Source organism: Streptomyces sp. NPDC056222 (assembly GCF_042264065.1).
GTDB lineage: Bacteria > Actinomycetota > Actinomycetes > Streptomycetales > Streptomycetaceae > Streptomyces.
In genome coordinates this window covers 27,999-72,059 of record NZ_JBHJTL010000037.1, presented here as the reverse complement: position 1 = coordinate 72,059, position 44,061 = coordinate 27,999, and the positions used below count along the sequence as shown (strand labels likewise).

Annotated in this window: 42 protein-coding genes and 5 pseudogenes; 25 read left to right on the top strand and 22 right to left on the bottom strand. The window is 69.7% G+C overall.

Annotated features, from left to right (window positions below):
• Positions 1 to 18 precede the first annotated feature (18 nt).
• A complete protein-coding gene (locus ACFC0D_RS19385; protein WP_376437132.1) occupies positions 19 to 207 on the bottom strand; it encodes a hypothetical protein in 189 nt (62 codons plus the stop codon).
• A gap of 210 nt (positions 208 to 417) precedes the next feature.
• Here ACFC0D_RS19385 and ACFC0D_RS19380 point away from each other — a divergent pair, with 210 nt between their 5' ends.
• Both ACFC0D_RS19380 and ACFC0D_RS19375 read left to right on the top strand, forming a co-directional pair.
• Positions 418 to 1,158 (top strand): hypothetical protein, encoded by a 741-nt coding sequence (locus ACFC0D_RS19380; protein WP_376437129.1) that lies wholly within the window; start codon positions 418 to 420, stop codon positions 1,156 to 1,158.
• A 123-nt stretch (positions 1,159 to 1,281) separates the two neighbouring features.
• The gene (locus tag ACFC0D_RS19375; RefSeq protein ID WP_376437126.1) at positions 1,282 to 1,890 is read left to right on the top strand and encodes a class I SAM-dependent methyltransferase; all 609 of its coding nucleotides are present in this window, start codon (positions 1,282 to 1,284) and stop codon (positions 1,888 to 1,890) included.
• Between the two features lie 72 nt (positions 1,891 to 1,962).
• On the opposite strand, the gene ACFC0D_RS19370 is transcribed toward ACFC0D_RS19375, so the two are convergent.
• A complete protein-coding gene (locus tag ACFC0D_RS19370) occupies positions 1,963 to 3,231 on the bottom strand; it encodes a glycosyltransferase (protein ID WP_376437123.1) in 1,269 nt (422 codons plus the stop codon).
• A gap of 15 nt (positions 3,232 to 3,246) precedes the next feature.
• Positions 3,247 to 4,968 (bottom strand): hypothetical protein, encoded by a 1,722-nt coding sequence (locus ACFC0D_RS19365; protein WP_376437120.1) that lies wholly within the window; start codon positions 4,966 to 4,968, stop codon positions 3,247 to 3,249.
• 204 nt (positions 4,969 to 5,172) lie between these two features.
• Between ACFC0D_RS19365 and ACFC0D_RS19360 the strand changes: the two genes are divergently transcribed.
• The 3 genes from ACFC0D_RS19360 to ACFC0D_RS19350 all read left to right on the top strand — a co-directional run bounded on the left by ACFC0D_RS19360 (position 5,173) and on the right by ACFC0D_RS19350 (position 7,346).
• The gene (locus ACFC0D_RS19360; RefSeq protein ID WP_376437118.1) at positions 5,173 to 6,120 is read left to right on the top strand and encodes a diacylglycerol/lipid kinase family protein; all 948 of its coding nucleotides are present in this window, start codon (positions 5,173 to 5,175) and stop codon (positions 6,118 to 6,120) included.
• Positions 6,117 to 6,716: a lysophospholipid acyltransferase family protein gene (locus ACFC0D_RS19355; RefSeq protein ID WP_376437115.1), complete on the top strand. Its 600-nt coding sequence runs from the start codon at positions 6,117 to 6,119 to the stop codon at positions 6,714 to 6,716. The genes ACFC0D_RS19360 and ACFC0D_RS19355 overlap by 4 nt, the downstream gene beginning before the upstream one ends.
• Positions 6,717 to 6,902: 186 nt before the next feature.
• On the top strand, positions 6,903 to 7,346 hold the full coding sequence (locus ACFC0D_RS19350; protein ID WP_376437113.1) for a hypothetical protein: 444 nt from the start codon (positions 6,903 to 6,905) through the stop codon (positions 7,344 to 7,346).
• Positions 7,347 to 7,822: 476 nt separating this feature from the next.
• Here ACFC0D_RS19350 and ACFC0D_RS19345 read toward each other — a convergent pair whose 3' ends face one another.
• Entirely contained in the window at positions 7,823 to 9,646 is a 1,824-nt protein-coding gene (locus ACFC0D_RS19345; RefSeq protein ID WP_376437110.1) for a C40 family peptidase, read from the bottom strand.
• A 298-nt stretch (positions 9,647 to 9,944) separates the two neighbouring features.
• Here ACFC0D_RS19345 and ACFC0D_RS19340 point away from each other — a divergent pair, with 298 nt between their 5' ends.
• Both ACFC0D_RS19340 and ACFC0D_RS19335 read left to right on the top strand, forming a co-directional pair.
• Positions 9,945 to 10,595: a dihydrofolate reductase family protein gene (locus tag ACFC0D_RS19340; RefSeq protein ID WP_376437107.1), complete on the top strand. Its 651-nt coding sequence runs from the start codon at positions 9,945 to 9,947 to the stop codon at positions 10,593 to 10,595.
• Positions 10,596 to 10,918: 323 nt separating this feature from the next.
• Positions 10,919 to 11,080 carry a hypothetical protein gene (locus ACFC0D_RS19335; RefSeq protein WP_376437105.1) on the top strand — a complete coding sequence of 54 codons (162 nt, stop codon included), beginning with the start codon at positions 10,919 to 10,921 and terminating at the stop codon, positions 11,078 to 11,080.
• A gap of 484 nt (positions 11,081 to 11,564) precedes the next feature.
• Here ACFC0D_RS19335 and ACFC0D_RS19330 read toward each other — a convergent pair whose 3' ends face one another.
• From ACFC0D_RS19330 to ACFC0D_RS19320, 3 genes are all read right to left on the bottom strand, one after another.
• Positions 11,565 to 12,170, bottom strand: coding sequence for a hypothetical protein (locus ACFC0D_RS19330; RefSeq protein ID WP_376437102.1), 606 nt, complete (start codon positions 12,168 to 12,170; stop codon positions 11,565 to 11,567).
• A gap of 753 nt (positions 12,171 to 12,923) precedes the next feature.
• Positions 12,924 to 13,127, bottom strand: coding sequence for a hypothetical protein (locus tag ACFC0D_RS19325; RefSeq protein ID WP_376437099.1), 204 nt, complete (start codon positions 13,125 to 13,127; stop codon positions 12,924 to 12,926).
• A gap of 627 nt (positions 13,128 to 13,754) precedes the next feature.
• A complete protein-coding gene (locus tag ACFC0D_RS19320) occupies positions 13,755 to 14,282 on the bottom strand; it encodes a hypothetical protein (RefSeq protein WP_376437096.1) in 528 nt (175 codons plus the stop codon).
• 437 nt (positions 14,283 to 14,719) lie between these two features.
• Between ACFC0D_RS19320 and ACFC0D_RS19315 the strand changes: the two genes are divergently transcribed.
• Positions 14,720 to 15,061 carry a hypothetical protein gene (locus ACFC0D_RS19315; RefSeq protein WP_376437093.1) on the top strand — a complete coding sequence of 114 codons (342 nt, stop codon included), beginning with the start codon at positions 14,720 to 14,722 and terminating at the stop codon, positions 15,059 to 15,061.
• 775 nt (positions 15,062 to 15,836) lie between these two features.
• Positions 15,837 to 16,283 carry a hypothetical protein gene (locus ACFC0D_RS19310; RefSeq protein ID WP_376437091.1) on the top strand — a complete coding sequence of 149 codons (447 nt, stop codon included), beginning with the start codon at positions 15,837 to 15,839 and terminating at the stop codon, positions 16,281 to 16,283.
• A 244-nt stretch (positions 16,284 to 16,527) separates the two neighbouring features.
• Here ACFC0D_RS19310 and ACFC0D_RS19305 read toward each other — a convergent pair whose 3' ends face one another.
• Entirely contained in the window at positions 16,528 to 17,613 is a 1,086-nt protein-coding gene (locus ACFC0D_RS19305) for a hypothetical protein (protein ID WP_376437088.1), read from the bottom strand.
• A gap of 462 nt (positions 17,614 to 18,075) precedes the next feature.
• Here ACFC0D_RS19305 and ACFC0D_RS19300 point away from each other — a divergent pair, with 462 nt between their 5' ends.
• From ACFC0D_RS19300 to ACFC0D_RS19280, 5 genes and pseudogenes are all read left to right on the top strand, one after another.
• On the top strand, positions 18,076 to 18,570 hold the full coding sequence (locus ACFC0D_RS19300) for an MFS transporter (protein WP_376437086.1): 495 nt from the start codon (positions 18,076 to 18,078) through the stop codon (positions 18,568 to 18,570).
• Positions 18,567 to 18,791 carry a hypothetical protein gene (locus tag ACFC0D_RS19295; protein ID WP_376437083.1) on the top strand — a complete coding sequence of 75 codons (225 nt, stop codon included), beginning with the start codon at positions 18,567 to 18,569 and terminating at the stop codon, positions 18,789 to 18,791. Before ACFC0D_RS19300 ends, ACFC0D_RS19295 begins: the two co-directional genes overlap by 4 nt.
• Positions 18,751 to 19,299, top strand: coding sequence for a hypothetical protein (locus ACFC0D_RS19290; RefSeq protein ID WP_376437080.1), 549 nt, complete (start codon positions 18,751 to 18,753; stop codon positions 19,297 to 19,299). Before ACFC0D_RS19295 ends, ACFC0D_RS19290 begins: the two co-directional genes overlap by 41 nt.
• A gap of 446 nt (positions 19,300 to 19,745) precedes the next feature.
• A complete protein-coding gene (locus ACFC0D_RS19285) occupies positions 19,746 to 20,105 on the top strand; it encodes a peptidoglycan-binding protein (protein ID WP_376437078.1) in 360 nt (119 codons plus the stop codon).
• A 74-nt stretch (positions 20,106 to 20,179) separates the two neighbouring features.
• Positions 20,180 to 20,272 (top strand): annotated as a pseudogene (locus tag ACFC0D_RS19280) (IS5/IS1182 family transposase); the annotation flags it as partial.
• Positions 20,273 to 20,406: 134 nt separating this feature from the next.
• Here ACFC0D_RS19280 and ACFC0D_RS19275 read toward each other — a convergent pair.
• The 3 genes from ACFC0D_RS19275 to ACFC0D_RS19265 form a co-directional block, all read right to left on the bottom strand.
• Positions 20,407 to 21,189, bottom strand: a complete 783-nt coding sequence (locus ACFC0D_RS19275) for a class I SAM-dependent methyltransferase (RefSeq protein ID WP_376437075.1) — start codon at positions 21,187 to 21,189, stop codon at positions 20,407 to 20,409.
• A 563-nt stretch (positions 21,190 to 21,752) separates the two neighbouring features.
• Entirely contained in the window at positions 21,753 to 21,929 is a 177-nt protein-coding gene (locus tag ACFC0D_RS19270; protein ID WP_376437072.1) for a hypothetical protein, read from the bottom strand.
• Positions 21,930 to 22,185: 256 nt separating this feature from the next.
• On the bottom strand, positions 22,186 to 23,775 hold the full coding sequence (locus ACFC0D_RS19265; protein WP_376437069.1) for a hypothetical protein: 1,590 nt from the start codon (positions 23,773 to 23,775) through the stop codon (positions 22,186 to 22,188).
• 245 nt (positions 23,776 to 24,020) lie between these two features.
• On the opposite strand from ACFC0D_RS19265, the gene ACFC0D_RS19260 reads away from it, so the two are divergent.
• The gene (locus ACFC0D_RS19260; protein ID WP_376437066.1) at positions 24,021 to 24,272 is read left to right on the top strand and encodes a hypothetical protein; all 252 of its coding nucleotides are present in this window, start codon (positions 24,021 to 24,023) and stop codon (positions 24,270 to 24,272) included.
• Positions 24,273 to 24,648: 376 nt separating this feature from the next.
• Positions 24,649 to 25,467, top strand: a complete 819-nt coding sequence (locus tag ACFC0D_RS19255) for a DUF427 domain-containing protein (RefSeq protein ID WP_376437063.1) — start codon at positions 24,649 to 24,651, stop codon at positions 25,465 to 25,467.
• 259 nt (positions 25,468 to 25,726) lie between these two features.
• On the opposite strand, the gene ACFC0D_RS19250 is transcribed toward ACFC0D_RS19255, so the two are convergent.
• Both ACFC0D_RS19250 and ACFC0D_RS19245 read right to left on the bottom strand, forming a co-directional pair.
• Positions 25,727 to 26,668 carry a hypothetical protein gene (locus ACFC0D_RS19250; RefSeq protein ID WP_376437060.1) on the bottom strand — a complete coding sequence of 314 codons (942 nt, stop codon included), beginning with the start codon at positions 26,666 to 26,668 and terminating at the stop codon, positions 25,727 to 25,729.
• Entirely contained in the window at positions 26,665 to 27,255 is a 591-nt protein-coding gene (locus tag ACFC0D_RS19245) for a TetR family transcriptional regulator (RefSeq protein ID WP_376437058.1), read from the bottom strand. Before ACFC0D_RS19245 ends, ACFC0D_RS19250 begins: the two co-directional genes overlap by 4 nt.
• Before the next feature lie 64 nt (positions 27,256 to 27,319).
• Here ACFC0D_RS19245 and ACFC0D_RS19240 point away from each other — a divergent pair, with 64 nt between their 5' ends.
• The gene (locus tag ACFC0D_RS19240) at positions 27,320 to 27,799 is read left to right on the top strand and encodes an SRPBCC family protein (RefSeq protein WP_376437056.1); all 480 of its coding nucleotides are present in this window, start codon (positions 27,320 to 27,322) and stop codon (positions 27,797 to 27,799) included.
• Positions 27,800 to 27,967: 168 nt separating this feature from the next.
• On the opposite strand, the gene ACFC0D_RS19235 is transcribed toward ACFC0D_RS19240, so the two are convergent.
• The gene (locus ACFC0D_RS19235; RefSeq protein ID WP_376437054.1) at positions 27,968 to 28,771 is read right to left on the bottom strand and encodes a hypothetical protein; all 804 of its coding nucleotides are present in this window, start codon (positions 28,769 to 28,771) and stop codon (positions 27,968 to 27,970) included.
• Between the two features lie 444 nt (positions 28,772 to 29,215).
• Here ACFC0D_RS19235 and ACFC0D_RS19230 point away from each other — a divergent pair, with 444 nt between their 5' ends.
• Complete coding sequence (locus tag ACFC0D_RS19230; protein WP_376437051.1) at positions 29,216 to 29,602, top strand: hypothetical protein; 387 nt, start codon at positions 29,216 to 29,218, stop codon at positions 29,600 to 29,602.
• A 467-nt stretch (positions 29,603 to 30,069) separates the two neighbouring features.
• On the opposite strand, the gene ACFC0D_RS19225 is transcribed toward ACFC0D_RS19230, so the two are convergent.
• The 3 genes from ACFC0D_RS19225 to ACFC0D_RS19215 form a co-directional block, all read right to left on the bottom strand.
• Positions 30,070 to 30,819 (bottom strand): sterol desaturase family protein, encoded by a 750-nt coding sequence (locus tag ACFC0D_RS19225; protein WP_376437048.1) that lies wholly within the window; start codon positions 30,817 to 30,819, stop codon positions 30,070 to 30,072.
• Entirely contained in the window at positions 30,806 to 31,537 is a 732-nt protein-coding gene (locus ACFC0D_RS19220) for a FadR/GntR family transcriptional regulator (RefSeq protein ID WP_376437045.1), read from the bottom strand. Before ACFC0D_RS19220 ends, ACFC0D_RS19225 begins: the two co-directional genes overlap by 14 nt.
• A 277-nt stretch (positions 31,538 to 31,814) precedes the next feature.
• The gene (locus ACFC0D_RS19215; RefSeq protein WP_376437042.1) at positions 31,815 to 31,988 is read right to left on the bottom strand and encodes a hypothetical protein; all 174 of its coding nucleotides are present in this window, start codon (positions 31,986 to 31,988) and stop codon (positions 31,815 to 31,817) included.
• Between the two features lie 195 nt (positions 31,989 to 32,183).
• Between ACFC0D_RS19215 and ACFC0D_RS19210 the strand changes: the two genes are divergently transcribed.
• Positions 32,184 to 32,531, top strand: coding sequence for a hypothetical protein (locus tag ACFC0D_RS19210; RefSeq protein WP_376437137.1), 348 nt, complete (start codon positions 32,184 to 32,186; stop codon positions 32,529 to 32,531).
• Positions 32,532 to 32,883: 352 nt separating this feature from the next.
• Here ACFC0D_RS19210 and ACFC0D_RS19205 read toward each other — a convergent pair whose 3' ends face one another.
• From ACFC0D_RS19205 to ACFC0D_RS19195, 3 genes are all read right to left on the bottom strand, one after another.
• Positions 32,884 to 35,289, bottom strand: a complete 2,406-nt coding sequence (locus ACFC0D_RS19205; RefSeq protein ID WP_376437039.1) for a bifunctional serine/threonine-protein kinase/ABC transporter substrate-binding protein — start codon at positions 35,287 to 35,289, stop codon at positions 32,884 to 32,886.
• Positions 35,290 to 35,590: 301 nt separating this feature from the next.
• Positions 35,591 to 37,462: a CAP domain-containing protein gene (locus tag ACFC0D_RS19200; protein WP_376437037.1), complete on the bottom strand. Its 1,872-nt coding sequence runs from the start codon at positions 37,460 to 37,462 to the stop codon at positions 35,591 to 35,593.
• A 295-nt stretch (positions 37,463 to 37,757) separates the two neighbouring features.
• Positions 37,758 to 38,078, bottom strand: a complete 321-nt coding sequence (locus ACFC0D_RS19195) for a hypothetical protein (protein ID WP_376437034.1) — start codon at positions 38,076 to 38,078, stop codon at positions 37,758 to 37,760.
• Between the two features lie 237 nt (positions 38,079 to 38,315).
• Between ACFC0D_RS19195 and ACFC0D_RS19190 the strand changes: the two genes are divergently transcribed.
• Positions 38,316 to 38,939, top strand: a complete 624-nt coding sequence (locus tag ACFC0D_RS19190; RefSeq protein ID WP_376437031.1) for a hypothetical protein — start codon at positions 38,316 to 38,318, stop codon at positions 38,937 to 38,939.
• A gap of 590 nt (positions 38,940 to 39,529) precedes the next feature.
• Here the strand turns inward: ACFC0D_RS19190 and ACFC0D_RS19185 are convergent.
• Together ACFC0D_RS19185 and ACFC0D_RS19180 are read right to left on the bottom strand one after the other, a co-directional pair.
• A pseudogene (locus tag ACFC0D_RS19185) lies at positions 39,530 to 39,684 on the bottom strand (transposase); the annotation flags it as partial.
• Between the two features lie 45 nt (positions 39,685 to 39,729).
• Positions 39,730 to 40,671, bottom strand: coding sequence for a LysR family transcriptional regulator (locus ACFC0D_RS19180; RefSeq protein WP_376437028.1), 942 nt, complete (start codon positions 40,669 to 40,671; stop codon positions 39,730 to 39,732).
• Between the two features lie 71 nt (positions 40,672 to 40,742).
• On the opposite strand from ACFC0D_RS19180, the gene ACFC0D_RS19175 reads away from it, so the two are divergent.
• From ACFC0D_RS19175 to ACFC0D_RS19155, 5 genes and pseudogenes are all read left to right on the top strand, one after another.
• Complete coding sequence (locus tag ACFC0D_RS19175) at positions 40,743 to 41,669, top strand: dihydrodipicolinate synthase family protein (protein WP_376437025.1); 927 nt, start codon at positions 40,743 to 40,745, stop codon at positions 41,667 to 41,669.
• 180 nt (positions 41,670 to 41,849) lie between these two features.
• Complete coding sequence (locus ACFC0D_RS19170; protein WP_376437022.1) at positions 41,850 to 42,491, top strand: maleylpyruvate isomerase N-terminal domain-containing protein; 642 nt, start codon at positions 41,850 to 41,852, stop codon at positions 42,489 to 42,491.
• Positions 42,492 to 42,494: 3 nt separating this feature from the next.
• A pseudogene (locus ACFC0D_RS19165) lies at positions 42,495 to 42,581 on the top strand (IS5/IS1182 family transposase); the annotation flags it as partial.
• 194 nt (positions 42,582 to 42,775) lie between these two features.
• Positions 42,776 to 43,214 (top strand): annotated as a pseudogene (locus ACFC0D_RS19160) (site-specific integrase); the annotation flags it as partial.
• Positions 43,215 to 43,268: 54 nt separating this feature from the next.
• Positions 43,269 to 43,880, top strand: a pseudogene (locus ACFC0D_RS19155) (TerD family protein); the annotation flags it as partial.
• Positions 43,881 to 44,061 lie beyond the last annotated feature (181 nt).

Here is a 44,061-nt window from a genome sequence, read left to right as displayed (position 1 = left end):
CCGTGGAGCGGGTCTGCCTTACTCGATGATCGTGCTGAACAGGGCCAGCGCGCCTCCCGCAGCGACGCCCGCGGCGATGAGGGCGTCGGGAACGCGGTGCGTGCTCAGGTAGGTCAGACCTCCGGCCACCGCGGCAACCAACAGGCTGAGCACGAAGATCAGAGCGGCGCGGAGCGAGAGCAGGGCTTGATTGCGCGGGCCGGTCATGGTGGTGGGTCCCTTCAGTTCGGCCGGAGCGGGCAGATCCGGCGGAGCACGGTGCTTCGCTCGCCCGTGATCGGAACGGCGCGCGATGCGGTCTGGAGCCAGACTGGACTTGGGCGTTCGCAAAACAGAGGGGTGGTTTTTGCGACCGGTGACTGTCCGGTTCTCACGCGCCGGGCTCCGACCGTCGGGTCGGCCGCTACAGTGCGGGACATGGGGGTGGTACGCGTGCGGGTCGCCGTGGTGGACGAGCGCGAGGACGTCCTGGACGGCCGTGTCGGCTGGCTCCGCACTGCCGGACACACCGCTGTGGGCTACAGCTTCGAGGCCGCATTCGAGGAGACGGACTGGCACCGGTTCGACACTGTCGTACTGGACGGCCGGGACGACCGGGAGTACCCGGTGCTGATGGGCCATGGTGAACTGCCCGATCGCTTCCTCGGACCCAGGGTCGCACAGCGCATCCGTGAACTGGCGGGCAGGGAGCGGCCCGTGATCATCCTGGTGAGCTCGTACGCGCGCACGCATCCCGAACTCTCCTTGCGGTGCCAGGAGGCTGGTGTCGACTACGCCTTCGACTACCTCGACGTGCCGTCCTCGGCGCACTTCGTTCGCGCGGTGGAGTCGCCACTGGACATGGGCCCCCGTAAGCCGGTCGACTGGCGTGTCGTCGGATTCGTCGCGCCACCGCGGATCGGGGACGCGCTCGCCGCCGCGGAGGACAGCAGGGCCACTCCTCCTCTGGTGTCGGACGGGGCCTCGGCCGTGGGCGTGTCGCCCTACGAACGCCGGCGCCTGCGCGAGACGCTGGGCGGCCTCCTGCCAGTCCTGGTGTTCCGTACGGGCGAGCGGCGGCGGCTCGCGCACGGGAAGGAATTGCGGCCCCTTCTGCGGCGCTTGCTCGGACTCAGAGTGACGGACGATCCTCACGGCGCCGCTGACAACGGCCAGTGAGCGGCATGTGCGAACTCGCGAACGGAGGTCGGAGCCTCATCCGGGGCAGCGGCGATCGATGGTCGCGTTCGGTCTGCCGAAATGGCATGCCGTCGCCGAGTCAGCCACGTCATAGTGGCCCTCATGGGTGTTCTCGGCTGGGTGGGACGTGCCTTCTCCCGGGTCTACTGGCGGGAGGAGCCCCTTGTCGACCGGATCCGGCCGCATCTGCCGGTGGGGGGCAGCGTCATCGACGTCGGGGCAGGAGGATGTCGCATCGCGGAGCTCCTGGGGGCCGACGGACGGTTCTCGGTGACAGCGGTCGACGTCGTCGACCACAACGTCACCGAGGTGCCGATGCAGCTGTACGACGGGGAAAGACTGCCGTTCCCCGACAAGTCGTTCGACGCGGCGCTGCTCGTGTTCGTGCTGCACCACGCCGAGCACCCCGAGGCTCTCGTGCGCGAGGTCCTACGGGTGACCAGGTCGACGGTTGTCGTCATCGAGGACGCACCCGAAACACGTGCGGAACGATGGTGCTGGCGGGCTTGGGACTACGTGCTGAACCACGCCGCGCACGACGACATCGGGGTCGCGCATCACGCGCGGAATGTCGGACAGTGGGTCGTGTTCCTCCAGTCCTGCGGAGCCGCTCCCTCATCGGCCCGTCGTTTCCGGGCCCTTTACCCGGTCCTGCGCTCCTATCCGCACGTCGTGCTGCCCGTGTCCATCGACGCCACGACGAGCGGATGAGGTGAACGGCGGGCCGCGACACTCGCTCCGCCGATTGCCGGCGGGCCCCCGCTCCGGCCTCCCCGCTCGAGTTCAGATCAGCCGGGCGGTTCTCAGCACACGCATCGCCTCCTCGGTGCCCCGCTCCCTCGCGGCTTCCACAGAGGTCCGAATCGCCCGCTGCCGATACTCCGCCGCCTCGGGCGCGCGGGTCATCGCCATCATCATCCGCGCGAGCCCGGCGCTGTCCAGCTTCCGTCGAGGCACGGCGGTGGGTCCGACGCCGAGCAAGGCGAGCCGACGGGCGTAGTAGTGCTGGTCGAACTGGTGCGGGACGGCGGTGGAGGGGACGCCCGAGCGCAGCGCGGTCGTCGTGGTGCCGGCCCCGCCGTGGTGAACGACTCCAGCGGTACGGGGCAGCAGCCACGCGTGCGGTGCTTCGTCCACTACGTAGGCCGTCGCGCCGACACGGCCCGGCGCCATGTCGGAGCCACGCGGCACGGTGGTGACCAGGCGGACCCCCGCAGCTGCGGCGGCTTCGACGAACAGCGGGATGTCGGAGACCAGTCCGACGCTGCCGAAGCTCGCGAAGACGGGGGCGGGACCCTCGTCGAGGAACCTCGTAAGGCCGTCGGGCATGTCCTGGTCGTCGGGTGCGGGCGGGTGCCATGGTCCGGTCAACCGCACCCTGGGACCCCAGTCCGTGGCCGCGGGGACGAGGAGGGGGCTCGCGGCGAGCAGGATGGGAACGTCGGGGGGAACGAGGAAGGAGCGTTCGGTGCGCCGCCCGGCCAGGCCCAGTTCACGCCGCGCGGCGGCGCCGCCCGATCGGGACCACCAGACGCCTGCCGCCCACGCCAGGGTGCCTCCTGCCCGGTTGAGGACACTGGTGTGCGCGGGCCTGAGCGGTTCGATGAGGCTGGGCCCCTCACGCGTGGGCAGGCACGGGGCGAACAGCGCCACGGCGATGCGGCATCCGAGTGCAGCGCGGAGCGCCAGCGCCGTGTCGAGGGTCAGGATTCCACTGATGACCGTGTCGGTGGGGCGGACCCGGTGCGTCACTGATCGCGCGATGTCAGTCGCGACACCCCGTAACCACAGGCCCACGCCTGCCACGGCCACGAACGGATGGCGGTGCGCGTGTCGCATCGCCCAGTCCACTTGCCGGGACCCCCGCCCCATGCGGGGGAGGCTCGCCCGCATGGACGCGAAGTCGATGCCCGCGCGGCCGACGAGGTCCCGGAAGTCGTCCAGCGCGTGGATGGTCACGTCGTAGCCGTCCTGACGCAGCGCCCTGGCAAGTGCGATGCACGGCTCGACATCCCCTCGGGATCCGAGGGCGAGAATCACCACGCGGCCCATGAGTGAACTCCTAACCTAGGCGGCATGCACCACGCTCTGATGGCACAGGGCTTCGAGGGAGGACCGTGCCTCCGCGAGCAGTTGGGTGGGAACCGCCACGTCGTGCTCGTCTTCCGCACGGCCCACCATGACTGCCGCATCGGCGATCTGACGCTGTAACAGGTCGATCTCCTCCTTGAAGCAACGGGCCTTGATGTCCTCGGCGGTGGCCTGGAGCTGTCCCACCCACCGGTCGTGGAGACGCAGGCCCAGGTCCCTGTTCCTGTTGTCGAAGGCTAGGACCGCCATGACCACGCTGGCGGGAATGATCAGGGTGCCGATGACCGACCGGAGGGGTGGAGCGCCGTACGGATTCATCTGGACGGCGACGAACGTCCAGGCCAGACAGAACGCGATGGTCCACCGGCGCAGGCGGGGCGGCAGCTCGGGCCAGATGATGCCGACCATGTAGAGCGTGCCCGTTAGCCCGATGATCGCGGGAACGATGATCCGGCCGTCCGCGAGCCTCCAGTGGACGGGCAGCACGGCCGTCATTCCCAGGACGAGGAGGGCGGGAAGCAGTGTGGTGATCCAGAGCGCGCGCATCCCCGCCCCAAGGCCCTTCTCCCGTCTGCGTCTTCTCCGTCGCTCGGCCGCGAGGCCCAGCGCAGCGGTGGTCGCCATGGTGAGAAGGACAGGAGCCAGGGGCAGATCCGCGTAGATTGGGTTGACGAGGGCAAGCAGGGAACCGGAGCCGAAGATCACGGCCGCAGGCACGAGCGCCAGCTTGCGTCCTTTTGCCGGAGGGACATGCAGCGTCCGGCCGCCCACGGAGAGCCGGGCCTCGCCGGTGACGGGGTCGCTGAAGAGAACCTCCGCCCGATGCTGCCCCGTCAGGTCCAGGGCGGTGAGCTGGGCCGTCAACGCCTCGGCCTGGGCGGGGGTCAGTACTTGGAGGCGTTGCTCCCTGTCCATCGTGAAGTGCAGATGCTCCGCAACGGCGGGTCGTCCGCGGCGTTGCGCCGCCGCCGTCTCCAGGAGGATGTCCGCCAGGTACCTGGCCTGTTCCCGGGTTCTGTCGGAGAGGTACTGCTGTTCGCAGCGGAACTCGTGGTGGGCTCGACGCGCCGTGTCCCCCACCATCACCTCAAGCTGGAACCAGGTCCGGTTGAGCGACTCCACCACAGCTCCGCCACGGCCGAGGAGCAGTTCGTTGCGCGTCTGCAGGGCGACCATGTTTCGGAACGCCTCACGCTCCGCCAGGAATCGTCTCTGGTGCTGCCGTCCGGCGAGTTCGGTCACTGCGAACGCGGCGGCCCCGATGACCAGCATCCACACGCCGTAGAAGACAAGTTCGAACACGTACGGGTCGGCGCCGGCCGCGACACGGGTGAGATACATGACGCCGTCCACCGTGCCGACGTACAGCGCACCGAGCGGCAGTCCCCGTACGGCGATGAGCTCGATGGCGGTCGGGACCAGGAAGATGAGCACCCCGGAGTACGGCCACGTCGGAGGCACGGCGAGCGCTCCCAGGCACGCGTAGAGCAGGTCGAGCGGAACACGCGCCTTCATGAGGTCACGCCCAGAACGGTGCAGTCGCCAGGCGACTCCCGCGTCGACCGCTGCGGCAAGAAGGGTGATCGCGAGGATGAGTGGGCGGTCCTTGACCCAGCCCTCCGCGGAGACGATGTTGAAGACGTAGAGAGGTGCCCGCAGACTCACGAAGAGAGCGGCCCTCGCGCTGGAGAACGTCATGCGCCCCAGATGATCCCTCGCCAGCTCCGCCATCGCCGCCCACCGAGCACGCGCGGACGGGGCTCCGTTGCACCGCCGCATGGAGCGAACCATCATGTCCCACGGAGAACACCCAAGGACAGTGGTATACGGATTAGGGGTCTCCTTCACAGGATTGTTGGCTTTCACCCCACAAAGCGCCTCGGATCGCCATAGTCTGCCTCGATGCCAGCACTGGTTGTAGTGAACCCCCACGCGACGGGCGTCGACCGCGCCCGGCGCGACTGTCTCCTCGGCACATTGCGCGGAGTCACGCGTACCGAGACTGCGGAGACCACCGGCCGTGGCCATGCCGTCGCACTCGCCAGGGACGCGATGCGCGGGCGGGAGGTGGACGTTGTGGTCGCGCTGGGCGGCGACGGCACAGTGAACGAGGTCGCGAACGGCCTTCTCGCCGACGGGGTCCACGGTCGCATCCCGGCCCTGGGCGTCGTACCGGGCGGTGCGACGAACGTCTTCGCCCGCTGCCTAGGTCTTCCGCGAGACTTCCGGGCCGCGACCGACGTCCTGCGGTGCCATCTGCACACCGCGCGGTACCGCACGATCGGGGTCGGCAGTGTCGACGAGCGGTACTTCCTCTTCGCCGCGGGAGTGGGCCCGGATGCCGCGATCGTCACGGACGTGGAGGAACAACGTGCACGGGGGCGCCGGTCGAGCCTCTCGCGCACCGCGGGCACGGCGGCACGCCGTCTCCTCGCGCCCTCATCACCCCGCCTGCAGCTGCATCGGCCGGGCTTCCCGCCGTACGACGGCCTACGGTGGCTGATCGTCTCGAACAACGATCCCTGGACCTATGTGGGCCACCGGCCGCTGCGTGCCACGCCTCACGCGTCCTTCGACACACGGCTCGACCTCTGCGCTCGCCGGACGACGAACCCACTCGCCTTGATCCGCTCGGTCGCCCGAATGGCCGGCCGGACACCGCACAAGCCCTGCCCCGGTGAGCTCCTCGCTCATGACATCGACCGGTTCACCGTCCAGTCCGACCGGCCCGTGCCCGTACACGTCGACGGGGATCCGCTGGGATACCACGTCCGCCTGCGGTTCACGTCTGTGTCTGGCGCGCTGCGCGTCCTGGCTCCCTCACCTCTCGCCCAGGAGGAACCCACGTGACGTTCTCGTACCGTCTCGCTCTGACCGCGGCCCGAGTCGTGGTGGAAGGGCGCGGACCAGTGAGTGTCGACGGGGCGGACCACATCCCGCGCTCCGGACCCACCATGATCATCGCCAATCATGACACGCCCCTCGACGCCCTCGTGGTCGGCGTCGCGGCACGCCGGCGCCGGCAGGTCCGGTTCCTCGCCAAGCGGTCCCTGTGGGAACGGCCGCCTCTCGGCGCCGTGCTCGACCGTCTCCAGCAGATCCCCATCGAACGCGGACGGGAGAGCGGTGGCCTGGACGCAGCGGTGGAGGCGCTCCGGGTCGGCCACTGCGTCTGCGTGTTTCCCGAGGGGACTCTTTCCCGGGGGAGGACATTACGCGTGCGCAGTGGCGCCGCCCGCCTGCTCACAGCGGTGCCCGAGACCCAGCTCATCGGGTGCGCTGTCACTGGTGCCGGGGCCCTCATGTCGCTTCGGCACCGACCACGAGTGCGGGTCGTCTTCCTCCCTCACTCGCGCGAACCCTTGCCGGTCAGCTACGAGGTCAGCGTCGAGTCGGTCGAGAGCTCGATGCGCGCCATTCGCGCGATCGCGCCGCCCTCGCCATGAGCCGCGCCATGGCGGCACGCACCTCATAGGTGGATGTACAGATCTCCGCCTGCACCACGTCTGGAGCCGAGCCCCGGTCCAGGAGCTTCTGTCAGCGCCGACGTACGCGCCGGCGAAGGGTTGGACTACGCCCACGACGTGCAGGAAGCCGCTCTGCTCGGCCGAGCGGGCGCCTAGGTAGTCCGCATGGAAGGACACCGCTTCCGACCGCAGGTCCGACACTCCGAGCCCATCGAGCACGACCCCGAGGCGCCGCCCCACCCCAGGGCGTCTCGGGCACCGTCCACCCCAACGTCCAGCGAGAGCGAGGCTCACGACACCTACCGTCCCGGCGACTCCTCCGCCGGCGACCCCGCCACCCACGCTGCCGACCTGAAGGCCGGTGACCAGATCCCCGTCCTCGGCGGCGCCGCCGTCCGCACCGTGCTGGACGCCGTCCACGACACCGCCTCAGGCTCCATCCTCCTGCACCTGGTCTTGGCGAGCGGACCGGACACGGTCCAACTCCCCTCGGCCACCGGGGTCGACGCCAGCCGGCCGCAGCCCGAGGCGGAACAGGACGTCGACGAGGGAAAGGACGTCACGGACGGTCGCGCTAACGGTCACCGAGGAGGTCACTTACGAATGTGAGGCCGAGCTGGAGCTGCTCGCTCGCCCTTACGAATGTGAGGCCGAGCTGGAGCCGCCCGCTCGCGTCGTCGCCGACTCCGAGAGGCTGCGCGACCATCTCGCCGAGAACGAAGAAGTCTGGCTCGACCACCTCAACCCCTGGCCCTCTGCATCAGCGTCGACGAGCGCAGCCTGGACAACTCGCGTCAGCTGGGAAGTCGACCTGGACGCGGCTGACCCGGTCGACGCTGCTCGCAAGGCACTCGCCATCCAGCGCAACGCTGCATCCTGGGCTACGGTCTTCACCGTCCACTGCGACACCTCGACGGCCACGGTTGACTTGGACCCCGACGATCCCGACCCGTCCGGCGATGAGGTCTCCCGCCTCGTTGGCGCCGCCTGACAGTCCTCTCCACGCCCCGGCACGGAGGGTGCGCACGAGCGCGGTGGGCCCAGCCGGGTGAAGGTTTCCCCGGCCGGGCGTGAACCCGCGGCCGTCAGAACCGGCGGATCACCCGCAGCGAGGCGGTGTACAGATCACCCTTGACGCCTTCGGCGGGAACCGACTGCTTGCCGTTGAGGATCGACTTCGCTCCGAGATCCGCCAGGGTCGGCCCGTTCGGCGTCCTGCGACTGGAGACGAAGCGCAGACCGCCGTGCTGGTCCTGCCCGACGTAGATGCCGGTGTGATCGATTACCCCGTCGGTGGTCTCGGGGTCGTCGGGCTCGGCGTCGGTGGCGTCGAAGAAGACCACGTCACCGATCCGCAGCGGGGCGAGCGACGGTGCCGCGCCGGTGGCCTGCGACACCACCACGCCGGGGCCGGAGGCGGACTGGTTCTTCGAGGTGCGGGGCAGGTTGCGACCGTCGAAGTTCTTGGAGCCGACCATCGGGATGCCCAGGTGGTGGCCGTAGACCATCCGAACGAAGCCCGAGCAGTCGAGGTGTCCCTTGAACTGCGTCTCCGCGACCACGCTCTCGCCGCTCGCGGGGAAGGTCCAGTCGAGCCCCATGTACTCGTGGAAGTCGGCGCCGACGTAGCGCAGCCCGGCGGCGTCCGGCTCGCTGTACCCGGATGTGCCTAGCACGTTGGCGCCCTGGAGCGCGGGGTCGGTCACGGCGGGGGCGAAGGGCCGGAACATCGAGGCGTACGCGAGGGCGTCGGGGGAGGTGTCGCCCGCCCAGGCGCGGATCTGCTGCTCCAGGGCGGGGGTCCAGCTGCCGTCGAAGGGCGCGGGCAGCACCCGTACCCAGGTGTCGTGGCTGATCACCGGCGGGTCGGTCCACTCGGCCGAGACCACGTCGAAGTCGTAGACGCGGGCCTCCAGGGGCACCGTGGCGCCGGAGGAGGCCAGCGCCCGGACCCCGACGGTGCCGGAGCCGAAGACCTTGGCCGGGTCCTTCTCCGGGTCGCGCAGGCTGTGGTGCCAGGTTGTCGGCTCCGCCGCGCTGTGCGACCAGGCGCGGGCGCGCAGCACGTCACCGGTCTTCTCCACCCGGACCCACCAGTGGTCGAAGGCCGCGAAGCCGGTGCCGACCGTGACGGCCGAACTCAACGTGCTGGTGGCATTGGCCAGTTCCTTCTCCATCAGGAGCTGGACCTCGCCGGCGGGGGTGATGTTCAGCCGGGCCCGGTAGTGGTTGTTGACGTCCGTGGCCGCGAAGGTGAGGGCGAGCGAGACGGGTGCGCCGGTGGGCACCTTGTCGAAGGAGAAACGGGCGCGTGCGTCGACGTCCCCCACGGCCTTGTCGGGGAGCAGGGCGTGGCGGCTGGAGTTGGCGGCGGTGAGCCGGATGGCGGCCCGGCCGCCTTCCAGGAAGTAGTCCGCGTCGGCGCCGTTGTGGGTGGACCACTTACCGCCGCCGGGGGAGGAGCCCCAGCCGGTCTGGCCGGCGGGCAGGGTCCGGGAGAAGGCGTCGGAGAATGGTTTCTTCTGCTCGGTGAACCAGCGCTTCGGTCCGCGGAGGGTGACCGTCCTTGCGCCGGTGGTGAGGGTGGCGAGCACCCCCCGGTCGTCGGACACCTCCAGGAGCACGGAGGTGCCGGTGAGCGTACGGGTGGTCAGCGCCCCGGCCGGGTGGGCGCCGAAGTGCCACGGGTCGCTCGGGTCGAGCACCATCGGGAGCCGCCCGCCCGGCACCGTCGGCACGGCGGCCGTCGTGGCCGTCGTGGCGGCTGTGGTCGTCGTGGTCGTCGTGGTCGTCGTGGCCGGCGTGGCCGCGCCGGCGGACGAGGCGAGCGGCAACGAGCTGCCCGCCGCCACCCCCACCAGGGCGGCGAGAGCCGATCTGCGGCTCGGCGTGGACATGGATGCGGACATGCGGGTGCCCCCTGTGGCAGGACAGATGATCAGACGAGGGGACCCTACCGGCGTCTTCCGCTCAGCCGTCGACTCGGCCCGCGCAGACGCTCCACCGCCACCTCCAGGACCGCGGTCCGCTTGCAGAGGGCGGCCCACACGGCCGCTTGGCCCCGCCGATTCGGCTGTCGCGCCGGCTGCGACCTGCCACGGAAGCGGATGTGAGGGCAGGCCGGCCGGGTTCCGGCGCGGCAACGAGTCTGCGAGCAGCCGCAGGTCTATCTCTTGACGGAGACAACCGACTCATCGGGAGTGAGCCATGGGCCTCATCCAAATCGAGCTGTTCGCGACCCTCGACCTCGTCGGGCAGGCGCCCGGCGGCCCCGACGAGGACCCGGTGGGGTTCCCGTTCGGCGGATGGCAGGCACCCCTGCTGGACGAGGTCGCCCTGGCGCAGGTCGGTGCCGCGTACGAGGGCACGGACGCCCTCCTGCTCGGCAGGCGGACGTACGACATCTTCGCCGCCTACTGGCCTCACCAGCAGGGCGGCGAGGACAACGAGATCGCCACGCTCTTCAACAGCGTCCCCAAGTACGTGGCCTCTCGCGGCAGGCCCGACCTCTCATGGGCCGGGTCCACGCACCTCGGTCCGGACCTGCACGAAGCAGTGCGCGAGATCCGTGACCGCCACGAGCACGTGAAGGTCGTCGGGAGCCTGAATCTCGTACAGAGCCTCCTGCGCGAGAAGCTCTTCGACCGTCTCGATCTCTGGCTGCACCCGATCGTGCTCGGCGTCGGGAAGAAGGTGTTCGAGGGCGGTGCTGTGCCCACCAACCTCACGCTCCTCGAACCCCCGGCGGCCGGCCCGAAGGGCGCGGTGTACCTGCGCTACGGGCTCGCCGGCGGCACGCCCGCCACGGGAGACATGAGCGCACCCGATCGCGGTGCCGGCAGCGAGAAGCGACCGTAGCGAGGACCGAACCCACCCTGTGCCTTCGGGTCCGGGCGGGGATCAGGCCGGGCGCGGAAGGTACGCGAGGCCGTGCGCGCCGGGTTCGCCGACCTTGGCGATGTCCAGCCGGGGCCAGGCGCTCCAGCGTCGCCAGGTCGACGATGTCGACGGTGGACGAGGCGACGCAGGACACATACGCGAGCCGGCCGTCGGGGGACGAGGTGATGGTCAGGGGGAAGAGGCCGACCTCGAGGTCACCCAGCTGCTTGCGGGTGTCGGCACAGAACACGGCGAGGCGGCCCGGTGCGTGGCGTCCGAGTCGGGAGACTGGGTCGGGCGCCATGCGCACTTCGCCCGCGAGCAGCCTGCCCGCCGAGGTCAAGTGGACCGGCAGGACGATGTCCTCTGTGGGCAGGGTGTCGACGACGGCCGCTGCCAAGGTGTCGATGACCCGGATTCCGGTGGGCGGCCGCGCATCGGCGGTGCCGGAGAAGTTGCCGTAGGGCGCGGCGACGAAGGCGTGCGTGCCGTCGGCGGAGACGGCGAGGCCCTCACTGCCCGGTACCTGGACCTTCGCGGTGAGCCTGCCCCGTTCGAGGTCGACGACCGAGACGAATGGCGCTTCCTTGTTGGTGGCGTAGCCCGTCCGCCCCGCCGGATCGATGGCGAACCAGTGCGGGCCGGGCGCGTCCGAGTTGATCCTGCGCAGAGGCCGGCGGGTCTCCGTGTCGATCACCACGACACAGCCGGGCCGGTCGTCCGTACTCTCCACACTGATGTAGAGGCGACCGCGCACCGGGTCCAGCGCCAGTCCGTGCTGGCAGGTGATCTTTGATGCCCGGATCGTCGGAGATGCCGCACCAGAGCGTATGACCTGGCGCATTGGCCGGTCCGAGTGCTCGGCTTTGACCGCGTTGCGCACTCCCTGGTCGGCGCTGAGCTCAGTTCGGGCGGGGCTGGCTCGGGTGGTCGGCGAGAAGCCGCCTGTCAGGGCCGCAAGCCGGCCCGCCTGAGTGCGATCTCGCAGAGGTCGGTGATGACGTCCCGGTCCCCCTGGCGCCACGCGTCGGCGAAGCCACCCGGAGGGGCCGGGAGCGCGGCGACGTCGCCCGGCGGTCCGGTGAGAGCACGCAGTGCGAGCAGATCAGCGCCTCCGGGGGCATCGAGAAGGCGTCGAATGGTTGCGCTGCGCCGGATCCAGAGCAGACGTGGCGGGAGCCACACCAGCAGTACGAAGGCCACGGGAATGACGATCAGAGCCGTGGCGGTGAAGGTGGCCACGCGGCTGACCGTTTCCTGGAGCGATTCTCCGGCTTCGGCAAACCCGGTGCTGGCGTCGGCCGCGGACTGGAGCGGTTTCCGCAAGAGGCCGCCGACAAATGGCACGTTTGACGCCGCATCACTGGCGTTGCCGAGTTCAGTGGCCAGGCTGTCGCCCGAGCTTTCGACTTTCCGCCCCGGCTCGGCCAGAAGCATGATCGTTTCGCGGACGGTGAGAGCGCCCCATACAGCAGCGGCGATCAGAAGTACGGCGATCAGGTCTGCGAGCACCTGAAGGTTCCGGCGTGCTGGTGTCTGAGCGTAGAGGCGCATCGGCGGGGCTCCCGTTCGGGCCATGGTGGCGAGGAGGATCGACCAGCGCTGGGCGCGGATCGGCCGGCCGACCGTACGTCGGTCTCGACTCTTGCACCTCTCTCCACAAGAAACCGGCCGTGACACGGCGCCTGGCCAGCCCTCGGTGAATGAGGCTCAGAGGACCGTCCGTGGTCAGCACGAGCATGATGGAGCCCCACCCGTTCGCCCGAGCGTTCGAGGCGGTCGCACTCTCGCCGCCTACGCCGGAGCGGGTGCAGGACCTGATTTCCCGCGCCCGTTGGAGACAGTCCAAGGAGAACGGCTTGCCGCTGGATCAGCAGGACTCGTCCAGCTTGGCCGAGTGACCGCGACGCGGAGAGTGTCCGTGGTACCGGGCTCCGGGTCCTGGCGGAGGCCCGCCCTCCCGACCGCCCTGCGAAGCCTTCTTGAGGGTCACTCACTTCCGCTGCGCACATGCACGGCTGGCGATGTGGTGGCTTTAGTGCTTGATGGAGAACCTCGGAATCGCAGGCCAGAGGGCATCTGGGATGGGCTGGGCATGCGTTACCCGTTCCCTGAGCGCGTCGCCGTGGCGGCGACGTCCTGCCAGAACGTCCGTGCCTGTTGCTTGTCGGTCCGCAGCGCGCTCGCGGCGATCGACTCCAGGGTGCGGACCCTCTTCGCCCTCCTGGAGGCGGCGGGCGCGGTCCGGGCCTTCCCGGCTGGCCGTCGCGATCACCGGGATGCCGTCCGACCGCTCGTCGTCCAGCCTCATCCGCACGGCTGCGTGATGTTGAACAGCCGCGGGTCCGACTTGTCGGCAGCGAGCAGACGTATCGCCTCGGCGGGAAGCACGTAGGTGTCCTCGCCATAGGTCTGGATCTCAACGCCGCCGCTCGCGCCCTCGGGACGCTGCACGGTCACGATGTCGTTCTTGCCGGGCAGACCGGTGTAGTGGATCGCCTGCAGCATCATCTGCTTGAGACGAATTCGAACCTCGTTCTGAAACGATCAGTAAGTGGTCTACACGGAATCCGCCATTCCATACAGCGCTCGTGTGGGGCGGGTAATCGCCATGACATCAACCGCCAGGACCGGCAGGTATGTCGACCCGGGGCGGGCCAGGCGGATCGGCGCGCTCGGCGCACGCAGGACGCCACGACGGCGAGCCGGCTTCGTGCGGACTTCGGCGCCCCTTCGTGGCTGACGTCTTCGCCTTCAGCTGCCTTGCCCTCGGCCTGCTCGTCACCAGCGTCCAGGCGGTCTTCCCACAGGACTCCGAGCACCGACTGGCCTGGTGGAGGCGCCCGCTGGAACCACCAGAAGCCTGAAGTTCCCCAGGACTGCTCACGTTCCCCACTTGGTTGCGAGTTGAACGGAGGGGTCAGGTTCGTCCGCCAGCTGAGGGTTTGGGCGGCTTCTCCTCATCAAGGGAGCCTGCGGTGTCATGCCTCTGAGCGGCATTGCCTCTCTACCGCTCGGCGGTGCCGTCCTCACTGTCAATCCCGTAGATCCGCTCTTGAAGGCGTTCACCAGCCCACTCCAGCCCGACGCCCAGGTCGAACCAGTGCCGATCCTTCCGCGCTGCGGGCCCCGAGAGGTTCACCGCCGCCCAGGAGAACCCCCCAGGAGGACGGAGCGCCCGTGCTGCGTTGTCCGCACGGACAACGCAAACGGTACGGCGAGTGCCGCGCGGGTCACCTGGATGACCTGTTCGTCCTCAGAACGTGGACGGCCGCCCGTGAGGAACCGGGGCGTTTCAAGGACCTTCACCCACTCGACCACCGCGTCTGCCACCTGGGCGCGCAGGGACTCCTCGATGCCTTCCCGGACGGCCCTCGCGGGATCATCTCCGAGCCAGCCAAGCCAGTGATCAGGGTCAGTGAGCTTGCTGAAGTCGTCCTGTGGCACCCCGTGACGGGGATTCTGCTGGTACTCACCTGTCAGTTTCCCGCTGCCGTCCACCACCCACGCACCGCGGATGGCCTCGGGAGGTACGTAGCCGTTCGGGTCGTCGATATACGTCGGGTCGATCTCGGCGACGCTGCCACCGGGGTTCTCAGCAGCCGCAGCCAGCAGCCCCGGCTCGTTCGGTATGCCCTTACGTCGGCTTCGACCCAAAAGTCCCACGTCCCACCCCCACTGTTGCCTGCCTCGTTGACTCCGATTGTGCCGCAGCGGTCAGGACCGCATGAGGGGGTGTGTGGCGGCGACGGGCGGGTGGGGAAATTCAACGAGCTTCATCACATGTCCGCTTTGCCAAGACCAGCCGCGTCCTCGCGGACCTCCGGCGGCCACACGGACCGCACCAGGGCAGGTCCCTGATCATCACCAGCAACCGGGTGCCCAGCGACTGGTATCCCCTCTTCCCCAACCCCGTCGTCGCCGAGTCGCTCCTGGACCGGCTGATCAACACGAGCCACCAGGCCATCATGAACGGCGCTACCGCCCGAACAAGCGCCCCATGAACCTGACCGCCAAGCCTGCCAAGCCCACGATCACCTAGTACCGCGTCCCGGAGGGCCAGGCCGGCGGGAATGCCGGTCCGGGATGAGAACGTTTCCCGCATGGCTGACATAGACGAAGCACAAGCCGACGCCGAGCATGCCGTCATCGCTCACTATCGACTGGCCGATGACGGCCTCGGCGAGTCAAGCCAACGGGAGATCGTCCGCCATGCCCAGTCCCTACTGGCTGAGGCGATCGAGAAAGCCGACGTCGGCGAGTTCGACGGAAACGAGTACGGAGGGGGCGAGGTGGTCCTCTACGCCTACGGACCGGACGCCGATGCACTCTTCGCTGTCATGGCACCCATCCTGAACGACTTGCCGTTCCGGCCGGCGCACGTCGTCTTGCGCTACGGCTCCGTCGATGACCCATCGGCTGCCGAGCATCGCGTCGACCTCTGACGAGACGAGTCAGCAGCCCCCAGCCGGACGGGCACCTGGGGAATTACGTGAACTTACCCCTGGGGAATTACGCGAACGTCCGCATTGGGCCGTGTCCGGCTCTTCAGCTCGATCGCGCGGACCCCGTCCAGCCCCAGTGGCACGACGGTCCGTAGGGTGAGCACGCTTCAGGGGCCGCCGAACGTCAGGCCGGCCGCCCTGGGTATCGGTGACGACGATCAGGGGGTGTCCTCTGGATCGCGCCAGGTCCGGCGTGGCGGCAGTTGGATTCGGTTGTAGCCGGGCTGATGGGCTCGGTGAGGATACGTTCATGGATGGTGCAGCAGACGATGTGAATCAGGCGATAGTGGGTGAGTTGCAGCTCATGGATCCGGCTGTCCGGGCCTCGCGGGAACGTGCTGGGCAGCTCCTCGACCCGGAGTTCGTGGAGGTCGGCGGGTCTCGGCGGCGGTGGACGTATGAGGCGATGCTCGCCGAACTGGCCGATCGTCCGGGCAGTTCGGCGGACGCTCCCCGCTTCGAGCCCTCATACATGTCGGGTGTGCTGCTCGGGCCCGGGTCTGGTGCATCTGACGTTCGCGACCATGCTCGGTGAGCGTGGGAGCAGACACTCGTGGGTGCGACGCACTGGGTGTGCCGACGCCGCACGTCCAGGACTTCCTCTACAACAAGACGCCTGATGGCCGTAAGTTCCCCTACCAAGTGAAGCACGCACGGCCGACGGGGCCGGACGACATGCCGCAGACGAATTTCTGCTGAGAGGTGGGTTGATGTCGTGGATCTGAATCCCAGAGGGCTTCCGCAGCTCTTGGAGTGGGTCGTCGAGTCCGACGAGGAATTCCATCTTCAAGGGTTCACGTCCTCCACGGTCTCGGTCGCGGAGGCCATCGCTCTGGCGGCCCTCTACCGGCCCGAATTCGTGGAGTACGAAGGATGCGTATTCCTCGGTTTCAAGTTCGACCGGGGAGGTGTGGACGAGTGGCTCGAGAACCAGTCGGGTGACCGGCGGGCGGTCGAGTCGGTCGTGAACCACGTCCACCTGTGGGACTACTTCCCGCTCACGTCGGACGCGGAGTACGCCGCGCTCGCGTCGTTGGCGGAGGAGATCGCCGCCATGTGGCGGAACGCGGTCCGGGATGCCTTCCCGGGGCGGAAGTTCGAAATCGCGGTGTCGGACGGAACGGGCGACTACGGTCCGACACTGAGGCTCGTCACCCGATGAGTCACCGTTCGACTGGCCCGCAATAGGCGAAGTCCCCTCGGAGGCCACTCCGGGGACTTCGTTCTTCTCCGGCGGGGCGCCTACGACTGCTCGCGCTTCCGATGCCGGAAGCGTCAGCCCGTCTCGACGCAGAACGGGGAAGCCGTGCACGCCATCCCGCCTGGGTCTAGGAATGGTCCTGGGGCCAAGAAGTCGATGGCACCCCTGGAAGGCGTCTCGTGGCTTCGCCGCCCGCGCCCGCGGCTCAGCGCAGGGCGTCCTCGATCCGGCTCCGCACCTCGAGCTGCAGCGAGGCGTCCGCGGCGAGGCGGGTCAGCGCCTCACGGCTGTACGACACGTCGTTCATGAAGATCAGCATCGTCACTGCGTCCTCCGCGGCGGCGTCCCGCTCCACGTATCGCTGCGCCAGGTCCATCGCCCACGGGACGACCTTGGGCCCGTCGAAGCAGCGCCCGACTCGGTCGAGGGCCGCGCCGGCGAGCCACGCGCGGATCCGCGTGACCCACCGCTCGGTGAACCCCTCGGCGGCGACGTCGAGTCCGAGCAGCTCACACTCGCGCCGCAGCTCGGCCATCCGCTCCCGGGTGACCAGGCTCGGGTGCGGCATCACGGATCGCCGCACGAGGTCGACGTCGCACCACTCCGGTCGCTCGGAGTAGTCCACCTCCTCGCCCTCGTCGTCGCGATGCCAGTCGGCCGGCGGTTCCGGCCGGGCCAGCCGTTCGGCGGGCAGCAGCACCTCGAGGACCCGCCGAACGCGGTCTGCGTCCTCGGGCCACTCGACGCCGCCGCCGTGCGGGGAGACGGGCAGTTCCCGCACTGCCTCCGGCAGCAGCGGTTCCTCGCCCTCAAGGGACTCACGGGCGCGCGCTTCGTAGTCCGGTCGGCGCATCCGGATCAGCCACTCGCGTGCCCAGGCCCGGTCGTACTCGTCCACCGACGGGTCCCGCACCAGCCGGAGCAGGACCTCCTCGCCGACCGGACGGCCGAGCGCGTGCAAGAGACTCACCGCGTCCTGCGCCACGAACCGTGCCCGTACGCAACGCTCCGCCAGCTCCGCGGCCTCGGCTCGAATGGCGGCGGCCCCCAGCGCGGCGCCCTCGACCCGTTTCATCAGGGACCACAGCGCTTCGTGCGCGGCGGAGGACAGACGCTCGCGTTTTCGCTGCTGTTCGAACCTCTGCCGGTGTTCCGGCGGAAGCGCTGGCTCCGGCTCGCGCCGAAAACGGTCGTACAGGTCGTACAGCTCGTCCGTCCAGCCATGCTGGGGCGGTGGCAAGACGGCAAGCGCCTCCGCCACCACGTCCAGGTCCGCACGCCCACTCGACACTTGGCTCCCAGCTATTCCATGGCCGTCGCCGGATCTTTCATCCTGCCGGTCATACGGGCCTCGTACTTCTCGACTCGGTCTCGGCGTTCCGCTCGGCGTTCATCTGCTCGCCCAGCATGAAGAAGCCTGGGTCGAGAACTGGGACCCCGCCGACGCCGACGCCGACGCCGACGCCGCCGAGCACGGCGCCTGCCCCTGACCATGGCTGAGGTCGGGCTCCGCGACCCGAACACTGATCCCGACCGTATCCCGCCGACGCCCAGGAGCCGTACACCTTCGGCACCTACACGCTCGGCAAGGGCAAGACCGTCACCGTCCACACCGGCAGGGCACAAACACCTCCGCCCACCGCTACCGGGGCCGTGGCGACCGCAACTGATCCATCGTCATCCGGCAACAGCGGGCTGGTACCCAATCTCTGGTCAGCTCTGGTCAGCTCTGGTCGCACCCGTCTTCGGCTTGATGATCGTCGGCCTGGACGCAACGATCCTGACTGTCGCCCTGCCGACACTGGCCACCGAACTCAAGGCGACCACCACCGAGTTGCAGTGGTTCACCGACGGCTACACCCTCCCCTTCGCCGGTCCCCTGCTGCCGCTCGGCGTACTCGGCGTACTCGGCGACCGCATCGGCCGCCGCCTGGTCCTGATCGGCGGGCTGTTGCTGTTCGGTGTCGGCTCCCTGATGGTCCTGGGAGTCGACAGCCCTGACGGCCTGATCGTCGCCTGCATCGTCATGGGCGCCGGCCCTGCCGCGATCACCCCGCTCGCGCTGTCGATCGTGCCGTTGATGTTCCCGAAGGAGGAGCGCTCCAAGGCCATGGCGATCGCCACCGCGGACTGGTGCTGCTGGGACTGCTGCTCGTGTGGCTGCGCAAGGCTTCCAGCCCGCTGGTGGACCTTGGGTTCTTCTGCAACGCCCGCTACACCCGGCCGAGCGTCGCGATTTCCGCGGTGATGTTCATCCTGTTCGGTGTGCTCTTCGTGGTGCCGCAGTTCCTGCAGCAGGTCCAGGGCAAGGACGCCATGGACACCGGCCTTCATCTGCTGCCGATGACCGGCGCGCTGATCATCGCCGCGGGCATCGGCGGCCGGCTGGTCGGCAATCGGCACCAAGGTCATCGTCGCCACCGGCACGGTGCTCTGGGTCGCCGGTCTCGGCCTGCTGGCCACGGTTGACCCCGACACCGACTTCACCGTCACCGGCACCGCGCCGGCCATCATGGGCCTCGCGCTCGGATTCACCATGCCCACGACGTTGGACGCCCTCCTCAGCTCCCTGCCCGCCGACCAGGTCGGCGGCGGATCCGCGCTGAACAGCATGCGCCAGATCGGTGTCTCGGTCGGCGTTGCCGTCCTCGGCAGTTCGCTGAACTCGGCCCACCGCAACAACGTCGACGACGACATCCCCGGCGCCCTGCCGGAACAGGCCCAAAAGGCGATCCGCGACACCGTGGCAGGCGCCCTGCAGGTCGCGGAGAAACTCCCTGCCGCCCAGGCGGGCGGCATCGCCGACTCCGCACGCGATGCGTTCGTGGCCGGTATGTCGACGGTGTCGCTGATCTGCGCCGGCCTGGCCGCGGTCACCGCGGTGGTGGTGGTCGCGCCGCTGCCCGCCTGCGACAAGATCCCGCTGCGGACTGAACCGCCCGCGTCGAAGGCCAGGGCCGAGAGCGCGACACCGTAAAAGCCCCTGGCCGCCCGGCCCGTGCACGGCGGCTGGCCGGGCACGGTGCGGTAAGCCACGTCCCACTCCGAGACTGCTCTCCCGGATCAAGCTGTATGGGGAAGATCTTCACAGTTCACGCTGATCGCCGTGGCTGCGGTCGGCATCCGAAGCCGTCGGGCGGCGGTTGCTGCACCGTCCCCGGCACTCTCCGGAACCGTGCCGGCACCTCCAGAGCTCTCTGGTGGCTGCTGACGGTCCTGAGCCGCACTGCAGCTCTGCGCTCGCCGTTCTGCTGACGCGCAGAGCCCGACGTAGTGTTGATCGCGGCGCTCGCATCGAGTTCGGTTCCATGGCCGAAGACCGGCCCTGCGCTCTCGACAGGGAGACGTTCCGTTTCTTCGCGTCACGTCACGGCCCGTCGCCCAGAGTGACATCAGTCCGAGTGGGTCACCGAGGGGATCACCATGAAACATCGGATCGCTTCCGTTCTGAGCGCTGCCGCGCTCGCACTCGGAGTGCTGGGTGTCAGCGCACCGTCGGCGAATGCCGCGCCTGGCGACTGCTCGTCCACCTCGTCGGCCTACCGGCCGACCTTGCAGCACGGCAGCACGGGGGCGGCCGTGAAGCAGGCACAGTGCCTGTCGAACGTCTGGGGTGGTGTGCCCAAGCTGACTGTCGACGGTGTCTTCGGCAGCCAGACGCTCACCAAGATCAAGTGGATTCAGGGATGCCACGGCCTCGCCAGGGACGGGGTCATCGACCCCAAGACCTGGAGCGTCCTCTACAACCCTGCCCCTGACTGCTACGACCCCTACCCGGGATGAGGGTCACCCACGGTCCTGCGCGTTTTTGCGTACAGGGCTCAGGGGCCTGCTCCGGACTTCGGGGCGGCGGCGTCGACCTCGCCGACACGATCATCACCGTCCGTAGCCTGATCCGCAGAGCCTGGACCACCCACCGCTGGGACACACGCCCCCGACGCCCACCATGAGCAGCCCCCTGTCCGAGTGGCTGCATAATGGCCAATCAGCCAGTCGGGGGCAAACCGTTTCTTGACGAGACCTCCCGCGTGGGTACGGCGACCAGCGCAGCCGCGGACCGCGAGCAACAGGTCCAACGCTCTCGCTACCTCCGCCGGTGCGCCTCGATAAGGAAGCGCTGCGAGTGAGCCACGAACGGACCATGGTGCTCGATGAAGGAGTGGAGTTCCGCCAGGCGGTCACGGTGGGCGTCCACCGTGAAGCCGGGGACGATCCAGATCACCTTGCGCAGGAAGTGAACCACCGCCGCGATGTCATGGAACTCCATCCGGAGGGCTTCCTGGCGCACGTCGACGACGTCCAGACCCACCGCTTCCGCGGCGGCCACCGCCGCGATCGGGCTCGTACCGGCATAGGTGGTCGTCACAGGCATCGGCCGTGACGTCAGCGGCTGAGGCCCCATCATGAACTCGGTCAATTCCCGCACCGAGCCGGAGCCGACGTGTTGGGCCAGGTACACGCCGTCCGGACGCAGCACCCGTCGTACCTCGTCCCAGCGGGTCACCACGGGGTGCCGACCGACCACCAGGTCGAACGACTCCTCTGCGAACGGCAGGTCGGCCGCGTCCTCGGTCTCGACGACGGCCGCGTCGAACTTCGCCAGGGTGCGGCGGGCGATCGCGATGTTCGGGGGCCAGGACTCCGTCGCCGCCAGCACCGGCGGGGCGACGGGAATCGACGCCAGCACCTCGCCGCCGCCCGTCTGGATGTCGAGTCCGGCTGCGGCCTTCGCCATCCGCTCGGCGAGGAGCCTCGAGTACCCCCACGACGGCCGCTGCTCGCTGGCGCGACCGGCGAACCAGGAGAAGTCCCACCCCGCAGTGGGGACGGCCTCGCCTTCCTCCACGAGCTCTTCGAACACACGCATGGCCCCGAGGATGGCAGGCGAGAGGTGGCGCCCGCATCCGAGTTTCGACGTGAGTCACAGAGCGTCACGACTGCATGATCACGGAGCCTATGACTGCCCTGTCTGCCGGTCGACCTGCCTGCCTGCCGCCTGTCCGCGCGACCTCTTAGTCCGCTGATCCGAGGTCGACCGCGCGTTCTCGGGTTCAGGCTGCCGCCGACGAAGCGCGGGTCGGGCTGCGGGATGGTGTCCCACCTGCCTGGCGCCTTCGTGCCGTCAGGACGGACGGCGTGCCGCTGACGTGGACGTTGGTTCATCCCGGCGCCTGCGGCGTCTTGGGCCGCGATAGCACGCGCCGCGGCCAGGGCGTGGCTGACGAGCGCCGAATGCGTGATCTCCGACCTTGAGAACGGGCGGACGTCCGAACTCCGGCGCCACGAAGAAGTGCTGGGAGCCGAGCTCAAGAGCTCACCACAGCCCTGTAGATGCTTGCCGCGGCGGCCGCGAGCGCTGTCCCGGCGGGCGGCCCGGCAACCGGGTCACCCGGGCCTGTTCGTCCCCGCTCGGTTGCGGTCTGTGTCCCTTCAGTACAGGGTGCGCAGCGACGACACCGGCCGGATGATGGCGGTGTTCTCCTGACGGCGACTGGTCGCGAGCCCGAACCTCAGGAAACCGGCGAGCGCGTTGGCCCGCGCCGCCCAGGGCCAGGTCGGCACCTCGTGGTGCCGGCCCTCGGTGCGTTCCGGTGCGTTCCGGCGCATGCGGGTGGGTGGGCTCCGTGGGTCCCGGCCGGGTCTCGGTGACACCGAGCACCGTCCGGTCGACGTCCCGGGCGGGATGACCCCGCGCGAGGCGTGGGTGGCGGATCCGATACCGCTCGGGGACGTGCCTGAGGAGCAGTTGGCGTGCTTTGCGATGGAGGACGACGGCTGTTCGCTCAGATCAGCCGCGCCCGGGCTTTGGACCTGGCAGCCCGCGCGGGGGCCGGTGCGGTGGGTGGCTGCGGTCCTGGCCCGGTCACCCCGGGACTGTGCAGTCCAGGATCCTCCCGTCCACCGTCCCCACGACCAGTCGCCGTTGGTCCGCCCGGAACGCGACGGACATCGGCGTGACCGGGTGGCCGTGCGCGAGCAGGGTGTGCCGGTCCCGCACCTCGCCCGTCGCCGTGTCGAGCGTCTCTACCTCGCCGGTGAGGTAGACGACGTACACCCCCCGCTCGTCGCCGTCGAGACCGGCGAGCGGCTGGTCGCTCTCGTACACCCAGCGCACCGCTCCGTCCGGAAGCCGACGGTTCACGACGTACGTGCCCTGGCGGGCTTCTGCGTAGGTGGGGCCCCGCTCGTACGACCGGCCTGCTTGGACGAGGGTGTCTCCCAGCTCGACTGCGGGGCCACACCAGGGCTGGAGTGCGGACGCCGGGTCCCAGCGCACGGGGAAGAGGGCGCGCACGGTGGCGGGACCGTGGGCGCCTGGCGGCTCGATCGCGTGGATCCACGGCGCGTCGCCGTCCTGGCCGGGACCGTCCACGTACAGCAGACGGCTGCTGTGTCTGACGCGCAGCGCCGGGGAGTTGGAGCGACGGGGCGCAAGCCCGACTCGTGCCGCCTCCTGGTGCGCGGGGTCGAGCAGCAGCGCGGCCTCTGCGTCGCGCCCCAGCGGGCGCAGGGCCAGCCAGCCCTCGCCCGTGGCGCTCAACGCGGGGGCCGACGGCATGTCCACACGGTCCACCACACCGCCGTCCGCCGTCGATATCCGCCGAACCGTGGTCGCCCGGTCGACCAGCCGCCCCGTCCCGGCGTCGCGACGGAAGCCCCGGTACGTCACCCACGCCGACTCGTCGTCAGGGGCCGCCTCGACCTGGACGCTTCCCTCCCCGCCGGCTGGTAGAGCCCAGCTCAGCGCGCCGGACGGATCCCAGCATTCGAGGTCCGTGTGCCGGCCGGTAGCCAGCACCCTGCCGTCGGCCAGCACCGTGAGGTCCCGTACTTCCGCCCGCCGCCGCCACCGGCCCTCCGTCAGCCGGGCGAGGGCGTCCTCCACATGGGGGTCGTAGAGGAGCCCGCTTTCGACCATCGGATGGCGAACGTGGTCGGGGTCGACCAGACCGGCCGGAGCGGACAGCCAGTCGTCGGCCGCCACGGCCAGCTCGAAGCCTGCGCGGAAACCGCCATCCTTGTCCTCGGGGGAGAGCAGCATCGCGAGCCTGCCGTCCTCCAGCCAGCGCAGGTGCCGCACTTGGCGGCTCTTGCTCAGCAGGTCCGTCACGAGCCCGGTCTCGAGGTGCAGCAGAAGCAGCTGTCCCTCGAAGTCCCACGAACCGTCGTAGCGGCCGGTGCCCACGGCGACGACCGGCAGCTCCGGGTGAGGCTCGATGGCACATACGGAGTAGCGGGAGGCGACGACGTGGCGCGGCCGGAGGGTATCGGCTTCGTACACGCCGATCCGGTGGCCGAGCCAGCGACCCGTGCCGTGCCACGGGACGTGGCCGAGGTCGCCGGCCGTGATGACGCAGCCGTGACGTGTGGCGGTCACCGCCCACTCCGGCCGACCGATCTCGGCGAACGGCTGGTCCCCGAGTATGCGGCGGACGGTCAGCTCTTGCGGCACGACGATCTCCCCTCAGGCGGCGCACAGTCTGCCAGGTCCGGCCCGGGCGTTCCTGTGCCCTGTCGAGTCGCTCGACTCATCCGCGTACGAGGACGGGCCGACGCGCTGTCCTGACGGCCGGCGGCCCGTGCCGAGCGGTGCGACGTGCGGGTGTTCTCGAAGACTGTCACGGTGCGGCCGGGGACCCGGCGGGTGGGGTCAAAGTCGCGAACGGGGGAGTCCAGGCCGTACTGCTGTGGACCGACGTGACACCCGAGCATGCCCTCCTCGGTCATGACGACGCCGATGTGCGCCACGCCGCCCTTGTCGCTGCCGGCCCCCTCATCGAGCACCCCCTCCTCACCCAGCACCACGCCGCTATGGTCGGCCACGCCCAACGTCTGCCGGCCACCAGCGCTGACCGGCACCACCGAGGCCGCGTCCTGGACGCGCTGAAGGCTTGGGGTCCGGACACCAGCGGCCTGGAGGACGCGTCCGACATCGCGGCGCGGCCGTGAGCACTACGCCCTCCTCAGAGCCGCGCGCGCTTCTCGGCAAGGCGGCTACAGCGAAGACCCGCCGTTCTGACTCAAGGTTCCCAATCACCCCGGATCATCCGCGCCGCATCGCAAGAAGTTGATCAGAGCCCAGTCTCGCCTGCGTCGCCACGCTGCCCGCCATTCGACCGTCATGCAGCTGTACACGTCCTACGCGGACAAGCGTCTCGACATCGTGAACGGGCTCCTGGACGCCACCGAGGAGTGCAGGCGTAGGCAGGGGTGACGGCGGGCCGTTTGCCCCCGGCCGGGATCGGGAGCAGGGTGGACATCGGCTGTGGCCGGTACCGCGACACCCGGTCCGGGCAGCCGGAGGCGGAGCGAGGAGGAGAGACCGATGACCGCACCGGAGTTCGGCCCGGAAGCCGTGCCCGTCGTACGCCGCCAGGGCGAGTCAGACAGTGTGTTCTGGGAGCCGAGTGAGCGCTGGGTGCGTGCGACGGCGGGGGAGATCACCGTCGTGGACAGCCATAGGCCGGTTCTCGTGTGGGAGCCCGGCCGCCCAGTCCCCCTCTACGCCTTCCCGACCGAGGATGTCCGGACGGACCTGCTGCGGCGAACGGAGCGGCCCGCCAGCCGGCGGCGTCACGCGGGAGCGACGGTCTTTTACGACCTCGTGCTCCCCGATCGGACCGTCGGGGCGGCGGCCTGGACCTACCCTGGAGAGGATCTGGCCGGCCACATCAGCTTCGAATGGTTCGGGCGCGAGGCTCTCGACCACTGGTACGAGGAGGACGAAGAGATCTTCGTGCACCCCCGCGACCCGCACAAGCGGGTGGACGCCCTGCCCAGCAGTCGACATGTCCAGGTCGAGATCGAGGGTACGGTCGTCGCGGACACGCACACGCCGGTTCTCCTGTTCGAGACGGGTCTGCCGGTGCGCTTCTATCTCCCGCGGGAGGACGTCCGCCTCGACCTGTTCACCCGTACCGACGGGCGCACCCGCTGTCCGTACAAGGGTGTGGCGAGCGAGTACTGGTCCTGGGCCGGCGAAGGTGACGTGCGGCCCGACATCGCCTGGAGCTACCCCGATCCCCTGCCTTCCGTAGGGATCATCAAGGACCGGGTGGCCTTCTACGACGAGTCCGTCGACGTCGTCGTGGACGGGGTGCGGCGGGAGCGGCCGGTCACGTTCTTCAGCCGACCGTCGCGGTAGTTGCGCACAGGGTCTCGCCCCACCGGACGGTGACATCCGGCGGGCGGCCTGTGCCTGAGGACCGCGGCGCGTGCCGTACCGGTTCGTTCCATCTCGCCGTTTGCCGGGCATGCGGTGGCCATGTCGCGCTGATCAGCGTGGGCTGTGCTCGACATATCTGTCTGCCTCATCCTGGGGTGCCATCTGGTCGATTCGAGCGGCGAGAAACGAGAAGTCCACGTAGGGGAGCTGCAATGGCTCTTCCTTCCGCTGGAGATCTTCAGGCAGTACGCCAGACCCAGGCAAGGGCGGCCCCGGGGGTGATGCAGGACAGGAAGGCGGCCGGACCGGCCGACTCCCATCCCAGGGCGGTTGGCAGCAGCAGGAGCAGTCCGAGGACGAGGATCCCAAGGGCCGGAAGGTGTACGACGGGTCTGAACCGCCGTACACGGGGCGCCATGTCCCAGTCGAGAGCGCCCTTCAGGATCGCCGCCGGCGGAACCATAAGGATCAGGCCGAAGAGAAGGTAGAAGTTGAGGTTGGCCAGGCCCGGCCGTTGGCGTCGGCCGTCGGTCAGCACCGGCGAATCCGGGCGAGGGTCTCCCGGCGCGTAGTACAGCTGGATCGTCGTGCCCGCCTTCGGAGCGTGCTGGGTGATCATCGCGCGCTTGGTCACCTCGCGGGGCGCGTCGTCGTAGGGGATCCTCAGGACGAGGTCGGTTTGGTAGTACACCGGCTCGTCGGAGTCGTCCTGCCCGCGGACCGGATCCCCGGCGAGCCGGACCACGGTCACCGGATGCTCCCCCCAGCCGGCTGCGTCCAGCCGAGCAGTCTCCCGTCCGTACTCCGGAGAGACCATGAGTCCCATGGCGAAGCAGGCCAGGGTGGCCAGCGGCACCAACAAGGCGACGAACCACACCAGCGCGCGGCTGCTGTACTCGCCGTCGCCGCTCGAGGTGGCGCGGAAGGGCCTGGTACTCGCGAGACCACGCCGCGGCCAGTACGACTTCCGCCGCGGGGCCCGGCGCGAAGAGAAGATCCAGGCGACGGCGAAGAGCAAGGACAGATTGGCCACCGCCGTCTCGAAATGCAACGGCGGGTACGGTCCGACGCCCCACAGCACGCACCCGATTGCCCCAGCGGCGCTGAGCACCATGCCCCAGCCGGTGAGCGTGGTCCACACGCTCCGCCCGTACTGATACCTGCGTTCGCCTGCCTTCATTCCCCTTCCCCGAGTAGCGCGGCGGCCGACTTCTCGGCGAGGTCCTCGGCATGTGGGGGCAGCGGGAGACCCGCTCGCAGGTGGCGGCGGATCGCGGCGAGCGGTAGGTCGATCAGGGCCAGAATGATCCGGTCCTGGCCCTCGGGCCCGGTCGCGCCGAGGTCCGTACCGAGCTGGTCGAGGCGGGCGAACACCCGTCCGTTGCCCTGGTCGGCGCGCTCTCGGTGCTCCTCGGACCAGCTGGAGCGGCCGAACTCCTCGGCGCCGTACAGGAGCAGTGCCGCCTCCCGGGGGTGGGCCCGGCTCCAGGCGACGACGTGCCGGGCACCGGCCCGGGCTGCCCGCCGCGGGTCGTCCTCGCCGTCGAGGGCGGCGAGGTACCCCTCCTGGAAGCCCTCGACGGTGCGCAGCCACACCTCGGCGAGCAGTGCGGGGCGCCCGGTGAAGCGGTGGTACACGGATCCGCTGGGCGCTCCGACGGCCTGGGCGACGGCGGACATGGTGACAGCCGCAGGGCCGCCGTCGGCGGCGAGGAGGACAGCGGCGTCGAGGAGCTCGCCTGTGTCGAAGCGGGGTGGTCTCGGCATGAATCAGAGAGTACTCTCCATATCAATTAGAGATTCATCTCCAATTGAAGGGTGGGGGACATCCATGCCCGTCCACAACGTGCACGAACGCCTGCTGTCGATGGGGTCCGAGGAGGCCGGCGCCATCCTCGCCTCCCTGTCCGCCGGAACGGCCGACCGGCTCTGGCCGTACGGCACTTGGCCTCCAATGGAATTCGACCGCCCGCTGTCGGCAGGCGCGAAGGGCGGCCACGGACCGGTCCGCTACACCGTCGCCGCGTACGTCCCCGGAACCTGGATCCGCTTCACCTTCACCGGCCCGCGCGGCTTCCACGGCTTCCACGAGTACGCCGTCCTGCCCGTCGACGAGGAGAGGACGGTACTGCGGCACACTCTCTCGATGACGGTCAGTGGCCTGGCCCGGCTGAGCTGGCCGCTGGCCTACCGCTGGATGCATGACGCCCTGCTGGAGGACAGCCTGGACCTCGCCGAGCGCCCCGCCCGGCGGGCCCGCTGGTCCCCGTACGTCCGGCTGCTCCGGGCCTTGGCCGAGAGGGTCCAGTGACCGAGGCGGGTCCGGGGGCCCGTCGCGAGCCGAGGCCTTGCGGTCGGTGAGGAACAGCGGGCCACGGGTACGGCGGGCGATCACTTGAGGAGAGGGGACTGTCAGTGCCTGACGGCGACCAGGCCTGGCGCCAGCATGCTTACCTGGGTCATGCCCCCAGATCCTCCGTCACCGGGTTCGCCCGGGGCCAACAGGCTCGGTCTTGCCGCCAACGTGTAGCCCCCGGGCTCCTACGCCACTGGGCGCTGGCCGCCCGGACCCGGCGTCGTGGGGCAGTTCGTGGCTGCACAGGGTGCAGGAGTCGTTCTCCGCCGACGGGGGAGCGGGGAGCCGGTGCAGGCAGGCGGGGCAGGTCGTGACGCTCAGGGGGTCGAGCAGGCTCTGCGCCTCGGCGAGCATCCTGGGCTTGACGAGGTCGTCCGCGTACTGAGCCCGCAGCGGCATCATGCGGGCGAGTTGTGTCTCGCAGTCGCGTACGACGGCGGATGCCTTCCGGGCGCGCTGGGCAGCTTGCTGGTGCTCGCGGCGCAAATGCCCGACGAAGGCGGTTCCGGCTGGCCCAGCCCCGTCCAGGGCGTGGAGCTGTTCGTTCAGCTCCAGCAGTTCGCGCTCGTAGGCTTGGGCCGTGAGGGCGTCGCCTGCGGGAAGGTCCTGTTCTTCGACGAACGCCCGAGCCGCGGCGAGTTCGGAGCGCGCCTGGGTGAGTCGGGTTCCCAGCTCCCGGATGCGCTGTCCGAGCTCGACGGCACGGTCGTCGTGGACGCCGAAGACGACGTCGACGACCTGCATGAGCTTGTGCTTCTTCATGAACTCGTTCTCGAAGAGGAAGTTCATGGAGGCGATGCGCTCGTGCGGCAGGATCGCCGGCGCCATGAGGTCGCGGAAGCTCAGGGGATCGGTGCGGGACTCGCGGCTCGACGGGGCCTCCCGCAGCTGGACTCCCGGCCGCCGGTCGGGAGTCTTCGCTGGCACCGACTCGCCGGAGACCCTCACGAACGACCTTCGCGTCCCCCAGCCCGCTCGTACGGCCGCGCCGCAACACGCTCGGACCTGACAGGGGAACGCGTAGACCAGGGCTGCCGCGTCTGCTCCGGACTCTGCCCCTTGCTCGAAGATGCTCAAGCCCTGGATCAGGAACCGGCACTCATGCACAGGATGCCGTCCGTGAGTCGACGTAAGGGGGTGGTAGACGGGATTTGTGTGAGTGTCAGGTCCATCATGCCTGTTCAGAGGGCGTTTCGGTAGGACGTACTGCACGTCCGTTCGGCCTTGTGGCGACTGGTACCGCGAGCCAGACTCGTCGTCATCCACTTCCGGCCAACCTGTCGGCAACCTTTCTCGGTTGTCGGCGCGTTCGCTGTGCTGTCTCGCCGTGTGACGTGCACAGGTCGGGGGTGGGGGGACGAAGGGGGATCGATGGATCAGGACATGGTTGTGCTGGCGAGGGTCAGGCTGCTCAGTGCCAACCGGCGGGTGGTGCGCGGTGCCGAGGGACTGTGGATCTACCGCGTTCTGGCAGAGGTCGAGCCGGAGGCGTACGGGTCGAAGCTGGCGTACGTCCTGGTGGAGGCGAGCGCGTCGCCTCTGGTGCGGGAGTTGCCCGAGCGACGGTTGGCCCTGTTGGACGAGGCCGTGGAGGTGGCGAAGGCCCTTGGTGCGTCGAACCCCTACCGGGCGAAGGTGCTGGCGAGGGCCCTGGCTGCCAGGCAGCGGGAATTGGAGGGCCGCCAGGTGGAGCCGCTCGCGTCCGATGGGCGGGAGTATCAGCCGGGTCTTCAGGGAGAGCCGCAAGAACGCGCATGACCCGGTGGGTGCAGGTGCCGGGCCTTGGCTCCCTGGACGGTGAAGAAGGGCAGGGCCCAGCCCCGCTGTTTGGATGGAGTGGCGTCTGACTCCTCGGATGTACAGCTCGGAGCGTGGGTGCCGACACGGTCGGGACCCACGCTCCCGGATGCCTGGCACTGGGGGACGGGCCCGTACTCGCCTATCGGCAGGCACAGTCCGATCGACGTCCATTCCTTGTGGAATCCCGCGGCGCGGCCTCCGCCGTCCTGGAACAGGCCCTACGAACTCCTCAGGACTGCATTCGAGAGCCGACACCTGCGGATCCCGGTCCAGCATGACCTGCGTACGCATCGTCCCGACAGAGCCGTACCAGGTGCGCCGTCCGTCCTCGTTGCACTCTTCTTCGAGTTCCGGATCGCCGGGGTCCGACTGGCGTCAGCCGGCTCCACCCAGGTCCCGAGCCCACGGCTGATGCGGCAGGTGCGTCACGCCACGCCGTGCAGGTTCTTGGCGGTCGGTGAGGTCTGCACCGTGGCCGGGTCCGGGTAGGTCCCGAGGAGGCGATCGGCGCTGGCGGTCGTCGTGACCGTGAACCAGTAGTGCTCGTTCTTGTAGTGGTGCAGCCGGTGGTTGCGCCAGACCGCCTTGTAGGCCCTGCTCCGCGGCCGGTAGTCACTGTGGATCAGGTAGTGCGTCCACTCGTAGACGAGCCCTGCCGCCGCCACAGTCACCATGAACGTCAGGGCCTGGCCCAGTCGCGGGAAGGCGATGAGGGCCGCCGCGTTGTAGCCCACGATGACCCAGACGAGTGCCTTCCAGGGGATGAAGACCAGGGGGACTTGGCGCGGGTCGACGTGGTGTTCGCGGTGCTTCCTCGCCAGAAGGGTGTCCAGTACGACTCCGGCGACCTTCCTCGGACGCCAGTGCAGCACGAAGACGTGTATCAGCCACTCGAGGAGCGGAAACAGCAGGATCAGGATGACCGGGGCGTACGCGTCGTCGATGCGCCAGTCCCAGATGACGATCCTGCAGGCAAGCACTGTCACCAAGACACCGCTGATCATCCACGGTGAGGGGTAGCGCCAGAAGGCCCGGAAGACGCTTCCCAGCGCGACCTCGGTCCGGCGGGGCGACGACTGCGTGGCCTCGTCCGCCCGAACGAGGGCACGGGCGGTCTCGTCTGAGGTCCCGTCAGCGAGTGCCCGCTTCCGTATGAGGGTTCTACGCAGGTTCATGACTCTCCTCGAGTTGATCGATGACGTCGATCAGGGCCTCGGTCGCCGGGCGCAGCAGATCCTCTGCGCGGGTGCGCGCCGCAGTCGCGTCGCCTCGGACGATCGCGTCGATCAGAGCGGTGTAGGCGTCGGTCCGGTCCACCTCCGCGGCCATGACGTGCGCCAGAGCCTCCAGGGCGGGCTCGTAGGCCGCTCGGAGGCTGTTGAACATCAGGCGGAAGGTCACGGACTCGGCCGCATCCGTGACGTGCTCCCAGAAAGTCAGGGCATGGCGCTGCCTGTTCACGGGATCGGTGTCGTCGTCGAGCGCTCGGACGGCGGTCCGCAGCGGAGCGGCGAGAGCTGGTCCCCTGCGTCGTGCCGCGAGTTCCGCGATCTTCGGGCCGACGTGGAGCCGTGCCTCCAGGATGCTGCGGGCGACTCCCAGGTCGATCTCGCCCCCGGCGAACAGGAGACGAGGGAGCAGATCGAGGCCACCCGCTCTGCGGATGTCCCGAACGGTGGTGGTGTCACCCTGGCGGACTTCCACCAGGCCGGCGTGTGCGAGTCGTTGCAGCGCTTCCCGTACCGCGGGACGTGAGACGCCGAGGACTTCCGCGAGGCGTCGCTCGCTGGGAAGGCTTTCGCCGGGGGCAAGGCTGCCACTCACGAGTTCCCCGAAGAGCTGGTCGAACACTTCGTCAGGAACCGAGCGTCGGTTGACCGGTTGCAGAGGCATTCGGAGACCCTACGAGCACAGAGGACTGATGGTCTAGTGGTAAGACCAGTCGAGTTGGAATCTATGACTCAGGAACATCCCGTCCGGTCCACCAGGAGCCGTGGGTGAATCCGGGGGCTCAGGGCGTGTCTCCTCTTGCGCGGGTCTCCCCGACGGTCGCGATCTCGGGTTCGTCGACGGCGACGGGCGGGCATGCCCCCGCCGGGGCGCGCGGCGTGCTGGGGAGCCCGTATCGCTCCGCGCACCACACCGCGGCCCCGACGGACACGGAACGGTGTCAGCGGTGGCGCTTGAGGGCCCGACCGGCACCGATTCCCGCCACATGAAGGGCGAGGGCAGTCAAACCGAGCAGCGTCACGTTCGCCGAAGAGAACACGTCGTTGGTGCTGATGTCCGCCGCGTTGATCAGCCAGGCGATGAAGAACAGCACCGCAGCCACTATGCCAAGCATGAACAGCTCCTCTCCAAGGGTGCTGTCCGTCTGCCCCCACATCACCGTTGTAGGCCGCGGCACAGGTTACGGTCGGAGGTTGCGAGGCGGACGACTCCTCCCAGCGGTGCCCGGCCCGCCCTGGTGCCGCCAAGGATCGCCCCGCGAGGTTGTCCAGGACTGCTCCGATGCCTTGATCACATCTACGGCAAGGTCATCGCGCCTGCCGGGGCGGTCAGGAGCCTGGAGACGGGCGCGCACCGACGCGGCGCGTCGTTCGACGCCACCGTGCCGAAGGCGCTGCCCGGCAGCCCTCGGGGCTGGACGCAGGCGAGCGGCGCCGCCGAACTGGTCCTGGCCGCGGGGCTCGCGATTCCGGCGACGCGCCAGGCCGGCGCCCGGGCGACGGCGCTCTTCTTCGTGGCCGTCTTCCCGGCCAACGTGAAGATGGCATACGACTGGCGCAACCGCCCCACCGCGGCCAAGACCCTCGCCTACGCACGCCTCCCCCTCCAGGTGCCCCTCATCCTCTGGGCCAGGAAGGCGGCCCGCACCGGGCAGTGAGCGCCGAAGGGCCGCCTCCCAGCAGCAATGTGACGGCTGGTCGCCGGCGTTCTCCTCGCCGGATGGAAGGCAGTACGGGACCTCTCGGAACATGCGGTCCGGGTCGTGCTTGAAGCTCTCGGGCGCGAACGCGCAGTTGATGCACTGACAGTCGTACTCGGTCGAGTCCCCAGGCTCCTTGCCGATTCCGTGGTTCCGGGCTGGTGCGACGCAGGAACAGGCTGCCCGCACATCATCCCAAGACCCTCCTCGTGCGCGGCCCTCGGCGCGACGGGTGCCTTCGGCAGCTCGATGCCAGGGCCGCCCGCGTGTCACGCCGGTCGGCAGAACCGGATGCCCGCCCCCGTGCGTGTCAGGGGGTGGCCCGACTGCCAGTCACCGTCCTCCAGCTGCCTGCGTTCACCGTGAACACCGTCAGCCGGGGGTTGACCGTGTCGCCGTATGTGTTGAAGGCGACGGGTCCGGTGACCCCTTCGAAGGTCGATCCGGCGACGGCCCGCGGCAGCTTCGCACGGGCGTCGTCGGGGAGGGTGCCGCCGTTGGCGGTCACGACCGCCTTCACCGCCTCGATGAGGGTCCAGGTCGCGTCGTAGGCATAGGGGCCGTACCAGCCTGCCGGCTCCGGGTAGTTCGCCTTCTGGTAGCGGGTGAGGAAGTCCTGCCCTGCCTCCGATTCCTCGGCGGGCACCCCGATGTTGGTGGCGAGGTCGCCCTCGGCCTCGGGGTTCGCCGTGAGGTACTGCTGGTCGAAGATGCCGTCGCCGCCCATCACGGGGACGTTTACCCCCGCCTGCTTGAGCTGTTGGGAGAGCGGCGCCGCGGTGTCGTAGTAGCCACCGAAGTAGACGGCGTCGGCGCCCGAGGACCGCACCCTCACGGCAAGGCCGTCGAAGGCACGCTCATCGGGATCGACCTGCTCGGTGCCGACGACGCTCCCGCCAAGCCTGGTGAACTCGGCCGTGAGACCGGTGGTGAGAGCGGTGCCGTGGGCGCTCGCGTCGTCGATCACGTAGAGCTTGGTCTTCTTCGCCGCATGCAGGTACCCGGCGGCGAAGGGCCCCTGGTCGACGTCCGTGGCGACCGTGCGGAAGTAGGTGGAGTGAGGGCGGGACCTGGGACCGTCGGCCCAGTCGGTGCCCAGGGTCAGGGTGGGATCGGTGTTGCCCGGGGACACGTTGACCATGTCCGCCTCCGCGAGCGGCGGTACCAGGGTTCGGGCGACACCCGAGTTGAGAGGGCCGACGACCCCCAGCACCTTCTCGTCGGACACGAACTCGGCCGCGTTGGGCGCGCCCTTGACCGGGTCGGCGCCGTCGTCCAGGGCCTTGATCTCGAACGTCACGCCGGGGACGTGCCGCGACTCGTTGGCGGTCCGGGCCGCCAGGTCGGCGGAGTTCTTCATACCGGCGCCCATCGAGGACAGTCCACCGCTCAGTGGCGCGTCCACCCCGATCACCACTGTGACAGTGGAGTTCCCCGCGCCGCCGGCTGCCCCGCGACGGCGTGCTTCGTCGTCGCGGTTCAGGGTCCAGGTCAGGACGGAGCCCGCGGTCAGCACGGCAAGCGCCGTGCCCAGGATCGCGGAGCGCCGAGTGAGACCACGCCGCCGGGCGGCCGTCCCCTCACCGTGCCGCGAATTGACCGTCGCATCGAGCGTGACACGGTCCCCGCCAGGAGGTGTGGGTACGGGTGTGGCGGCCGGCCGGTCATGCACGGGGCCGTCCGGGGTACCGGCCGCGGACCCTGGGTCCAGGACGGTGGGGGTCGGGGGCGTGGGGGCCTGCTGCGGCATCGTCGGGGCGGAGGCCTGCTCCGCCGCCGCGTCCGGCGTCGGCGCGGGGGCCGACCGGGGGTCGGGCGTGGGTGCGGGGTCGGGTTCGGCATCGCGGTCGGACGGCGCGCCGGGCCCGGCAGACTCGTCGGCCCGGCGCGGCGAGGCCCGCAGTACGGACGCGAGCATCTCAGCCGCTTCCGCCGCACCCACGCGCTGCGACGGGTCCTTCGTCAGGAGCGCGTCGAGCGCGGGGGTCAGCGGACCGGCATGGATCGGTGGTCGGTGCGGGCTGGTGAAGACGGCCACGGCAAGGGCGTGGAGCCCGACCGCGTCGAACGGCGGGTGCCCCTCGACGGCGTGGTAGAGGGTGGCACCGAGCGCCCACAGGTCGTTGGCCGGGGTCGGGCGCTTGCCTTCCAGCTGCTCCGGCGGCATGTACTGCGGCGTGCCGATGACGATCCCGCTGTGGCTCAGCCTGGTCGTGGCGTCCGCGAGGTGCGCGATGCCGAAGTCGGTGAGGACGACACGGTCCTTGGTCAACAGCACGTTGTCCGGCTTGATGTCGCGGTGGACGATCCCCGCCCCGTGCGCCTCGGCCAGCGCGTCGAGCATGGCGGCGCCGATCTCGGCCACCCGACGTACGGGGAGTCGCCCACGTTCGCCGATGGCAGCCGCCAGGGACCGGCCGCGGATCAGCTCCATGATGATGACGGGGGCGCCGTGGTGCTCCACCACATCGTGGACGGTGATGACCCCGGGGTGGCTGAGAGTGACCGCTGCGCGGGCCTCGCCCGCGAACCGCCTGAGCAGCGCGGCGCGGTCGTCGTCCTCCAGGCCCGGCGGGAAGACGATTTCCTTGACGGCGACCTCGCGTCCGAAGAGCTGCTGGTCCAGGCCGCGCCAGACCCGGCCCATACCGCCCTGGCCGATGCGTTCCACCAGCCGGTACCGGCCGGCGACAAGTTCGGGATTCTGCTCGGTCACGCGCACACTCTAGGTCCTGCTGAGCCACCCGGGTGGCGGAAAGAAGGTGTGATCACACCCCACGGTGATGAGGAGACGACGTGTCCGGCAGTGGGGTGCGACGGTGCCGGAGCCGCGGCAGCTCGCACAGCCTGGCCTTGCGCCCTTGTCACGGGCCTCGGCGCCGCAGGAAGTGCCTGCGTCAGTGGACACGGCGGATGCGGATCGGTCCTTGTACGGCTGCCGGTTCGACCGGGGGCCGCCGGGTCCACGGTGGCGGATCGCACGTCCGTGGCGCCCGGCGGCCGTCCCAGAGACGGTGTCACCCTCGTCGGGCTCCGAACACCTGCGTCCAGTAGGGACCGCCCTCGTTGTGGATGCCGATCCCGATCTCCTTGAAGTCGCAGTTGAGGATGTTCGCGCGGTGGCCCGGGCTGTTCATCCAGGCATCCATCACCTGTTCCGGGGTGCGCTGGCCCATGGCGATGTTCTCGCCGTACGTCGACCAGGGGTACCCGGCCGCCGTGACCCGCTCGCCAGGTCCGTCGCCGTCAGGGTTGCTGTGGTCGAAGTAGTCGCGCGCGGCCATGTCGTCGGAGTGGCCCTGGGCCGCCCTGTTCAGGGTCGAGTTCGCCGTGAGCGGGCCGCATCCGGCCTTGGCGCGCTCCGCGTTGACCAGGCTGACGACCTGGTCGACGGCCGAGCCCGAGCCGGAGTCGCCCTGCCTGCTCGCACCCGAACCCGAGCCGCTGCCGGAACCGGTGCCGGTGTCGGCCTCCGTGCGCTTGGGCTTGGGCGCCGAGGTGCGGGGCGTGGTCGTCTTCGCCGCATCGGGCGCCGCGGTGCGGGTCGGCGGCGTGGCCTTGGCGCTGGGCGATGTCGAGGCAGAGGCAGAGGCGGAAGCGGAGGGTGACACCGTCGAGGGGGTCGGGGTGAGGCCGGTGGCCTCCAGCGCGGACGGAAGGTCCGGCGCCGGCGCTGCCGCGCGGTTCACTTCCAGGGCATCGCCGTCTGCTCCGCGGCCGCCACTCAGGTAGAAGGACCCACCGGTGAGCGCCACGACCGCCATGCCCGCGGTGACGACGACCCTGCGCCGGTTGCGCTCCCGCTCCTGACGGCGGCGACGGCGGGCGTTCCGTGCCCCGCGCGCACCGGGCACAGCCGCCCGGGCGGCTGCACTGGCGGAGCCGAGCACCGAAGGCGCCTCCTGCGGCATGCCCGGCAGGAACGGGCGCGTCAGATCGATCGAGGCGATGTGGTCGTACCGGTCGGTGTCGTGGTTCTGATCGCTCCAGTCGGCTCGGCCCTCCGTGGCGTACTGCCACGGTTCGCGGTGCGGCTCCGGCGTCTCGTACGCATCCGGTGTCCCGGTCGCCGCCTGCGGGGTGGCCGCGAGCGCCCATGCGGCGGACTCGCGGACCCCGGCGAGCAGCGGCGTCGGCGGAGGTACCAGGGGCAGCCCGGCCAGCAGCGCTTCCAGCGGCACCATGCCTCGCCAACGGGCGGAGCACTGGGCGCAGCCGCCGGCGTGCCGGGCGAAGTGCTCGCGCCACGCGGCGCAGGGGCGGCCGTCCCAGGTACCCGCCTCGTATCCGAGGGCCGGACAGAGCGGGTCCGCCGACACCGCACCGACGACGACCCTGGCCGCGTCGAGCCGCGCCCGCAAGCTCTCCACCCCTCCCGCCGTGTGCTCGACGGGCCACTGCAGGGCCGCCGCGATCTCGTACCGGCTCAACTTGCCCATGCACTCCAGCCACCACAACGCCAGGAGAACGCCGTCGTCGGGCTCGATCCAGCGCGCCGCCTCGGCGGCCTCGCGCTCCTGCCCCGACAGGTAGAGACGCTCGATGGTCAGGTCCGCGAAGTCCGGCCCGGGCAGGGGGAGGCCATCGGCATCGCCGAGGAGCTGGGACCGCTGCATGTGTGTACGGACACTGTCCACGGCGATGGCCACCAGCCACGGCTGGAACTCGTCCGGGTCACGCAGGCCGCCCAGTCCGTCGAGGGCCCGCAGCATCGTCTCCTGCACGAGGCCGTCGACGTCGTGGTGTCCGTTCAGCGCGCGGCCCACCACGTTGTAGACCAGGGGCACATGGGCGGCGATCATCGGGTCCCGTGCCCACGGGTCGCCGCTCATCGCCGCCCTGACCAGCTCCCGACCCTGGGCCTGCTCCGTGCTTATGCCCTGATTCACGTTGCCTGTCCTGCCTGTTGACGATGCCGACACATGGGAGAGGTCGGCATGGGCACCGGATAACGGAATCTTGTCCGCGCCCGACGTGACGTGGGTCACGTGGCGTCGTGCCCGAGGCCGCACCATGGAGTCCTGCGGCGGTCGACGGCCCGACGGGCCGTGAGTCCGGGTCATCTGTGCCCCGTCAACGTCGGCAGCCCACGCTACGGGGTCTGTGTAGCGCCACACCTGGGCTGTGGAGTCGCGGACCCATCCGATCAGTGTGCCGTCGGGCGCGCGGTCGAGCCAGGCCCGCTCACCGTCGACGCCGGTGTACGCGGAGAAGGCGGCGTCGGGTGGCGCCCGGGTCCTGGCCGGCGTCACCTTCCGGAGCGGCGGCCGGGTCCCGGGGTGCGGCTGCGGGATCCTCGGCCGGTGCGGCCGGTGCTGCGTTCGGGTCCTCGGGGAGGTCGTCCTCGAAGTCGTCGGTGGGAGCGGGGTCGGAGACGCTGGGGTTGGCCTCGTCGAGCGAGGACTGTTCAGTGCCCGTGGTCTCGTCGTTCTCGTCGTCGTCCTCCTCCCCGAAGGGCCTGCCGCCCTGGGGGAGAGCCTTGATGGCGAATCCGTACCTGATCACGAGAGCAGGATGAGGGCGCAGCGGAGCTTGTGTCCTCTCACGCTCAGGGAACTCGGACCCACACGCGTGCGTCTCAAGGACAGGATCCGTCCGTGAATGCGAGGCCGCCTCTTGCCCCGTTCCCGCCCTCCCCGGTTACGCATACGACAGCTCCCCCCACGACCACCCATTCGCCCTCAAGGACCCCCAACACCGCCGGTTCCAGCGTCTGACGTCACCGCGCCGAGTCCTAGTCGCGTGCGGCGAATCACGGACGCAATTCGCAGCCGGTATCAACGAGCGGACTGGGCCAAGCACACTGCCGTCCTTGCTGCACTGATCGCGGCGCTCGGCCTGGGTGTAACCGCCTGGGGCACTGTCAAGGCGGCAGAGATCGCGAACGACCAGCTCGCCCAGTCGCGTGAGCAACAGGAGGAAGACGCGCGAAAGGTGGCCTCGAGCGTGACATTCTGGCCCGAGCGCGGCGGATTGGTGATCACCAACCGCGGTCTCGACCCGGTCGAGGGAACCGTGCGCCTCAACTTCCCGCTGAGCGCGGAAAACGAGCTCTACATGCGGCTCCCTGTAGGGGCGATTCCGCCTTGCTCCCGCCTGGACATCCCCGAGGTCACCATCTCCAGAACTTCCGAGCGAGTGATACGCAGGACATCCGGTGCGATCTGGGAACCGTTCGTGGTTGACGCCCTCATCGTTCAGGCGCCCTCAGGTAAGCCGTGGATCCGAGAGGAAGGGAAAGAGATCGAGAGAGCCAAGCCCGCCGATCTCCTCCTTGGTTCACACCCCCCTCACGGTGCCCGCGAACTCGCGACGAACTCCTCTGTGAAGCTGACCGCGCTCGAAGACTGCGGAAGCACAAAGTAACTTCAAGATCGTTCTTGCCCAATTGGGCAAGCGGCCGATTCACCGCTCTGGCACGCGGGCGACCTTCGGCGTGGGCGGCAGCGAACCTGTACGGGGACGGTCGCGTGCACGTAGGGCATTGGCCCGACGGAGTCGAGTGGGAGGTGCTGCTGCCAGCGACCGGCACGCCGGAACCCGTATGGCTCGGGGAAGCCCCGAGCGCAGCCGGCCTCGCCTCCAGGAAGAGTGAGTGCGCAGGAGATCGCCGAACTCCTCGACTCCTTCTCCCTGGACGATGACGTGCTGGACGTGGCCGTGCACGAGGCGTTCGCAGAGCAGGCCAGCGACGTGAACAACCAGGGCCCCGACGCCCAGGTTGAGTATTTGGCAGGCAGATGCGCCGACGTACACGCGCTGCGAGACCTGCTGCGCGACCACTCCGCCCGACACCCGGGAGGGACTCCCAAGCCGCCCTCAGCTGGCGTCGATGCCTTCCCCTGCCCCGACTCCTCGGCGACGTGGCTGGGCTGGGGCTGCTGCTCCCCTCCGAGGCGGGGACCGGGGCCGGAACTGCTGAGCCTGCCGCAGTGCGCCGCCCTGGCGGTCAGCGTTGCAACACCGGTCCGCAGCACGTACATGACGCCGGCGAGTGCTGCCCTTCGCGAACATGCAGCCGACTGGGGTAGCAGCGGCGCCGTTCGGGAGCGGGCGGCAGCAGCGGGGCCACCCGCTGCCACAGGTCGTCAGGAACAAGATCAGCACGCATTCCAGACACCCTGCCGACAAGATCACTGAGCACAAGACCCGCGACTCAACTCACTGAAGCGATCAGTAAGGAGGCACGGCCCGTGGCACCCACCGCTGTTCGCGCCGCCGCCACGAATGCTGCGATCGCCGGGTGGGTGCCGCCGCCCGCGCGGAAGGCGACCTTCGAGCGGCGGAAGAGGGGCAGCCGGGTCAGGACCACGTCCTCGGGGGCGTGTGCGGTGGCCATCTCCGGTACGAATCCGGCGCCTTGCCCGATGGCCGCCAGTGCCAGGACCGTACGAAAGTCGTTGACCTGATGGCGGATGCGCGGCTGGAATCCGGCTGCCTGACAGGCGCGCACGGCCATCGCGTGACCGGTCGTGCCGTCCCGGGCCGTGATCCACGGGGACATGGCCCACGGTCCGAGCAGCTCGGCCAGCGTTTCGCCGCGGGCGACGAGACCGGTGGCGGGCACGCTGCCGGTGGCCAGGTACATCGGCTCCTCCAACAGGGGCACCTGGTCGACCGTGGTGTCCGGTGACGCGGGCACGAAGTCGTAGTCGTGGACGAGGGCCACGTCGAGTTCGCCGGCGCGTAGGCCGTCGGAGACTCGCGCCGAGTCGATCTCCTGCACCATTGGTTCCAGCGCGGGATGCCGCTGGGCCAGTTCGGCCAGCGTGGCGGGCACGATCGCGGGGCCGCCAGAGGGAAACGTCCCGATCCGCAGCGGCCCGGCGATGCCCTCGCGTGCCCCGGCCAGCTCGGAGACGGCCAGTTCGAGGCGTTCGAGGACGGCATCGGCGTGGGTGACGAGGGTGCGGCCCGCGGGGGTGAGCACCACCCGTCTGCCACTTCGTTCCAGCAGGGGTACGCCCGCCTCGCGCTCAAGCACGCTCAGCTGCTGGGAGACGGCCGAGGCGGTGAAGGTCAGCGCCTCGGCGACGGCCGCGATGGTGCCGCGTCGGTCCAGTTCGCGCAGCAGGTGGAGTCGTCGAACATCGAGCATAAGGTGAGCTTACGTATAAGCGAAGAAACATGAACTGGATCTACCGGGTTTGTGTCGGTCAGGCTGGGCGCATGAAGCCCGAAGCGAATCTCACCGGCCTGTTTGTCCCTTTGGTGACTCCGTTCACCGACGACCTGCGCCTCGCCCCGGACGCGCTCGCCTGCCTCGCCGACGAGGCGCTGTCGGTCGGCGGCGCTCGGGGACTCGTCGCCCTGGGCACCACTGCGGAGGCGGCCACGCTGACCACCGAGGAGAAGCGGGCGGTGGTCCGCATCTGCTCGGCCGCCTGCCGGGCACACGGAGCTCCGCTGATCGTCGGCGTCGGCACCAACGACACCGCCGCCGCCATCACGACACTGCGGGAGCTCGCTCAGAGCGGTGACGTCGCCGCGGCGCTGGTTCCCGCGCCGCCCTACACCCGGCCCGGTGAGGCGGGAACGCTGGCGCACTTCACGGCACTCGCCGAACACGGGGGCCTGCCGCTGGTCGTCTACGACATCCCGTATCGCACCGGTCAGTCGCTCAGCACCGGCACTCTGAACGCGCTCGGGCACCTACCGGAGGTCGTCGGGGTCAAGTACGCGACCGGTGCGATCGACGCGGCCGCGATGGAACTGCTCGGCTCGTCGACACCGGGCTTCGCGGTGCTCGGCGGCGATGACGCCGTCATCTCGCCGCTGCTCGCGTCGGGCGCCCGCGGCGGCATCCTGGCGTCGGCCAATGTCCGCACCGCTGACTTCGCCGAGCTGATCTCGCTGTGGCAGCGAGACGCCACCGGACCGGCCCGCAGGCTGGGAACGGAGCTGGCCCGGCTGTCCGCCGCGCTCTTCGCCGAACCGAACCCGACCGTGATCAAGGGGGTGTTGCACGCCCAGGGCCGTATTCCCAGCCCGGCCGTCCGGCTTCCGCTGCTGGCCGCCTCCGCCGATTCGGTCCGGCTAGCGGCGGCCCTGTCCGCCACCAGGACCCACCAAGCCCACCAAGGGACCGCGGCCTGAGACAGACCGTGGTCCCCGGGGGAACCCCGTAGACCTTCGATGCAAGCCGATTGGGCCCGGCCCGCTCCCGTGCCACCACACTCCCCACATGGGCGAGCTGTCCAGGCGGCCAAGGCGGCGGGTCGATCCACAACGTGGACCTGTCAGCTGCTGTGATGATGAGATTGCGACGATGCCCGAATGACTTATGAGATCCGGAAGACCTACCTGCAGGCTGCCGAGAAGGCGGTGCACCTACTGGCCACAGAGCAGGTAGCCCGACGCTGGGAGACCGAATCCGTGCTCCCCGGGATGTCCGTGGGTGGGCTGGCCGGCCACCTTGCGCGTAGCGTCCTCCAGGTCGAGTGGTTCCTCGACGGTCAGGTAGTCGGCGCAGAACCGGTGTCACCGGTTCGGTACTACGCGCGGCTCGCCGATACGTCGCTGCCGGACTCTGCGCTGAACGTCGGAGTGCGTGCCCGCAGCGAGGAAACTGCCGCAGCCGGCCCCGCAGTCGTGGCTGAGCAGGCCCGGTCAGCGTGGATGCGGCTGACGCAGCGGCTGGGCATGGAGTCGGCCGATCGGCGGGTGGCTGTCCTTCACCGGCCGGGAGAGGAGATGTTGCTCGACGGATACCTGCAGACCCGTTGCGTCGAGCTAGCGGTTCACCTTGATGACCTCGCGCTCAGTGTCGACGCGCCATGCCGAGTGCCCGATGGTGCGCTCGCCATCGCGGTGGACGTGCTCGTTGCCGCCGCCCGGGACCGGCACGGCGACCAAGCCGTGCTGCATGCGCTCGCCAGGCGTGAGCGTGACGTTGACCAGGCCCTACGTGTGTTGTAGGTATACGAACGACGCGCCGATCTCCACCAGGGGCTGCTCGAACTGGCCTGCAGCCTCGTATGCTTCCGCCGCCTGCGAACCTCATTCTGAAACGATCAGTAAGCCTCCGTCGGCCCTGGTGGGCGGCCGGTGGGTCGGCGGAGGCGGGACCGGTCTGAAGTTGCCCCACAGATAACACCCCAATATCTGCGGCAGCTTGATCCGTCACCTGCGGTGACGTTCTCCGGCCGCTACGCGAAGCGGCCCCGTTGTCTGCGGCAGGGGGAAAGCGGTGCCCACGCTCGGGCCGGCCGCTCGCCTCGGTGGAGGACGCCGAGATCGGCGAGGTGCTGGAGCTGCTGTGGGGCCGCTCGGCGGTGAACACCTGGAACGCCCCCCTCGGCGCCGTGCTGTCCTGGACGGGCTGGTGCTCCGAGCGCGGGTACGAGGGGGCCCGACGGTCCCGGCCTGGGCAAAGAGGCTGGCGGTACCGGACTCCGAGACCCCGGCCCGTTCGAAGATGGCCGTCGACCGGCTGATCGCCGGCGCGACGTCCACCTCCGTGAGAAGACGCTATGGCGGATGCTCTACGAGACCTCGGGGCGGGCGGAGGAGATCCTCGGCGTGAACATCGAGGACCTGGACTTCGCCGGGCGCCGCTGCCCAGTGAAGGCGAAGGGCGCCCGGACCAAGGCCCGCCGTCGCGGCCAGGCCCGCGAGGACTACATGCTGGAGACCGTGTACTGCATGTAGAGCCCAGCCGGCGTTCGGGTCGTGGGGCACGTAGTCCGGTCCGGCATGGGCTCCTGCCCGGAGACGCGAGAAGTCTGCATATCCGGCGGCGCCTGGGTAGCTCTGCAGGAATTCATCTTGTTCCCCTTCGCAAGGCCCCGGGTGTCCGCACCCGAGGCCTTGCGTATGTCCCCCCGTCGTGCGCAAGATCCGCTCATGCTCAGGGGATTGATCAAGGGAGACAACGCCTTCGTCCCGACGGCGGCACTGCGCGTCGCCGTCCGGAACGGCGTCGACGTCGCGGCGCTGCTCGTGACGGAACAGGGCAGGGTCCGGGGGGACGCCGATATCGTGTTCGACGGCGCTCCGGCCCACCCGTCGGGCGCGGTACGGCTGTCCGCCGGCGAGGACGGCACGGTGTGGCTGGAGACAGGCCTCACCTCGGTCGAGGAGGAGATCACCCGCGTCCTCGTCGTCGCGTCGGCGGAGGAGGGCGCGCTGCGGGACGTGTGCGGGCTGTCCGTGGAGGTCTTCGGGCCGGACGGCGCGACGGTCGTGGGGTACGAGGTGACCGACGCGGGCGGCGAGACGGCGATGGTCCTCGCGGAGCTGTACCGCCGGTCCGGCGGCTGGAAGTTCCGTGCGGTCGGCCAGGGGTACGTGGACGGGCTGACGGGCCTTGCGGTGGACCACGGGGTGGACGTGGACGAGGATCCAGAGGAGGTCCTGGAACGGACCCCGACGCCCGCCCCCCCCCCCCCCCCCCCCCCCCCCCCCCCCCCCCCGGGGCCGGGCCCCCCCCCCCCCCCCCCCCCCGGCCCCCGGCGGGCACCGGGCGGGGGCCAACCCGGGCGCAGAG

Excerpts from the sequence above, each read along its gene's own strand:
- ACFC0D_RS19275 (WP_376437075.1), bottom strand. The coding sequence starts at position 21,189 with ATGCGTGTGTTCGAAGAGCTCGTGGAGGAAGGCGAGGCCGTCCCCACT.
- ACFC0D_RS19250 (WP_376437060.1), bottom strand. The coding sequence starts at position 26,668 with ATGAAGGCAGGCGAACGCAGGTATCAGTACGGGCGGAGCGTGTGGACC.
- ACFC0D_RS19285 (WP_376437078.1), top strand. The coding sequence starts at position 19,746 with ATGAAACATCGGATCGCTTCCGTTCTGAGCGCTGCCGCGCTCGCACTC.
- ACFC0D_RS19375 (WP_376437126.1), top strand. The coding sequence starts at position 1,282 with ATGGGTGTTCTCGGCTGGGTGGGACGTGCCTTCTCCCGGGTCTACTGG.
- ACFC0D_RS19180 (WP_376437028.1), bottom strand. The coding sequence starts at position 40,671 with ATGCTCGATGTTCGACGACTCCACCTGCTGCGCGAACTGGACCGACGC.
- ACFC0D_RS19170 (WP_376437022.1), top strand. The coding sequence starts at position 41,850 with ATGACTTATGAGATCCGGAAGACCTACCTGCAGGCTGCCGAGAAGGCG.
- ACFC0D_RS19385 (WP_376437132.1), bottom strand. The coding sequence starts at position 207 with ATGACCGGCCCGCGCAATCAAGCCCTGCTCTCGCTCCGCGCCGCTCTG.
- ACFC0D_RS19270 (WP_376437072.1), bottom strand. The coding sequence starts at position 21,929 with ATGCGCCGGAACGCACCGGAACGCACCGAGGGCCGGCACCACGAGGTG.
- ACFC0D_RS19215 (WP_376437042.1), bottom strand. The coding sequence starts at position 31,988 with ATGCTTGGCATAGTGGCTGCGGTGCTGTTCTTCATCGCCTGGCTGATC.
- ACFC0D_RS19380 (WP_376437129.1), top strand. The coding sequence starts at position 418 with ATGGGGGTGGTACGCGTGCGGGTCGCCGTGGTGGACGAGCGCGAGGAC.
- ACFC0D_RS19365 (WP_376437120.1), bottom strand. The coding sequence starts at position 4,968 with ATGACGTTCTCCAGCGCGAGGGCCGCTCTCTTCGTGAGTCTGCGGGCA.
- ACFC0D_RS19230 (WP_376437051.1), top strand. The coding sequence starts at position 29,216 with ATGGATCAGGACATGGTTGTGCTGGCGAGGGTCAGGCTGCTCAGTGCC.
- ACFC0D_RS19225 (WP_376437048.1), bottom strand. The coding sequence starts at position 30,819 with ATGAACCTGCGTAGAACCCTCATACGGAAGCGGGCACTCGCTGACGGG.
- ACFC0D_RS19255 (WP_376437063.1), top strand. The coding sequence starts at position 24,649 with ATGACCGCACCGGAGTTCGGCCCGGAAGCCGTGCCCGTCGTACGCCGC.
- ACFC0D_RS19175 (WP_376437025.1), top strand. The coding sequence starts at position 40,743 with ATGAAGCCCGAAGCGAATCTCACCGGCCTGTTTGTCCCTTTGGTGACT.
- ACFC0D_RS19315 (WP_376437093.1), top strand. The coding sequence starts at position 14,720 with ATGGCTGACATAGACGAAGCACAAGCCGACGCCGAGCATGCCGTCATC.
- ACFC0D_RS19360 (WP_376437118.1), top strand. The coding sequence starts at position 5,173 with ATGCCAGCACTGGTTGTAGTGAACCCCCACGCGACGGGCGTCGACCGC.
- ACFC0D_RS19325 (WP_376437099.1), bottom strand. The coding sequence starts at position 13,127 with ATGATGCTGCAGGCGATCCACTACACCGGTCTGCCCGGCAAGAACGAC.
- ACFC0D_RS19300 (WP_376437086.1), top strand. The coding sequence starts at position 18,076 with ATGATCGTCGGCCTGGACGCAACGATCCTGACTGTCGCCCTGCCGACA.
- ACFC0D_RS19240 (WP_376437056.1), top strand. The coding sequence starts at position 27,320 with ATGCCCGTCCACAACGTGCACGAACGCCTGCTGTCGATGGGGTCCGAG.
- ACFC0D_RS19245 (WP_376437058.1), bottom strand. The coding sequence starts at position 27,255 with ATGCCGAGACCACCCCGCTTCGACACAGGCGAGCTCCTCGACGCCGCT.
- ACFC0D_RS19350 (WP_376437113.1), top strand. The coding sequence starts at position 6,903 with ATGGAAGGACACCGCTTCCGACCGCAGGTCCGACACTCCGAGCCCATC.
- ACFC0D_RS19370 (WP_376437123.1), bottom strand. The coding sequence starts at position 3,231 with ATGGGCCGCGTGGTGATTCTCGCCCTCGGATCCCGAGGGGATGTCGAG.
- ACFC0D_RS19335 (WP_376437105.1), top strand. The coding sequence starts at position 10,919 with ATGCGCACTTCGCCCGCGAGCAGCCTGCCCGCCGAGGTCAAGTGGACC.
- ACFC0D_RS19345 (WP_376437110.1), bottom strand. The coding sequence starts at position 9,646 with ATGTCCGCATCCATGTCCACGCCGAGCCGCAGATCGGCTCTCGCCGCC.
- ACFC0D_RS19220 (WP_376437045.1), bottom strand. The coding sequence starts at position 31,537 with ATGCCTCTGCAACCGGTCAACCGACGCTCGGTTCCTGACGAAGTGTTC.
- ACFC0D_RS19340 (WP_376437107.1), top strand. The coding sequence starts at position 9,945 with ATGGGCCTCATCCAAATCGAGCTGTTCGCGACCCTCGACCTCGTCGGG.
- ACFC0D_RS19330 (WP_376437102.1), bottom strand. The coding sequence starts at position 12,170 with ATGCGCCTCTACGCTCAGACACCAGCACGCCGGAACCTTCAGGTGCTC.